The following is a 56,511-nucleotide window of genomic DNA, read 5'->3' on the forward strand; positions in this document are numbered from 1 at the left end:
GGGCGAATGGCTGTGCCAGAAGGGACTGGTGGATGCCGGCGAGTACCAGGCGCGCAACGATGCCTTCTACGCCGACTACGTCGCCGGCACGCTAGACGTGTTCGCCTACCAGGCGTTCACCCAGGCCATTCTCGGCCGCACCGACCTGGCCCAGCTGGCCACCTGGCACCGCCAGTTCATGGAAGAGGTCATCGAGCCCATCATCCTGGCCAAGGGCGAAGCCCTGCTGGCCGAGCACCGAGCCGCGGGCGACAAGCTGGTGATCATCACCGCCACCAACCGCTTCATCACTGCGCCCATCGTCGAGCGCCTGGGCGTGGAAACCCTGATCGCCACCGAGTGCGAGATGCAGGACGGCCTCTATACCGGCCAGACCTGCGGCGTACCCTGCTTCCAGGGCGGCAAGGTGACCCGCCTGAACCGCTGGCTGCAAGAAACCGGGCTGACTCTGGACGACGCCTACTTCTACAGCGACTCGCGCAACGACCTGCCACTGCTGGAGCAGGTCGCCAATCCGGTGGCCGTCGACCCCGACGACACCCTCCGCGCCACCGCTATCGAGCGCGGCTGGCCGGTGATCAGCCTGCGCTGACTCGCCGCCGCCAGACAAGGGACCAAGAGATGAAGCGCATACTGATTCTTCTACTTGGCATGCTGGCGCTGCCTGCTTGTAGTACCGCCCCCTACCTGCACCCCGAATCGGAGTCGGGCCAGCTCCGCAGTATCGATAGAACGTGCCCTGGCGCCCAGCAGGCGCTGCAGTATTTCAATGCGGATCGCTCGGAAAGCTTGCTCGTCTATGTGGCCTTGCCCATCGCGGGCCAGTCCGAAGGCACCGAGTTGAGACTCTTCACCTGGCGCTACGGCAAATCTGACGCGAAACCTGCAAGGATCAGTGCCGACTCTCCCGATGTCGAGTGGGTGCTGCCCTCAGGAGAGCGCCGGACCGTTCGCGCGTCTTTGCTGGAAGGCGGTTTCCAGAGCAACGATCCACGGATCAACAATCGCTCCCGCGGTACCAAGCTCTCCGAAGGTGATCTGGAGGAGTTCATCCTGTTCTTGCCAGTCATCAGGGTGAACGGCGAAGCCCTCGATATCCGCCCCATCCACTTTCACAAGACACAATCGCGCTACGCGCCCGTATTCAATTGCTGATAGGCGACCGGGCCAGCCTGTCCTATGGCGACTTGTTGACCATCAGGTAGAAGATCGCCAGGAAGGCCAGGAACGCCGGCCAACCCAGGGCGAACCACCAGCGCATATAGAGGAAGGCTCGCGGCGGCAACGCGGCGCCTTCCCGGTGCGCAGTCTCAGCCATGTCCCGCACGCGGATCTGCAGCCAGACCACCGGCAGCCAGCAGGCGCCCGCGAACACATAAAGCCCCAGACTCCACAGCAACCAGCCCGAATCCAGCGGCCAGCCGGCCATATGCGCCATGGCGATGCCGCTCAACGGCTGGAACACCGCCGTGGTAGCGATGAACAGCCAGTCGGCGGTAACCAGGTGGCGGAAGGTGATGCGGATCGCTTCCAGGTTGCCGCTGCGCCAGGCGCGCCAGCTGTAGTAGGCCGACCCCAGCCCGGTACCGAACAGCAGCGTGGAAGACAGGATGTGCAGGGTCTTGAGCAGCAGGTAGAGGTTCACGCGGCGGGCATCACACCGGCTTGCTGATCATCAGCACCAGGATGGCAATCACGCACAGCAGCGCCAGTGCGAAGAAGGCCAGGCCGAACTTCCACTGCCGTGCCGCGCCGGCGGCGATTGGCTCGCCACTGCCCTGTGCCGCCAGTGCCAGATCGCGGATCCGCCACAGGCGGGTGGTGAACAAAAGCCAGAAGATCGTCGCGACGATCAGCAGACAGGCGCTCCCCAGAAGCCAGGCCTGCCCCAGCGGCCAGCCGATGGTCTGCACCATGCGGTAGCCGGTGACCGGCAGGCTGGCGACGCTGCCGGCGACCAGCACCCAGCCGATCAGGCCGATGCGCTGCAGCGCCTTGGCGATCACCCCGGCGTCGCCACCGCGCCAGCTGCGCCAGCCGTACCAGGCCAGGCCGATGATGGCCAGGAATGGCAGCACGGCGGCGATGCCGTGGAGGATGCGCAAGGTCTGCAGGCTTTCCATTTCAAGTCCCTGTGAAGAAGGCGGCGTTCCGACAAGCCTAGCAGCAGTCGTGCCGCCTCGGCCTGATCCTCAGCCGAGGAACAGGCGATAGGCCGGGTTGTCCGTCTCGTCCCAGTAGGGATAGCCGATCTCTTCCAGCGCAGCCGCCACCAGGTGACGCTCGTCTTCCGGAACCTGCAGGCCCGCCACCACGCGACCATCGGCCGCGCCGTGGTTGCGGTAGTGGAACAGGGTGATGTTCCAGCGGCCGCCCAGGCGGTTGAGGAAGTTGAACAGCGCACCGGGGCGCTCGGGGAACTCGAAGCGGAACACCTGCTCGCCGGAAACGCGCGGCGAATGGCCGCCAACCATGTGGCGGATGTGCAGCTTGGCCAACTCGTTGTCGGTCAGGTCGAGCACCGGGAAGCCCTGCTCCTGCAGCTGCTGCACCAGCGCCGCGCGCGGGTCGTTCTCCGGGTGCGTCTGCACGCCGACAAAGATGTGCGCTTCGCTGTCGGTGTTGTAGCGGTAGTTGAACTCGGTGATCTGGCGCTTGCCGATGGCCTCGCAGAAAGCCTTGAAGCTGCCCGGACGCTCCGGGATGGTCACCGCGATGATCGCCTCGCGCTTCTCACCCAGCTCCGCGCGCTCGGCCACGTGACGCAGGCGGTCGAAGTTGATGTTGGCGCCCGAGTCGATGGCCACCAGAGTCTCGCCCTTCACGCCTTCGCGCTCGACGTACCGTTTGATCCCGGCCACCGCCAGCGCGCCGGCCGGCTCGGTGATCGAACGGGTGTCGTCGTAGATGTCCTTGATCGCCGCGCAGATCTCGTCGGTGCTGACGGTGATCACCTCATCGACGTAGTTCTTGCACAGCTCGAAGTTGTGCTTGCCGATCTGCGCCACGGCCACGCCGTCGGCGAACAGCCCGACCTGGCTGAGCACGACGCGCTCGCCGGCGGCCTTGGCGGCCTGCAGGCAGTTGGAGTCGTCCGGCTCGACACCGATGACCTTGATCTCCGGGCGCAGGTATTTGACGTACGCGGCGATGCCGGCGATCAGGCCGCCGCCGCCGACGGGCACGAAGATCGCGTCGATGCGGCCGGGATTCTGGCGGAGGATTTCCATGGCCACGGTGCCCTGACCGGCGATCACGTCCGGATCGTCGTAGGGGTGGATGTAGACGTAGCCCTTCTCTTCCACCAGCTTCAGCGAGTGCGCCAGGGCGTCGGGGAAGGCATCACCGTGCAGCACGGCTTTGCCGCCACGGGCGCGTACGCCCTGGACTTTCAGCTCCGGCGTGGTGCGCGGCATCACGATGGTGGCCTTGATGCCCAGCTCGCGGGCGGCCAGCGCCACGCCCTGGGCATGGTTGCCGGCGGAGGCGGTGACGACGCCACGGGCGAGTTCTTCCGGGCTCAGCTGCGCCAGCTTGTTGTAGGCGCCGCGAATCTTGAAGGAGAACACCGGCTGCAGGTCTTCGCGTTTCAGCAGAATCTGGTTGCCCAGGCGCTCGGAGAGTTGGCGGGCGGGCTGCAGGGGCGTTTCCACGGCAACGTCGTAGACACGCGAGGTGAGGATCTTCTTGACGTAGTGTTCGAGCATCGGAAGGGCTATATCGGCGGCTTTTCGAGGAACCGCGAGTCTACTCCAGCGGGCGCGGCGCGGGCCACCGAACAATCCGCGCGCAGATGACCGTAACAGTTGCCCGGCGGCGCAACACCGGCACGCCCCGGGCCGCTATAATCCGCCCTCTCGACTATTCCCCGGCGCTTTTGCGCCCAGCCAGGTAAGAAGACCCTTCGCCATGAACCAGGATCAGCTCAAGCAGGCAGTGGCCCAGGCCGCCGTCGACCACATCCTTCCGCACCTCGACAGCAAGAGCATCGTCGGCGTGGGCACCGGCTCCACCGCCAACTTCTTCATCGACCTGCTGGCCAAGCACAAGGCCGAGTTCGACGGCGCAGTGGCCAGCTCCGAAGCCACTGCCCAGCGCCTGAAGGGCCACGGCATCCCGGTCTACGACCTGAACACCGTCAGCGAGCTGGAGTTCTACGTCGATGGCGCCGACGAGACCAACGAGCGCCTGGAGCTGATCAAGGGCGGCGGCGCGGCGCTGACCCGCGAGAAGATCGTCGCGGCGGTCGCCAAGCAGTTCATCTGCATCGCCGACGCCAGCAAACTGGTGCCGATCCTCGGCGGCTTCCCGCTGCCGGTGGAAGTCATCCCCATGGCCCGCAGCCACGTGGCGCGCCAGCTGGTGAAGCTGGGCGGCGACCCGGTTTACCGCGAGGGCGTGCTGACCGACAACGGCAACATCATCCTCGACGTGCACAACCTGCGCATCGACAGCCCGGTGCAGCTGGAAGAGGCGATCAACAACATCGTCGGCGTGGTCACCAACGGCCTGTTCGCCGCGCGCCCCGCCGACCTGCTGCTGCTGGGCACCGCTGAAGGCGTGAAGACGCTCAAGGTCTGAGCCCGCGAGGCGCCATCCGGCGGATGGCGCCTTCCAGAGCGCCTGCTGCCGTCTACGCTGGGATGACCTCAATCCCCAAGGGAGATGCAGCATGGCCGCCAAATACCATCTGAAGAAGGCCAGTGATGGCCAGTTCCACTTCAACCTGCACGCCAGCAACGGCGAGATCGTCCTGACCAGCGAGCTGTACAAGGCCAAGACCTCGGCCGTGGACGGCATCGAGTCGGTGCGCAAGAACTCCCAGCGCGAAGGCGCCTTCGAGGTCAAGGTCGCAGCCAACGGCAAGCACTACTTCGTGCTCAAGGCCACCAATGGCCAGGTTGTCGGGCAAAGCCAGATGTACGCCAGCAAGGCCACTGCCGAAGCCGGCGTGGCGGCGGTCAAGCGCTACGCGCCAGACGCACCTATCAGCGACGACACCTGATAACGCACCGTTTCGGTGAGCGCTTCGGCGCACCCGCTGCGCACGGCCGGCCTTGTCGCCGGCCGTGTATCACCGCTGTTACAGTGACGCGACACCCTCGGTCACTGACGCGTCAAATTCCGTCCATCTCCGGCGAACCGGCCTGCATCCTGCTTTCCTCCGGCGCACGTATCGAAGACCGATGCGATTCCAATCGACACAGAGGAAAGTGCCGTGTTCAAACCTTTAGCCGTTGCGGTCAGCCTGGGCTGCGCTGCGTTGGCGACCGACACCAACGCTTATGAATACGGGGAGTATGCCGGGGACACCCTCGACACCCTGATCAACGATTACCCCGGCCGTTACCGTGGCACCGCCAGCTTCGCCGGCGCCACAACACTGATGCAGTCACGCCTGGCCTTCGGCTACCAGACACAGCTCCAGGACTTCACCTGGGCCGGTAACCGCAGCTCGCAGAACGTCATCGCCAGCGCTCCGGGCAGCAGCGGTCAGTACGTGGTCCTCGGCGCGCACTACGACACCTACTACGGCCGTCCGACCCTGCAGGGCCTGGACGACAACGGCTCGGGTGCCGCCGTGCTCACCGAGATCGCTCGCAACCTGGGCGGCATCGAACTGGAGAACGGCCTGGAAGTGGTCGGCTTCGGCGCCGAGGAAGAGGGCCTGCGCGGCTCCCGCGCCTATGTCGCCTCACTCAGCGACGAGCAGCGCAGCAACCTGCTGGGCATGATCAACCTCGACAGCCTGATCACCGGCGACAAGATGTACGCCCACGCCGGCTTCAACAGCGTCGACAACCCCGCACTGGGCGCCTACCGCGACCAGCTGCTGCGCATCGCACAGGAGCTGAAGATCCCGCTGTTCACCAACCCCGGCCTGAACGAGGAATACCCCGCCGGCACCGGTTGCTGCAGCGACGGAGAAAGCTTCGAAGGCCTGAACGTCCCGGTGCTGTTCATCGAGGCCACCAACTGGGAGCTGGGCGACCTGGATGGCTACGAGCAGACCGACAATCCCGCCATTCCCGGGGGCGCCACCTGGCACAACCCGACCCTGGACAACGAACAGGTGCTCACCAACGCTTTCGGTCAGGAGCGCATCGACCAACGCCTGCGCGACTTCTCCCGCCTGCTCACGCGGCTGGTGCTGGAGCTGACCAACGCCGACCTGCTCGCCTCCACCGCTTCCGGCGGCGCCATGGCTCGACAAATGGAAGACCAGCTGCAACGCCAGCACCTGGCCCTGACCCGACTGCACGACCGTCGCTGGCTGACTCTGCTGGGCAGCTCGCGCCCCGTCGGCAGCTTTGACGGCGCCGTCGGCGTCGAAGGCGAAACCACTCCGGAGAGCGGCTTCGACATGCCCGGCGACCCGCGCTCGCACCGCGCCGGCGTGAACCTGCTGGGTGACTACCGCGCGAGCGAAGCCCTGACGGTCGGCGGCAGCCTGAGCTTCCAGCGCAGCCGCGACAACCTGGACCACAGTGCCCGCCTGGAAGCGGAAACCTGGCAGCTGGGTCTCTACGGCCTGTTCAACGATGGCGGCCCGGCCTGGCTGGGCGGCGAGCTGAGCGCCGGCTATGCCGACTTCGACAGCAAGCGTTCGGTGTACCTGAAGGCGAACAACGGTCCGGTGCTGCTCGACCAGCGCATCGACGGCGATACCAACGCCTGGTTCTGGGGCGCACGGGTCGACGGCGGCTATGACTTCGACATCGCCGGCATCAAGACCGGGCCGCAGGGTGGGCTCGACTTTGTGCACTACAAGATCGACGACTTCAACGAAGACGACGACCTGCGCACTGCGCTGGGCTATGAGAAGCAGGACTACGATTCGGTAGAAGCCAGCCTCGGCTGGGGCCTGCGCGGCGAGCTACCGCTGGGTAACCGCATGGCCGTGCAGCCCTATGCCAGCGTGCGCTGGGTGAAGGAACTGGCCGACGGCCGCCTCGACGATATCGCGCTGACTGCCCTGGGCGATGGTCGCACCCGCAACGCTGACCTGGGCGACGTGGACAAGGACTTCGGCCGCGCCCAGGTCGGCGCCCTGCTGGCCGTCACCGAGCAGTTGGGCGTGTTCGCTGAGGCCAATTCGCGCTTCGCTCACAGCGAAGGCAGCCAGGCATCCTACTCCCTCGGCGTGCAGTGGCAGTTCTGATCGAAGGAAAGCGAGGCGCCCTCAGGGTGCCTCGCGCTTCTTGAACACATAGAAGAGATTGGGTTCGCTGACCAGATACAGCGTTCCCTGGTCGTCCATGGCGATGCCCTCGGCCTGCGGCACGCTGCGTCGCAATCCCTGCATGCCGCGCAGCAGCGACAGCGAACTGATCGGCTCGCCATTGGCACTCAGCTCCAGCACCAGCCGGGATTCGTCGGACAACGCCAGCAGGTGCCCACTGCGCTCGTCGTACTGCAGGCTGGAAAGATCCCGAACGAACAGGTTGCGGTTGTGTTCGAGGTCTTCCACCACATGCACCGCGGTGGGGTGCGTCGACTGCTCGTAGGGGAAGCCGCGCACCTCGTAGATATGCACCGGGTTGCGTTCCTTGGCGACGAACAGGCGTTTGCCCAGCGAGTCGTAGGCCAGCCCTTCGAAGCCGCTGTTGCCGCCGCGCCCCAGGGCCAGGGCAAGCTGCTGGGCGTCCTCGGCGTGCAGTTCCTTCGTGTCGTCGCGCAGTTCCACACGCAGCAGGCGCTGGTGAGTCTCGTCGGTGATCACATAGACATTGCGGCTGATGTATTCGATGGCCTCGGTATCGCCGAAGCCGTGCAGCGCGATCCTGCGCAGCACCTTGCCCTCCAGCGATAGCTCGACCAGTTCATTCTGCTTGTTGGTGACGGTGAACAGGGTCTGCCGGTCCGGATCGTAGGTCAGCGCCGAGACGTTGTCCTCCAGCCCCTCGATCGGCTGCGCCTCCAGCACCACCCGGTAGTCGGGCAGCCAGAGAGACTGTTCCTGCCACTGCGCGGCATGGCGCCACTCGTTGAACTTGAACCAGACGCGCTCGTAGACCCGGAAGCTCTGGCCCAGCGCAAGCAATGCAGCCAGGGCCAGCAGCGCCAGCAGCGAAAACAGGCGGCGGGGTTTGAGCAGACGGCGCATGGAGGACTCGGGCTGGGGATGGCGTGGCAGAGTGACAGCAGCGCCTGAAGCCAAACTTAAAGGCCACCAAGCACTGCTGGCAGGCTAGAGTCAGCTTAGCGCAAGACCGTCGACAGACCTTTCGCACGAGGCGTACAGATGGCCCAGCACCTGCTTCCCGAACAACGCCAGCAGGCGACCCTGCACACCGTGGTGCTGGCAACCGAAGTGCTGCACCACGCTGGCGTGCCGCGCCCGAAGCTGCTGGAGGGCAGCGGCATCGGCGAGGCGGATCTGCTGACGCCGGAGAAGCTGATCACCCATGCACAGGAACTGCGGGTCTTCGCCAACGCCCTGAATTGCCACCACGATCCAGCGCTGGGCCTCTACCTCGGCCTGCGCATGCATGTCTCGGCGTACGGCATTCTCGGCTACAGCATGCTCGCCAGCCGCACCCTGCGCGATGCGCTGCAACTGGCACTGTCGTTTCCCGAGCTGCTCGGCACCTACTTCCGTCTGGCGCTGACCCCGCAGGGTGATGAAGTCCACCTGACCGCCGACGGCTACCGCTACGCGCCGGAGCTGACGGTGTTCAACACCGAGCTGTGCCTGACTTCGCTGCTGACGGTGATCCGCGACCTGCTCGGCGAGTCTGTCCGACCCCGGCGGCTGCTGCTGGCCTATCGACCGCCGCTGCACGCAGAAACCTACACCGAGCGCCTGGGCTGCCCGGTGGATTTCGGCGCCCCCACCAGCGCGCTGTGCTTCAGCCCGGCGCTGCTGGACCGGCCGCTGCCGCTGGCCGACCCGGTCAGTTGCCACAACGGCGTACAACAGTGCCTGCGCATGAGCGGGCTACTCAGCGCCCGTGGCGATGTGATCGACCAGTTGCGCCAGCACTTGGCCAGCCACCTGCAGGACACCGCCAGCCTGGACAACGTGGCGCGCCACCTGCACCGCTCCACCCGCACCCTGCGGCGCCACCTGCAGCAGCAGAACACCAGTTATCAACAGGTGCTCGACGAGGTGCGCTTCGACCGCGCGCGGCAACTGCTCAAGGACACCGACCTGCCGATCTACCTGATTGCCGAGCAGCTGGGCTACAGCGAGACGGCCAGTTTCCGGCATGCCTTCCAGCGCTGGAGCGGGGCGAGTCCGAGCTTGTACCGAGGCTGATGCCCAGACGCCCATCCTACAACCTGCCACGCCCATTGTTTCTCACCACCTCCACGCCCCCAGACCGTCCAGCACAGCAATCCGCTGACGCCCGAAATCCAGCATGTCAGAGTGCATTTTCAACTTGGCCTGATTTATCCCTTATTGGCCTGATCTATCGTTCTGCGTATCCCGGCGCTTGGTCATTATCAATCCGCAGCTAGGTGAAACGGTCCTAGAAACCGTAAAACCTCAACAATAACAACTGCTTAACTGCATGGTACGAGCATGACCAGCGCGATCACCATCGAGCGGATATGCATGGAGTTCGGTACACCCGGACAAGGCCTCAAGGCCCTGGACGACGTGTCACTGGAAATCCGCGCCAACGAATTCTTCACCCTCCTCGGCCCATCCGGCTGCGGCAAGACCACCTTGCTGCGACTGATCGCCGGCTTCGAACAACCCTCCTCCGGCAGCATTCGCCTGTATGGCGACGCGATGGAAGGCCTTCCGCCCTTCAAGCGCCCGGTCAATACCGTCTTCCAGAGCTACGCCCTGTTCCCCCACATGACCGTGGCGGAGAACATCGCCTTCGGCCTGGAAATGCAGGGCAAGCAGCGCAGCGACATCGACGCCACCGTGCAGAAGATGCTCGACCTGGTGCGCCTGCCCGACGTCGGCAAGCGCCGCGCCGACCAGCTCTCCGGCGGACAGCAACAGCGCATCGCCCTGGCCCGTGCCCTGGCCAGCCGGCCCAAGGTGCTGCTGCTCGACGAATCGCTTTCCGCGCTGGACCTGAAGCTGCGCAAGGAAATGCAGATCGAGCTCAAGCGCCTGCAGCACGAGACCGGCATCACCTTCATCTTCGTCACCCATGACCAGGAAGAAGCGCTGACCATGTCCGACCGCATCGCGGTGATGAGTCGCGGCAAGGTCATGCAGATCGGCACACCCACCGAGATCTACGAGGCGCCGGTCAACCGCCTGGTGGCCGACTTCATCGGCGAGACCAACTTCCTCGAAGGCGAATCCAGCGGCGACAGCGTGCGCCTGGCTGACGGCCAACTGCTCCCGGCCGCCACCACCCTGCCGGGCAAGGTGACCCTGGCGATTCGCCCGGAGCGCACCGAGCTGGCGCAGGACGGCCAGCTCGAAGGCGTGGTCGAGAACATCGTCTACGTTGGCACCGACACCGTGTACCACCTCAATGTCGCCGGTCAGGGCGGCTTCCGGGTCCGTCAGCAGAACCGCGACGGCGCCCTTTCCACCCACGCGCCCGGCGCGCGGGTGCGGGTCCGCGTTCCCGCCACCGCCATCCGGGTGCTGGCCGAATGAGTACAACACTACGCGCACAAGCGGAACGCAAATCGCTGTTCAACCGCCTGGCCCTGACCAGCCCGGCGATGATCATGCTGATCGTATTCCTGGTCCTGCCGCTGGGCATCATGTTCGCCGTGTCGATCCAGGCACCGGGGGACTACGGCGGCGTGAAGTGGGGCCAGCACACCGTCGAGGCCTACATCAACTTCCTCTGGGAACGCGACCTGGACGACAGCCTGTCGTTCAACGCCGACTACCTGGGCATCTTCCAGCGCTCGTTCTGGCTGTCGATCCTGACTACCCTGGGTTGCGTGCTGATCGGTTTCCCCACTGCGCTGTACCTGGCGCTGCAGGACGAACGCCGACGCAACCTGCTGCTGTTCCTGGTCACGGTGCCGTTCTGGACCAACCTGCTGGTGCGGGTCTATGCCTGGATGCTGCTGCTGCGCAATGGCGGGCTGATCGACGAAGGCCTGCACGGGCTGGGCTTCTCCGACGCCTCCCTGGGCATCCTCTACACCGACAACGCGGTGATCATCGGCCTGCTCTACACCTACCTGCCGTTCATGGTCCTGCCCATCTACACCAGTCTGGAGAAGATGGACTGGCGCCTGGTGGAGGCGGCCTTCGACCTGGGGGCCAACCGCTGGAAGGCGCTGAAGCGAATCATCATCCCGCTGGCCATGCCCGGCATCGTCGCCGGTTGCATCCTGGTGTTCATTCCCTCGCTGGGCAGCTACATCATTCCCGAGCTGCTGGGAGGCGGTAAGTCGCTGATGATCGGCAACCTGATCCAACTGCAGTTCGGCACGGCACACAACTGGCCGTTCGGCGCAGCGCTGTCCTTCGCCCTGCTGGCCTTCGTGCTGCTGGCGATGATGATCTACAGCATGCGGTTCAAACAGGGCGCGTCGGGAGGTCATCCATGAAGTCGGCCAACCCGCTCTGGCGCTTCACCGGGGTCCGTCCCGCCGCCTGGCTGTTCTTCGCCTTCCTCTACATCCCGATCTTCGTGCTGGTGGTGCTGAGCTTCAACAGCGGCCAGTCAGCCACGCTGTGGGAAAGCTTCAGCCTGAAGTGGTACTCGGTCGTCGCGGACGACCCGGAGATCCTTCGCGCGGCGAAGAACTCACTGATCGTCGCCACCCTGGCCACCGTCGTCGCCACCACCCTGGCCACGCTCGCCGCACTGGGCATGCGCGGTCGCTCGTTCCGCGGGCAGACGCTGATGAGCGGCGTACTGGGCCTGCCATTGCTGGTGCCGGAGATCGTCACCGCCGTGGCGACCCTGATGTTCTTCGCCTTCATCGGCCTGAAGCTGTCGCTGTTCACCATCCTGCTGGCGCACATCGTCTTCTGCATTCCCTTCGCCTACCTGCCGATCCGCGCCCGCCTCGAAGGCATGGACCCACGGCTGGCGGAAGCGGCGGCGGATCTCTATGCCTCGCCGTGGAAGACCTTCTGGAAGGTGACCTTCCCCCTGCTGACGCCGGGGATCGTGTCGGGGGCGATGCTGGCGTTCATCATCTCGATGGATGACTTCGTCATCACCTACTTCGTCGCCGGCGCCGGGGCCACCACCCTGCCGGTGTACATCTTCAGCTCCATCCGAATGGGGATTTCCCCGAAGATCAACGCCATATCTTCAATAATACTGTTGATTTCCATCGCGTTCGTTGCGTTGTCGTACTACGTCGGCCAGCGTCGCCGCTGACCTCCTGCCGCCAAACAAAACAACATTGCAAGGAGCTTCACCGATGAAATTCCGCCGTACCCCCATCGCCCGCGCGCTCGTCGCCGCCAGCCTGCTGCTGTCCGGCAGCGCCCACGCCGACGGCACCCTGCACTTCGCCAACTGGTCCGACTATTTCCCGCCGGAGCTGCTGAAGAAGTTCGAGAAGGACACCGGCATCCACGCCACCCTGGACTCCTACGACAGCAACGAAACCCTGCTGGCCAAGCTCAAGGCCGGCGGCGGCGCCTACGACGTGGTCGTACCGTCGGACAGTTTCATCGAGATCTTCGTCAAGGAAGGCCTGCTGCAGAAGCTCGACAAGTCGCAGCTGCCGAACCTGGCCAACCTGAAGGACAAGTTCAAGACCCTGACCTACGACCCGGGCCACGACTACTCCGTGCCCTATCTGTGGGGCACCACCGGCTACAGCTACGACAGCGCCAAGGTCCCCGGCGGCAAGCTGGATGAGAGCTGGAAGCCATTCTTCGAACCGCCGGCGGAGCTGAAAGGCAAGGTCGTCGCGCTCAACTCCATCGAAGAGCTCTACGCCCCGGCATCCTATTACCTGGGCGTCGACGAGTGCACCGAGGACCCGAAAGAGGCGGCGAAGATCCAGGACCTGCTGCTCAAGCAGAAACCGATGCTGGCCATGTACAACAGCGACGGCACCATCGAGCGCATGGCCGCCGGCGAGGTCTCCATGCACCAGCAATGGAACGGCGCCTTCCACCGCGCCCACGCCCAGCGCGCCAGCCTGGTCTACGTCTATCCCAAGGAAGGCGTGCGCCTGTTCATCGACAACCTGACCATTCCCAAGGACGCCACCAACATCAAGGAGGCCCACGCCTTCCTGAACTGGATGATGCAGCCTGAGAACATCGCCCTGGCCTCCAACTTCGCCAAATACAACAACGCGATCGAAGGCTCGGACAAGTTCATGGACAAGGAGCTGTTCGACGATCCGGCGATCAACACCCCGGCGGACAAGCTGGATCGCCTGAAGCCCTTCAAGCTCTGCTCGCCCAAGGCCCTGCAACTGCGTTCCAAGGTCTGGACCAAGCTGAAGAAATGACCGCAAGGTCACCCGGCGCGGCGGTGCGCGCCGGGTGGCCCTGACAGCCATTTTGGCCATTTCGATCCCTTTTTGACCCTTTGCAGGGTTCTGCCCGCTGACCTCGGTTGCTAGAGTCGGGCGGCTCGCGCAGGGAGCGGCTGGAAAGGCGGCCAGCCCTTGCACCATCGCAGATGGCGCAGGGAAATCCCGAGGGAACGCGAGCGCGTTATCCACAAGAACAAATGCCCCGAGAACGCCCATGACCAGCTTTTGCGTCAACCTGCAGCACACACCCTCATTCCTCGCGCGTCGTCAGCACTGCGGCTGAGCCGTAAGCCGACGACAGCAGGACGGCCACCGAACGCCGCCCGCAAGCCATCATAAAAATCGCGAGGATTCCCCCATGGCCAGCCAACACAGCGCCAGCACTGCACCGACTTCAAAGAACACCCAACAGGGCACTCCGGCCAGCGCCGATGCCCGCCTGAAACGCGTCCTGGGCCTGCCCGCCCTGGTCTTCTTCGGCCTGGTCTACATGGTCCCGCTGACCATGTTCACCACCTACGGCGTGGTCACCGAGATGACCGGCGGCCGTACCGCCACCGCCTACCTGATCACCCTGCTGGCGATGCTGTTCACTGCAGCCTCCTACAGCTTCATGGTGCGCAAGTACCCGATCTCCGGCTCCGCATACTCCTACACCAGCCTGAGCTTCGGCCCGGTGGTCGGCTTCCTGTCCGGCTGGTCGCTGCTGCTCGATTACCTGTTCCTGCCGATGATCAACTACCTGCTCATCGGCCTGTTCATGAACATCGCCTTCCCGGAAATCCCGGCCTGGATGTTCGTGGTCGCCTCCATCGCCCTGGTGACCGTGCTCAACGTGGTCGGCATCAGCCAGGTCGCCGGCATGAGCAACGTGATCGTCGGCGCGCAACTGGTGTTCATCGTGGTGTTCGTGGTCATGTCGATCAAGACACTGTCCGGCGGCGCGGCGATCGACTTCAGCCTGCCCTTCGTCGGTGATGGCAGCCAGCCTGGCTTCGCCCCGCTGATGGCCGGCGCCGCGGTGCTGTGCCTGTCGTTCCTGGGTTTCGACGCGGTATCGACCATGGCCGAGGAAACCCGCGACGCCCGCCGCGACATTCCCCGCGCGATCATCATCACCACCGTCATCGCCGGCCTGATGTTCACCCTGCTGGCGATCATCAGCCAACTGGTGTTCCCCGGCAGCGTGTTCCAGAACGCCGACTCGGCGGCCAACGAGGTGATGCTCAAGGCCGGTGGCCAGTTCCTCGGCAACTTCTTCACCTCCGCCTACATCGCCGGCTGCATCGGCTCGGCGCTGGCGTCCCAGGCTTCGGTGTCGCGCATCATCTTCACCATGGGCCGTGACGGCATCCTGCCGCGTAGCCTGTTCGGCGTCCTGCACGCACGTTTCCAGACCCCGGTGGTGGCGATCCTGGTGGTCTCGGCGGTTTCCCTGCTGGCCATCGTGCTGGACCTGACCACCCTCGCCTCGATGATCAGCTTCGGCGCGCTGGTGGCCTTCTCCGTGGTCAACCTGGCAGTGATCCGTACCTACCTGGGGGTCGAGCGCCGCCGCGGCACGAAGAACGTCCTGCTGTACGGGGCGATTCCGTTCATCGGCCTGTGCCTGACCCTGTGGCTGTGGACCAGCCTCTCGCAGCTGACGCTGGTCGTCGGCCTGAGCTGGTTCGCGGTCGGCTTCGCTTACCTGGCGGTGCATACCGGCGGCTTCCGTCGCAAGGCACCGAGTGTGAATTTCGAGGAAAACGCCTGACAACCAGAACCCAACGGGCGCCCGGAGGCGCCCTCAGGAGCGCGTGATGTTGACGATCTATACCGACGACCATCGCTTGCACCACGGTCAGCACGAGCTGATCGGCGGCCAGTTCACCCCCTGCTTCGAAAAGCCCAGCCGCGCCGACATGGTGCTGGACCGGGCCAAGGCGGTGAAACTGGGCGACATCCAGGCCCCGCGCGACTTCGGCCTGGACCCCATTCTGAGGGTGCACAGCGAAGGCTTCGTGCGGTTTCTGCAACACGCCTGGCGTGACTGGCTGGCCACCGGCCGGACCCACGACATGCTGCCGATCTGCTGGCCGACCCGCCGCCTGCGGCAGAAGGAACCGGACAGCATCGACGGGCGCCTGGGCTACTACAGCCTGGACGCCGGCGCGCCGATCACCGCCGGCACCTGGCAGGCGGTGCTCAGCTCGGTGAACGTAGCGATGACCGGCCAGGCCGAACTGGCCAAGGGCGCGCGCTCGGTGTTCTCGCTGTGCCGTCCGCCGGGTCACCACGCCTCGGCAGACTTCATGGGCGGCTACTGCTTCTTCAACAACGCGGCCATCGCCGCCCAGTCGATCCTCGACCAGGGCGCCAACCGCGTGGCCATCCTCGACGTCGACTACCACCACGGCAATGGCACCCAGGACATCTTCTACGACCGCGCCGACGTGTTGTTCACCTCGATCCACGGTGACCCGCGCTTCGAGTATCCCTACTTCCTCGGCTACGCCGACGAAAAGGGACAGGGCGTGGGCGAAGGCTTCAACTTCAACTATCCGCTGGCCTCGGGCAGCGACTGGTCGGTGTGGAGCCTGGCGCTGCAGGCGGCGATCCGGCAGATCTCGGCGTACAAGCCCGACGTGCTGATCGTGTCGCTGGGCGTGGACACCTACAAGGAAGACCCGATCTCCCAGTTCAAGCTGGACAGCCCGGACTACCTGCGCATGGGCGAAGCCATTGGCAAGCTGGGCCTGCCGACCCTGTTCGTGATGGAAGGCGGTTACGCGGTGGAAGAGATCGGCATCAACGCGATCAACGTGCTGCAGGGGTTTGAAAGCATCGGTTGAAGTGCTGTGGGATTGAACGCCTGAGCCTTCGGCGCGGGCCGGAGAGCCCCTCTCCCTAACCCTGGCTACGCGCCCCGCTCCGAAGGGAGAGGGGACTGAGCGGCATCAAGCGAAACTCCACACTTTCCGGCAACGCCGAACGACTCCCTCGCCCTTCAGGGAGAGGGCCGGGGAGAGGGAGCCAAAGAGTCTTCCAGCGCGACCACCAAGGGCAAGGAATGCAAAAAAAGCCGCGCCGGGGATGGGGTTCCCGGCGCGGCTTTTTATCGAGAGTGGGTTACTGGAGGATTTCCACGCGGTCCACATCGATGTCCGTGGGCTTCTGCTTGTGGTGATCGACTTCACCGGTCAGACGCACCTTGGTGTTCTCGGAAACCGAGGTACCGGCCGGCCAATCGTCGTGGTCGATCTCGACCTGGATGCTGCCGGTGGCGTCCTTGAACTCGTAGTGCTCGCTGCTGATGCGCTTGGTGATGGTGCCTTCGAGTACGACCTTGGTGTCATCGGCGGCGGCCTGGGCCTGTTTCACCGTGGTGATCTGGCCGGCGGCAGCGGCCGCGGGCTGGGCATCGCTGCCCGGGCCGGTGTAGCCGCCAGCGGCGAAGGTGACGGTGGAGAACAGGCCAACGGCGGCGATCAGCGGGAGGTGAGTCAGTTTCATGGAAGTGCCTCCTTGGGCGTTTTCGATGGGTTCAGCTTAGTGCCGACGGCTGAAACCATCCTGAATCGGGACTTAATCCAAGCTTAAGACCGCAAACGCCCGCATTGCTCCGATCTGGATCAGTTCCCCTCGCCGGACTGCGCCTCGCGCTTGAACACGTAGAACAGGTCCGGCTCGCTGACCATGTAGATGGTGCCCTGCTCGTCGATGGCCACGCCCTCGGCACGCGGGATGCGGTCGTCCAGGCCGTTGAGCCCGCCGAGCAGGCTGATGAAGCTGATCGGTTCGCCCTTCTCGTCCAGCTCCAGCAGCAGGTGTGACTCCGCCGACAACACCAGGGTATGGCCGGTCCGCGGGTCGATGCTCAGCGCCGAGACGTTGGTCATCAGCAGATCGCTGGGCATGGGCTGGAGCGCACCGCTCAGGCTGGCCCCGCCGTCACTGGCGAGGCTGAACAGCGCCAGTGGGTCACGCTCCTGGCCCAGCACCAGGCGATGCTGGCGGGGGTCCCAGGCGATGCCCTCGATGCCCTTGTTCTTCTTGCCGCGCGGACCGAGGTCGAAACTGGACAGCTTTGCGGTGCTCAGTTCGCGTGTCTGCGGGTCGACGTGGAAGATGGTCAGGGAATTCTGGCGCTCGTCGGTCACGGCGATATTGCCGTTCTCCAGCACCGCCACGCCTTCGGGGTTGGACATGCCCAGCAGGGGGATCACCCGCAGAACGTCACCGGTGAGCGACAGCTCGGCCAGCAGCGGTTTCTTGCCGGTCACGGTGAACAGGGTGCGGGTCACCGGATTGTAGGCCAGGTCGGAGGTCTCCTGCCCTTCGATGCCACCCCGGAGCGGCTTGGCCTGGATCACCGCCCGGTAACCGGGCAGCCAGATGCTTTCCGAGCGCGCCTGGGTACTGGTGTCCTGTTCGCGCAACCAGAGACGCGCGCGGTCATCCCAGTGGAAGCGGGACGTCAGGTAGCCGAGCACCACCAGGATGAACAGCAGGGCCAGCAGCAGCCAGCGAGGACGAAGGATGGACATGGTCATGAAGACTCTTGTTGGTCAGCACGGCGAGGTGCCCCGCAACAAGCGAAGGCCGCACAAACGGCGGCCTTCGGCGGGACAACGGAGTTAAAGCACGCGGCTTTCGAATCGGCTGGCACCGGGAAGTTCCAGCACCACGTCACTGCCGCTCTTGAGCGGGCCGACGCCGACCGGGGTGCCGGTGGAGACCACGTCGCCGGGCTGCAGCGAGAAGTGCCCGCAGATGTGCTGGATCAGCGGCACGATGGGGTTGAGCATGTCGCGGCTGTTGCCGTCCTGGCGGACTTCGCCGTCGATCACCAGGCGGATGCCGATGTCGGTCGGGTCAGGGAAATGATCAGCACTGACGAAGGGCGCCAGCACGAAGGCGCCGTCGAAGGACTTGGCCAGCTCCCACGGCAGGCCCTTTTCCTTCAGCTTGGCCTGTACGTCGCGCAGGGTCAGATCCAGCGCCGGGGCATAACCGGAAATGGCATCCAGCACTTCCTCGGCGCTCGGCTTGCGCGACAGCGGCTTGCCGATCAGCACGGCGATTTCCGCCTCATAGTGCACCGAGCCACGATCTTCCGGAATGGCGAAGCCACCCGCCTGGGAGACGGTGCAGGAACCCGGCTTGATGAACAGCAGCGGCTCGGTCGGTACCGGGTTGTTCAGCTCCTTGGCGTGCTCCGCGTAGTTGCGGCCGACGCAGACCACCTTGCCCAGGGTGAAATGGATCGGGGTGCCATCGACATACTGGTGCTGGTAACTCATGACCGACTCCTGAACGCATGGAAGAGATGATCCGCGCGGGCCTCGTGATCCCAGGCGGTTGCCCGCATCCTGCCGGCGCACGCGCCACTTCCCGTGACGCTGACGTACGAAGGGCCGGCCCCTCTATTCCAAAGAGCCGGCCCTTCTGGATACCGCAGCTTATTCGGCGAAGATCTTGCCCGGGTTCATGATCCCGTTGGGATCGAACACCGCCTTGACTGCCTTCATGTAGCCGATTTCAGCCTCGGAGCGAGAGTAACCCAGGTAGTCGCGCTTGGTCATGCCCACGCCGTGCTCGGCCGAGATGGAGCCGTTGTACTTTTGTACCGTCTCGAACACCCACTTGTTGACGGTCGCGCACTTGGCGAAGAACTCGTCCTTGGTCAGGTTCTCGGGCTTGAGGATGTTCAGGTGCAGGTTGCCGTCGCCGATGTGGCCGAACCAGACCACTTCGAAGTCGGGGTAGTTGGCCGCGACGATATCGTCGATGTCCTTGAGGAAGGCCGGGACCTTGCCGACGGTGACGGAGATGTCGTTCTTGTACGGCGTCCAGTGGGAGATGGTCTCGGAGATGTACTCGCGCAGCTTCCACAGGTTCTGCAGCTGCTGCTCGCTCTGGCTCATCACGCCATCGAGGACCCAGCCCTGCTCTACACAATGTTCGAAAGTGGCCAGTGCCTCGTTGGCCACTTCCTCGGTGCTCGCCTCGAACTCCAGCAGGGCATAGAACGGGCAGTCGGTCTCGAAGGCCGGCGGCACGTCGCCACGGGCCATGATCTTGGCCAGGGCCTTGTCGGAGAAGAACTCGAAGGCGGTCAGGTCCAGCTTGTTCTGGAAGGCGTGCAGCACCGGCATGATCGAATCGAAGTCCGGGGTGCCCAGGACCATCGCGGTGAGGTTCTTCGGCTGGCGTTCCAGGCGCATGGTGGCCTCGACCACGAAGCCCAGGGTGCCTTCGGCGCCGATGAACAACTGGCGCAGGTCGTAGCCGGTGGCGTTCTTGATCAGGTCCTTGTTCAGCTCCAGCAGGTCGCCCTTGCCGGTGACGACCTTCATGCCAGCGACCCAGTTGCGGGTCATACCGTAGCGAATGACCTTGATCCCGCCAGCATTGGTGCCGATGTTGCCGCCGATCTGGCTGGAACCCGACGAAGCGAAGTCCACCGGGTAGTACAGGCCGTGCTCTTCGGCGAAGGTCTGCAGCTGCTTGGTGATCACGCCCGGCTGGCAGACCACGGTGCGATCGAACTCGTTGAATTCCAGCACCTTGTTCATGTAGTCGAAAGCCACGACCACTTCGCCGTTGGCCGCGACAGCAGCGGCGGACAGGCCGGTACGACCACCGGAGGGAACCAGCGCGACCTTGTGCTCATTGGCCCAGCGGACGATGGCCTGGACCTGCTCGGTGCTCTTGGGGAAGGCGATCGCCAGGGGCGCCGGGGCGAAATGCTTGGTCCAATCCTTGCCGTAGGTGTCGAGGGAATCGGCGTCTGTCAGCAGCTTCCCGGCATCCAGCAGGGGCTTGAGCGATTCGATCAGGGCGTCGCGGGTCATTGGAGGAACTCTCAAATGGTTCATGGTCGTCCTGAGAACAGCTCAGGTCGCAACCGGGCAAGGAAAAGGGAGAACATGCTAGCATACGCACCCCACGCAGATCGCCACCTGGCGCCAAGCTTGGCACCGGCCGGTCCGGCCTGAGCTGTTCAATTTCTCGCCACATCCCGGGACTACAGGTTCAAAGCAGATGAGCAAGACTTCTCTCGACAAGAGCAAGATCAAATTCCTTCTCCTTGAAGGCGTGCACCAGAACGCCGTCGACACCCTCAAGGCGGCCGGCTACTCCAACATCGAGTACCTCAAGACCGCTCTGTCCGGTGACGAGCTGAAGGAAAAGATTGCCGATGCCCACTTCATCGGTATCCGCTCCCGCACCCAGCTGACCGAAGAAGTCTTCGACGCTGCCAAGAAGCTGATCGCCGTTGGCTGCTTCTGCATCGGCACCAACCAGGTCGACCTGAACGCGGCCCGCGAGCGCGGCATCGCCGTGTTCAACGCGCCCTACTCCAACACCCGTTCGGTGGCCGAACTGGTGCTGGCCGAGGCCATCCTGCTGCTGCGCGGCATTCCGGAGAAGAACGCTTCCTGCCACCGTGGTGGCTGGATCAAGTCCGCCGCCAACTCCTTCGAGATCCGCGGCAAGAAGCTGGGCATCGTCGGCTATGGCTCGATCGGCACCCAGCTCTCGGTCCTGGCCGAGGCCCTGGGTATGCAGGTGTTCTTCTACGACACCGTGACCAAGCTGCCGCTGGGTAACGCCCAGCAGGTCGGCAACCTGCACGAGCTGCTCGGCATGTCCGACATCGTCTCGCTGCACGTGCCGGAGCTGCCGTCCACCCAGTGGATGATCGGCGAGAAGGAAATCCGCGCCATCAAGAAAGGCGGCATCCTGATCAACGCCGCCCGTGGCACCGTGGTCGAGCTGGACCACCTGGCCGCCGCAATCAAGGACGAGCACCTGATCGGCGCCGCCATCGACGTGTTCCCGGTCGAGCCAAAGTCCAACGACGACGAGTTCGAAAGCCCGCTGCGCGGCCTGGATCGCGTGATCCTGACCCCGCACATCGGCGGCTCCACCGCCGAAGCCCAGGCCAACATCGGCCTGGAAGTGGCCGAAAAGCTGGTCAAGTACAGCGACAACGGCACCTCGGTGTCCTCGGTCAACTTCCCCGAAGTGGCCCTGCCGTCACACCCGGGCAAACACCGCCTGCTGCACATCCACGAGAACATCCCGGGTGTGATGAGCGAAATCAACAAGGTGTTCGCCGACAATGGCATCAACATCTCCGGCCAGTACCTGCAGACCAACGACAAGGTCGGCTACGTGGTGATCGACGTCGACGCCGAGTACTCGGACCTGGCGCTGGAGAAGCTGCAGCACGTGAACGGCACCATCCGCAGCCGCGTACTGTTCTAAGCGCGGTTAGCAGCAAAGAAAAAGGAGGCCCTTGGGCCTCCTTTTTTCATGCCTGGAAAACGATCACTTCACGTTGACGGTGATCTGCTGCGACTCCACCGGCGGATCGAAGGGCACGTGGTTCTTGTCGCCCACCAGCAGCTGCAGGGTGTGCTTGCCTGGCGGCAGGGTCACCTGGGTCTCGGTCTGGCCCTTGCCGAAGTGCTTGATCTGGTCGGTCATCGGCAGCGGCAGGTTCATCGCCGGCTGCTCCTTGAGGTCGATCAGCAGGTGGTGGTGGCCGGTGGCTGGCGAGTCCACGCCCGCCGGCGCGACGCCCATGCCCTTGAGGCCGAATTTGACGGTGAAGGTCTTGTCCACCGTGGCACCGTCGGCCGGCTCGATGAAGTACACCTTCGCGCCTTCCGGAGCCGGGGTACGCGGGATATCGGCGGCAACGGCAGAGGTGCCGGCGAGCAGCGCGGCAAGGCCCAGGCAAGGCAGCAGGGTTCTCATGTTCTTCTCCTTCTACATGGAAATCGAAAGGCGAAGGACCCGCTCAGGCCGGCCTCGCCTCACGCATGGAACGCACAAGCATAGGCGCCACGGCGCGAGGCTCAAGCAAAATAGTGCATCTTCGAGTGACGGCGAGCGCTCTAGCCTCCGGCTTCCAGCCCGGCCAGACAGACGGCGGCGGCATCCAGCTCTTCCTCACTGAACACCAGCACGCCCATGCGCTTGAGCGCGGCGGCAGTGACGCCTTCACCGGCAACCTTCTGGCCGCTGAAGCTGCCGTCGTAGTTCTCGCGGTTGCCGCAGGACGGGCTGCGCGCCTTGAGCACCGCCAGGCGAATGTCGTGGCGACGCACCAGCGCCATCGCCTCCTCGGCGCCGAGCAGGAAAGCGTCGCTGACGTCCTCGCCCTCCACCGTCATCACCGGGCGCGCCCGCTCCAGCACCGCCATGCCCTGGCCGCCAGGGATCTCCGCCGGGGCGCGGGGCGTCGGCAGACCACCGGCCACCTCCGGACACAGTGCCACCACCCGCCCCTGGTCCAGCCAGCGCGATAGCAGGTCGAATGGCCCGTGCGCGCCGCCGTCGTAGCGGACGCGATGGCCAAGCAGGCAGCGGCTGACGAGAACCTTCTGCATGGGCGAATCACTCCCTTTTGGAAGGGGACAGACTAGCCGCTCGCCGTTTGCCGGTCACGCCGGGTAACTCAACTTTCATCGGTGCGTCTGTCGCAACAGGTTTCCGCCCCGCCGAAAGTCGGGTCCTTGAGCGGCTCGCCGGCCGTCGGCACAGCGCTGAAACACAACCTTCGACGGGAACAGCCGTCCGGCACTGGCCGCCAGGCAGGCCGCCACCCAGACTCGCGCATCGGCCAATCGCCATGGAGCCTCCGTCATGCCTCGCCTCTTGCTCTGCACCACCACCTTCGCCGCGCTGTCCTACCTGCCCTTTGCCTTCGCCGAGCTCCAGGCCCTGGATAACGAGCGCCTGGGCGCCATCAGTGGCCAGGACGGCATCAGCATCCGCGCCGACGTGCTGGCGCGCATGGACAGCGTGGCGTGGAAGGATGACGGCGGCAGTGTCTCGCTGCGCAACGTGTTCATAGACAACGGTTGCGTAAGCGCCGGGGACTGCCCCGACGGCCGTGGCGGCAGCCTGCCTTATGGGCCCGCGCAACTGGGCCTGAGCCTGCCGATCTTCGGCATCGAGCAGCCGACCCTGCAGGTGGACGTGGTGCAGGGTGCCGGCGGCCAGCAGCAACTGGCGCTGACCCTGCCCGACCTGACCACCATCAACCAGCAACTCAATGCCAGCGGGCTACCGTCACAGACTATCCGCCTGCGCGTAGCCGGTGATCTCTACGTGGGCGGCGGAAAGCTGGGAAGCATCGAAGTACGCGACATCCAGGATATCAGCGGCACCCTGAAGATCTGGGGCCACTGACGCCTTCGGGGTTCGGAGCGAGGCTTAGCCGCGGCGGCGGAACCAGCCGGTGAGCGACAGACGCTCGTGGCTAGCCGGCAACACCTCGTGGGGGAACTCGCCAGAGAGGAACACCACCAGCCGGCCGGCCAGCGGCGACAGGTCCAGTGTCCGTTCGTCGGAGAGGTACATCCGCAGTTCGCCGCCCTGCGCCACCGGCCAGTCGCGATTGAGGTAGAACACGGCGGAGAGGGCGCGGCGGTCATCGTCGCGGAAACGGTCCAGGTGCTTCTGGTAGAACGCCCCCGGCGGATAGAGCGCGAAGTGCCCTTCGAAGTCTTCCAGGCCCAGGTACAGCGAGCGATTGATTTGCTGGCGCAGCGCGTCCAGCGCACCCAGGTAGAGGTCACAGGCCTCGGACTGGCCGGGCTCCAGCCACTGGATACGGTCGCCGCGAATGCCTTCGCGCACGGCCTGCCCCTCACCCCTTCCGATGGCCGCGGAGGCCAGCTTGCCGGCCGCGTCGCGGGCACGGCATTCCGTCGCCAGCTGCGCGATCAGGGCATCGGGAAGGAAGGCGTCCTGCTGCGACCAGCCCTTCTCGGCGAGGTCGTCAACGATGCTTTGCAGGAGGGGGCCTTGCACGAATGGAGAAGGGGCGTCGAAATGCATGGCGTATTGTAACGTCCGGCGCCAGTGTCTCGACAAGCGGGGCAAGCCTTGCCGACAATAGCCTCCGGCGAGCGAACCCTGCCGCCCAAAAGGAGTTGCAATGCGCGTACTGCTGGCCCTCACCCTTCTTGTACTGGGCATGCCTGCCCTGGCCGACAACTACCAGCGCCTGTACCAGGCCGCCGGCTGGCCGGAACAGCGAGCGCACTTCAATGACGCCCTGCATGCCGCGCAGAAGCGCTACCAGGGCAACCTGCCGCCGGCGCTGTACCAGACGCTGGTGGACAACAGCAACCAGCGCTTCGCCCCCGCCGACATCGACCAGCGCGCCCTCAACGGCCTGCGCCAGAGCCTGCCGGACAGCACGGCGGCGGTGAATTTCTTCGAATCCCCGCTGGGCCGCAAGGTTGCCGGCGCCGAGACCCTGGCCACCCGCAGTGACCAGTTGCAGAAGTACGCCAACGGCCTGCCACGCCAGCAGGCCAGCGATGCGCGCAAGCAGGTCGTCCATCGCCTGAGCCAGGTGCTCCCTGCCCGCGAAGCCGGCGCCGAAGTCAGCCTGGCGTTGGCCAGCGTGGCCGCCGACAGCCTCAGCCAGATGCTTCCCGGTCTGCTTGGCGGCGGCACCACCCAGGGCATGCTCGAAGGCCAGCGGCAGAAGCTGATGAGCCAGATCGGCGCCGATCTCGACAACACCCTGCTGTACGTCTATCGCGGCCTGAGCGATGCCGAGCTGGGGCAGTTCGCCGACTTCAGCGAGTCGCCGGCCGGCCGCGACTACTACCGCGCCGCCCTGGCCGCCCTCAAGGCTGGATTATCGGTTTCCTCCGACGGACAGTGATCGGAAAAGACCGACACCGCTAGAGGACCACTCCGAGGAACGCTCCTCCTAGAATGGCACCCGCTGTACAGAGGGTGGCGCCTGAGGATCATGGCGCAAGGAGTGAAGGACACACCCTCGACTACAGCGAATCCCTCCCCCGCATCTGCCTCGCTATGCCATCCGCTCACTGAGAAAATCGAAGTAGCGCCTGCGTAACGTCTCGCTTTCGTTTGCAAGGTGGTGCCGTGCACCAGTAAGCAGCAGGCATTCGATCTTCTCGAACTTCTCTTCCAGCACCTTCAGGTTATAACGCCAGTCCACCGTCTCGTCGGCGTCGCCCTGCACCACCAGCAGGCTCTGCGCGCCATGGCCGGCCGCCTCGATGCGGGGAATCCAGCGCGCCAGCGCGCCGACCCAGGCCGTGGGCAGGGTCTTGGGTTGCAGCGGGTCGCGGTCGCGCAGGAAGGCGAGGAATTCGGCGTCGTTGGAATTATCGCTGAAGCGCCGCGGGATCGAGTCCACGAAGGGCCGCAGCAACTGATAGCTGAACTTCGACCAGCCCCAGGCCCGCGGTCGAACCAACGGCGCCAACAGGATGGTACGGCCCAGCTCGGGGCGCGGTGCACCGGTAAGCAGGTAGTCCAGCAGGATCGCCCCACCGGTGCTCTGCCCGCAGAGGTGCCAGGGTTGCGGCAGCTCCAGCGTCTGGGCCTGGTCGAGCAGGGCGCCGAGCACCACCTGGTACTCGGCGAAATCGCCAATGCTGGCGACAGCACCGCCGGAAAGCCCATGCCCCGGCAGGTCGCAGGCCAGCACGGCAAAGCCCATGTCCAGCGCCCAGTCGATCACGTGGCGGTAAAGCCCCATATGGTCGTAGTAGCCGTGCAGCAGTACGACGGTTCCCCGCGCCAGCACCGGTCGCCAGTACTGCGCGGCAATCTGGTAACCGCCGGCCTCGAAGATGCCCAGCCGGCTCTGCAGGCCCGGGTGACGGGCCTGCAGGTCAAGGCCGTAGAAATGCTGGTACAGCGCGATGCCCACCTCGTTCGCCTCTGCGGTCAGAGGTCGCAGCAGGGAGCGCAGCAGATCGGGCTGGAAGGCTTCAGGCATGGGCTTTTCGCTTCTGGCAGGCGGGTGACGAAAGGAGCGCGGGCAGCAGCGGGATATTCTGCCGCGCTCGCCCCCGTGGCAAGCTTGTCGGCTATCTTACCGACTCTGTCACTGGTCGCCGCCATGTCCTCACGCCGAAAATCGCTGCTCACCTGGCTGATCGCCGCGCTCTGCCTGGGCGCACTGCTCGCCACTTACTGGTGGTACGAGAACCGTTTCATCCGCCCGTTCAGCCACCAGCCGCAGCTGTTTTCCGGCGACCACCTGATGCTGCCCGCACAACTGGCCGGCCCCGGCAAGATTCGCCTGGTGCACTTCTGGGACCCGGCCTGCCCGTGCAACGTCGGCAACCAGCAGCACCTCGCCGAGCTGATCCAGCGCTTCGGTCCGCAGGGCGTGGAGTTCTTCGCCGTGCAGAAGCCCGGCAGCCGAGGGCATCTCCCCGACACACTGAAATCGATGCGTGCGCTGGACTCCCTGCCCGGGGCCGAACAGTTGCCGGCGAGCCCCGCCGTGGCCATCTGGGACGCGCAGGGCAAGCTGGCCTACTTCGGCCCCTACAGCGAAGGCGCGGTGTGTACCTCAGGCAACAGCTTCATCGAACCGATCCTTGACGCGCTGGTGCAGGGGCGCCAGGTCAACGCGACCCACACCCTGGCGGTGGGCTGCTATTGCCCCTGGGATGGCGCGAAGCACTGAGCCGCATCAACGAAGACGATGGCCAATCCGTGACTACACTTGGATCGCCGGCCCATGAAGGGCCGATCGCTACCAAGGAGCTTTCCGCATGCGTCTTCCTTCCGCCCTCGCCTTCTGCGCCATTCTCTCCACCGGGTTTGTCCTGCCCCTGGCCGCCCACGCCGAAGATGCCCCCAACAGCAAACAGGTAATGGAGCAGCACAAGCAGGCCATCAACAACCGCATCGCCGACATCGACTACAAGCGCAAGCGCATCGTCGAAGCCAACATGAAGCTCACCCCCCAGGAAACCGAGAAGTTCTGGCCGATCTACAACAGCTACCGTACCGAGGCGGACAAGCTGAGCAAGCAGACCCTGGCAATCATCATCGATTACGCCAACAGCTATAACACCGGCTCGGTGAGCAACGACGACGCGGCAAAACTGCAAAAGCAGGTGCTGGAGCTGCAAGACGACAAGCAGGACCTCAAGGAGAAGTACCTCAAGCGCATCGCCAAGGAAGTCTCGCCGCAACGCGCGCTGCGCTTCCTGCAGATCGAGGACCAGCTCGACGCCATGGCGCTGCTGGAAGTCAGCCGCGAAATCCCGCTGGCCGAGTAATCCTCAACCTTCGGTGCCGCCCTGCAGGCGCTGGCGATAGCGTTCGGGCGGCATCGCATACCAGCGTTTGAACGCGCGATAGAACGGCGACAACTCGGCGAATCCACAGGCCCGCGCCACTTCGCGGATCGCCACGCCCTGCTCCAGCAATTGCGCCGCACGCTGTCGGCGAACCTCTTCTCGCACTTCCCTGAAGGTCTGCGCGCGGCTCGCCAGGTTGCGCTGCAGCAATCCAGGGCGCACGCCCAGCTCGCGGGCGCAGCTTTGCAAGGTGCACTCCTCTTCCCCCAGGCGAATGCCGAGCAGGTAGCGCAGGCGATTGAGCAGGTCGTTTTCATCCAGCGTTCCCAGCTGTTCCCGCGCATGTTCGGTCAGCAAACGGTGCAGCACCGGGTTGCCGGTGCGTGACGGCCGGGCCATTTGGGCGCGGTCGAACAACAGTGCGTCATTGGGCTTGCCGAAGCTCGGCGTCAGGCCGAACAGCCGCCGGTGCTCACTCAGCCGACGCGGCTGCGGATGGCGGAACTCGATGGCCTGGATGCGGAATTCATCGTCGGTGATCAGCGCCAGCAGCTTGAGAAACAGCAGCATCAGGCACTCCATCTGCTGCCGCAGGTTGCTGGTGCCCAGGTAGTTGAGGTCGAGGATCAGCCGAATCTGCTCACCCTCCTCGCGCATCTGCGCGGCAAAGCCACCGGAGAGGATGTGCTGGAAGCGCAGGAAGCTGTGCAGCGCCTCGCGCAGGTCGCTGCTGGCCATCAGCAGGTAGCCGACCACGTCCAGCAGGCGCGGCTTCATTGCCTCGCCCAGGTGCAGGCCGATATCGGCGTCGCCGGTAATGTCGTCAAGCGTCGTCCAGAACAAGGGGGCGTCGTCGTGCACCAGACGACCGCTCTGCGCTGGCGGCGGCAAGCGCACCTTCTGCAGGGCCTGGCGGTAGATGTCGGTGGGGTCGAAGCCCAGCACCGAGAGCGCCTCGTACAGCTGGCGGCGCAGGGTGGCGGACTGGGTCAGCGCCGGGGTGGCGGGAAAGTTCAGCTTGGGGGCGGCCATGGTCACTCCTGGAATTGACCGGAGAATTCCAGCCACGAGACATTTGGTCAATGAGCGACGAGCGGCATCCACTGCAAAATCGCCGCATAACAACAAGGAGTTGCCGCATGAAACGCACTTTGACTGTCCTCGCTGTCGTCATCGCCGCTGCAACGGCCGGTGCCGGCTGGTACCTGCACGGCAAGCAGCCGGTACGCGATGGACAACTGCCCCTGGCCGGCCTCGCCAGCGAAGTCACGGTCCGCTACGACGAGCGTGGCGTGCCGCACATCAAGGCCGGCAGCGAGGAGGACATGTACCGGGCGATTGGTTATGTCCACGCCCAGGACCGCCTGTTCCAGATGGAAATCCTGCGGCGGCTGTCCCGTGGCGAGCTGGCCGAGGTGCTCGGGCCCAAGCTGGTGGACACCGACCGCATGTTCCGCAGCCTGCGCATTCGCGACCACGCGGCGGAGTACGTGAAGACCCAGGACAAGAATTCCCCCGCGTGGAAGGCGCTGGTCGCCTACCTCGATGGCGTCAACCAGTTCCAGGACAGTCACCCGCGCCCGGTGGAGTTCGACATCCTCGGCATTCCCAAGCGCGCCTTCACGCCCGAAGACACCGTCAGCGTTGCCGGCTACATGGCCTACAGCTTCGCCGCCGCCTTCCGTACCGAGCCGGTGCTGACCTACGTGCGCGACGAGCTGGGCGCGGACTACCTGAAGGTCTTCGACTTGGACTGGCACCCCGAAGGCGTGATGACTCCCAAGGCGCTGGCCGCCGCCGACTGGCAGGACCTCAGCGCCATCGCCCGGCTGAGCCACGCGGCGCTGGAGAAGGCCGGCCTGCCGCAGTTCGAGGGTAGCAACGCCTGGGCCGTTTCCGGTAGCCGCACCAAGAGCGGCAAGCCGCTGCTGGCGGGCGACCCGCACATCCGCTTCGCCGTGCCGGCGGTGTGGTACGAGATGCAGGCCAGCGCACCGGGCTTCGAACTGTATGGCCACTACCAGGCGCTCAACCCCTTCGCCTCGCTCGGCCACAACCTGCAGTTCGGCTGGAGCCTGACCATGTTCCAGAACGACGACGTCGATCTGGTCGCCGAGAAGGTCAACCCCGACAACCCCAACCAGGTCTGGTACCACGGCCAGTGGGTGGACCTGAAGAGCGAGGAGCAGAGCATCGCGGTGAAGGGCGAGGCGCCGGTGAAGATTACCCTGCGCAGCTCGCCCCACGGCCCGCTGGTCAACGACGCGCTGGGTACCGCCTCGGGCAAGACCCCAGTGGCGATGTGGTGGGCCTTCCTGGAAACCCAGAACCCGATCCTCGACGCCTTCTACGAACTGAACCGCGCCGACACCCTCACCAAGGCGCGCACGGCGGCGTCGAAAATCCAGTCGCCGGGACTCAACGTGGTCTACGCCAATGCCCACGGCGACATCGGCTGGTGGGCCTCGGCGCAGTTGCCGGTACGTCCGGACGGGGTCAACCCGAACTTCCTGCTCGACGGCGCCAGCAGCCAGGCCGACAAGACCGGTTTCTACCCCTTCAGCGAGAACCCGCAGGAAGAGAACCCGGCGCGCGGCTACATCGTCTCCGCCAACTTCCAGCCGGTGCCGGCCAACGGCCGACCGGTGCCCGGTTACTACAACCTGCCCGATCGAGGCCAGCAGCTGAACAAGCGCCTGTCCGACAACTCGGTGAAGTGGGACCTGCAGAACAGCCAGGCGCTGCAACTGGACACCGCCACCGGCTATGGCCCGCGCTTCCTCAAGCCGCTGCTGCCAATCCTGCGTGAGGCCGCTGCGACCGACGAAGAGAAGGCGCTGGTGGAGAACCTGGCCAACTGGCAGGGCGACCATCCGCTGGATTCCGTCACCGCGACAGTTTTCAACCAGCTGCTCTACCAGGTGGCCGATGGCGCCATGCGCGACGAAATGGGCGACGCCTTCTTCGACAACCTGCTGTCCACCCGCGTGCTCGACGTGGCCCTGCCGCGCCTGGCCGCCGACGAGCAGTCGCCCTGGTGGGACAACCGCAAGACGCCGCAGCGGGAAACCCGCGCCGATATCGTCAAGGCCGCCTGGAAGGACAGCCTGGCGCACCTGCGCGCAAAACTCGGCCAGGACTCGGAGCAGTGGCAGTGGGGCAAGGCGCACACCCTCACCCACGGCCACCCGCTGGGCCAGCAGAAGCCGCTGGACCGACTCTTCAATGTCGGCCCGTTCGCCGCGCCGGGCGGCCACGAGGTGCCGAACAACCTCTCCGCCCGTGTCGGCCCGGCGCCCTGGCAAGTGGTCTACGGCCCGTCCACTCGTCGCCTGATCGACTTCGCCGACCCGGCCCATAGCCTGGGCATCAATCCGGTCGGCCAGAGCGGCGTGCCGTTCGACAAGCACTACGACGACCAGGCCGAGGCCTATATCGAAGGCCAGTATCTGCCACAGCACTATGACGACAACGAAGTGAAGGCCAATACCCACGGCATCCTGCGACTGATCCCCGTCCGTCGCTGATTCGTTCTGTTAGAAATGAAAAACCCCGCTTCGGCGGGGTTTTTCATGGGTGGATGTAGAGAGTGCTGCGGGAGATGCCAGAGGCTCCCTGGCGCGGTATTTCCCCTGGGATAACGATCGGGGTGTTGTATTGGGCGCCGTCTCCCGCACGGAGTGCCAAAAGGCGTCACTGGAAGTTTGCCGGCTGCGCGGCCCGGCCCTGGTTCGGGGGGTGACCGGACAACGCATCCGAACACTTCAAGCGTAGTTGGCAATCGGCCGGGAGCGAGACTTTGCGACCCACGGATTTTTCCGATAAGTCCCGATTTTCCAAGCACTTCGGAATAACGTGTGAGCAAAAAACACGGGCCACCCGAAGGTGGCCCGTGGTTCGACAATCGCCGGATACAACCGGCCGACAAGACGGCGTCAGGCGGTGGCTGTCGAACCCTTCTGCCAATCGGTCGCGTTGGACTCCATGGCTTCCTGGATCGCACGCTTGCGACGTTCCTCGGCCTGACGGGTGAAGTACCAGGCGAAGAAGGTGAACAGCGAGACAGTCAGCAGGATCAAGCTGGCGACGGCGTTGATCTCCGGCTTCACGCCCAGACGCACGGCGGAGAACACTTCCATCGGCAGGGTGGTGGAGCCAGGGCCGGACACGAAGCTGGCCAGCACCAGGTCATCCAGCGACAGCGCGAAGGACATCATGCCGCCCGCCGCCAGCGACGGGGCGATCATCGGGATGGTGATCAGCATGAACACTTTCCAGGGCTTGGCGCCCAGGTCCATGGCCGCTTCCTCGATGGACAGGTCCAGCTCACGCAGACGCGCCGACACCACCACTGCCACGTAGGACGAGCAGAAGCTGGTGTGGGCGATCCAGATGGTCACGATGCCGCGTTCCTGCGGCCAGCCAATCAGCTGGGCCATGGCAACGAACAGCAACAGCAGCGACAGGCCGGTGATCACCTCGGGCATGACCAGCGGCGCGGTCACCATGCCGCCGAACAGCGTACGGCCACGGAAGCGCGGGATGCGGGTCAGCACGAAGGCAGCCAGGGTACCCAGGGCCACCGAGGAGATCGCGGTGTAGCAGGCGATCTCCAGCGAGCGGAACACCGAACCGACCAGCTGCTGGTTGTCCAGCAGGCCGACGTACCATTTCACCGACCAGCCGCCCCACACGGTCACCAGTTTGGAGCCGTTGAACGAGTAGATGACCAGGATGATCATCGGCACGTAGATGAAGAGCAGGCCCAACACCAGCATGATGTTGGAGAACGACCAACGCTTGTTCATACCTTGCCCTCCAGCTCTTTAGCCTGGTTCTTGTTGAACAGGATGATGGGGATGATCAGGATCGCCAGCATCACGACAGCAAGGGCAGACGCCACCGGCCAGTCACGGTTGTTGAAGAACTCCTGCCACAGCACCTTGCCGATCATCAGCGTCTCGGGGCCGCCCAGCAGTTCCGGGATCACGAACTCGCCCACCGCCGGGATGAACACCAGCATGCAGCCGGCGATGATGCCGTTCTTGGACAGCGGGACGGTGATCTTCCAGAAGCTGGTGAAGCTGCGCGCACCGAGGTCGGACGCGGCTTCCAGCAGGCTCATGTCGTGCTTCACCAGGTTGGCGTAGAGCGGCATGACCATGAAGGGCAGGTACGAGTAGACGATGCCGATGTACACCGCGAAGTTGGTGTTCAGGATCGTCAGCGGCTCGTTGATGATGCCCAGCCACATCAGGAAGCTGTTGAGCAGGCCGTTGTTGGACAGGATGCCCATCCAGGCGTACACGCGGATCAGGATCGCCGTCCAGGTCGGCATCATGATCAGCAGCAGCAGGACGGTCTGCATTTCCTTGCTGGCGCGGGCGATGGCGTAGGCCATCGGGTAACCGATAACAAGGCAGAGGAAAGTGCTGATCGCCGCCATCTTCAGCGAGCCCAGGTAGGCGTCGATGTAGAGCGGGTCGTCCGTCAGCATCAGGTAGTTGCCCAGGTTCATCACGACCTGGAGCGTCTGGTCGGCGTACTGGAACACTTCGGTGTACGGCGGAATGGCCACGTCTGCGGCTGCCAGACTGATCTTCAGCACGATGGCGAAGGGCAGCAGGAAGAACAGGAACAGCCAGAAGAACGGCACACCGATCACGGCATGCCGGCCCGTAGGCAGGCGCTTCATGAGCGATTTGCTGATGTTCATGATTGCAGTACCACACCGCTGTCGTCGTACCAGCTGATGTAAACCGGCTGGTCCCAGGTCGGACGCGCCACGTGGCGCTCGGCGTTGGCCATGAAGGCCTGGACGATGAAGCCGGAGGCCAGCTTGATGTAGTACACCGAGTGGCCACCCAGGTAGGCGATGTCGTGGACGGTGCCCTGGGCGACGTTGAAGCCTTCGTGCTCGAGGTTTTCCGGCTTCTGCGCGCTGACCATGACCTTTTCAGGACGCAGCGCGTAGGTCATGCGCTTGTTCTCGGCACGGGTGCTGATGCCGTGGCCGATGTAGATCGGGTTTTCCAGCTGCGGGCAGGCAATGACCGCGTGATCCTGCAGGTCCTCGACGATCTCGCCATCGAACAGGTTGACGTTGCCGATGAACTCGCAGATCAGGCGACTGGCCGGCGTCTCGTAGATGTCCATCGGGCTGCCGATCTGCTCGATGCAACCCAGGTGCATGATGGCAATGCGCTGGGCCATGGTCATGGCCTCTTCCTGGTCGTGGGTCACCATCACGCAGGTCACACCTACGCGCTCGATGATCTCTACCAGTTCCAGCTGCATCTGCGAACGCAGTTTCTTGTCCAGGGCGCCCATGGGCTCGTCGAGCAGCAGCAGCTTCGGGCGCTTGGCCAGGGAGCGGGCCAGGGCGACACGCTGACGCTGGCCACCGGAGAGCTGATGCGGCTTGCGCTTGGCGTACTGGGTCATCTGCACGAGCTTGAGCATCTCGTCGACGATCTTGTCGATCTCCGCCTTGGGCAGGCCGTCCTGCTTCAGGCCGAAGGCGATGTTCTGCGCCACGCTCATGTGGGGGAACAGGGCGTACGACTGGAACATCATGTTGATCGGCCGCTCATAGGGCGGCAGGTCGGTAATGTCCTGGCCATCGAGGAAGATGCGACCTTCAGTGGGACGCTCGAAACCAGCCAGCATGCGAAGCAGGGTCGACTTGCCCGAACCCGAACCACCCAGCAGGGCGAAGATCTCGCCCTTCTTGATGTCCAGGGACACGCTGTCCACAGCCAGCGTTTCGTCGAACTGCTTGCTGACCCGGTCGATTTTTACCAGAACCTCTTTAGGCTTCTGGTCGCCACTCAAGGCTTTCTTGTAGGCACCGGAGGCTATTGCCATTACCACAACTCCCAAATCATAGAGGCCCGGCCCCCGCGGCCGGGCATGCTTGGTATTACAGGGCTGGCGCAGTTTACGTGCGCCGGAAAACCTTTCGAGAGGCTCTCCGACGCTCCGTGCCCGCGCGGACGGATTTGGGGAAAACCGTCTTACTTGCCCGACTTGATCTTGGTCCAGGAACGGGTCATGAGGCGCAGGATCTTCGGCGGCAGCTCATGCTGCACGAAGAGTTTGTCGAGAACCTCCTGGGATGGGTACACCTCAGGATTGTTGCGCACGGACTCATCCATGAATTCGCCAGCCTTGGGGTTCGGGTTGGCGTAACCGACGTAATCGCTGACCTTGGCGATCACTTCGGGTTTGAGCAGGTAATTGATGAACGCGTGGGCCGCCTTCGGGTTGGAGGCATCCTTCGGCACAGCGAGGATGTCGAACCAGAGGTTGGCGCCTTCCTTGGGAATGGCGTAGGCGATGTTCACGCCCTTGCCGGCTTCCTTGGCGCGGTTGGCGGCCTGGAATACATCACCGGAGAAACCGGCGGCCACACAGATGTTGCCGTTGGCGAGGTCCGAGATGTACTTGGAGGAGTGGAAGTAGGTGACGTACGGACGCACCGCCATCAGCTTCTCTTCCACCTTCTTGTAGTCATCCGGGTTGGTGCTGTTGGGGTCCAGCCCCATGTACTTGAGCACAGCCGGCATCATCTCGTCGCCCGAATCGAGGAAGGCGACGCCACACTGGCTGAGCTTCTTCATGTTCTCGGGCTCGAAGAGCACAGCCCACGAATCGATCTTGTCGACACCCAGCACGGCCTTGACCTTCTCGACGTTGTAGCCGATGCCGTTGGTGCCCCACAGGTACGGCACGCCGTACAGGTTGCCCGGGTCGTTGGACTCGAGCTGCTTCATCAGATGCGGGTCAAGGTTCGACCAGTTCGGCAGCTGGCTCTTGTCCAGCTTCTGGAACGCGCCGGCCTTGATCTGGCGACCGAGGAAGTGGTTGGACGGCACGACCACGTCATAGCCGGTGCGACCGGCCAGCAGCTTGCCTTCCAGGGTTTCGTTGGAGTCGAAGACGTCGTACACCGGCTTGATACCGGTTTCCTTCTCGAAATCGGCGAGGGTGGTTTCACCGATGTAGTCCGACCAGTTGTAGATGTGGACGGTCTGTTCCGCCTGGGCCAGCGAAGTCAGGCCGAAGACGGAGACTGCAGCGATCAGGGTTCTGCGGAAGGGAATGCGCACACGTGAGTCCTCTCGTTGTTTTTAACTACTTCAGTCGGTTGCTGCCGGGGTTTCGACGGCCGGTCCGTGGATAGCGCCGAACCCATCATCAGCACGAGAGCGCCGGGGCTTGCGCAGCCATTCCACCGATGGAAGCTGTTTGTTGCTACCGGTAGCGAGCGAGGGAGCGCACTCCCCCGCCGCTGTCCCGGTACATCCGCTGCCACACAGGCGACAGCGACTACCCGATTACTTGCCGGACTTGATGGTGGTCCAGCTGCGGGTCATCAGACGCTGGGTCTTCGCCGGCAGGTCCGGGAAGGCGTACAGCTTCTTCATGGTTTCCGGAGTCGGGTAGATGCCCGGGTCGTTGCGGATCGCGTCGTTCACCAGCGGGGTGGCGGCGGCGTTGCCGTTCGGGAACTGCACGACGTTGGTGATCTCGGACATGACCGCCGGCTCGAGCAGGAAGTTGATCCACTTCAGCGCGGCTTCCTGGTTCTCGGCATCCTTCGGAATGGCAACGGTGTCGAAGAACGCGCCGGCACCTTCCTTCGGAATGTTGTACTTCACAGTGACCTTGTTCTTGGCTTCTTCAGCGCGGGACTTGGCCTGGTAAACGTCACCCGAGTAACCGATAGCCACGCAGATGTTGCCGTTGGCGATGTCGGAGATGTACTTGGAGGAGTGGAAGTAGGAGACGTACGGACGAATCTTCAGGAACAGCGCTTCGGCTTCCTTCAGCTCTTTCGGGTCCTGGCTATCAGGCTTGTAGCCCAGGTAGTGCAGGGCGGCCGGAAGCATTTCGGTCGGCGAGTCGAGGAAGCTCACACCGCAGGCCTTCAGCTTCTGGATGTTTTCCGGCTTGAACACCAGGTCCCAGGAATCCACCGGGGCGTTGTCGCCCAGCGCGGCCTTGACCTTGTCCGGGTTGTAGCCGATGCCGATGGTGCCCCACATGTAGGGGATCGCGTACTGGTTGCCCGGGTCGCTGATCTCCAGCGTCTTCATGATGTCCGGGTTCAGGTTCTTCCAGTTCGGCAGCTTGGACTTGTCCAGCGGCTGATAGACGCCAGCCTTGATCTGCTTGGCCAGGAAGGAGTTGGACGGCACCACGATGTCGTAGCCCGACTTGCCGGCCAGCAGCTTGGCCTCCAGCACTTCGTTGCTGTCGTAGACGTCGTAGACGACCTTGATTCCGGTTTCCTTGGTGAACTTGTCGACCGTGTCCGGCGCGATGTAGTCCGACCAGTTGTAGACGTGCAGCACCTTGTCATCTGCCTGCGCCATACCAGCCACAGCGCCCGCCAGCGTTACAGCGAGCAGGGATTTGCCGAAGGTCTTGAACATGCGGGTAGCTCCAGTTGTTTTTCTTGATGTTCCGGGTGGCGTGGACATCTCCTTCCGTCACCACCCGGTGAGCCTGGCCAACGCACAGGCGCAGTCTGTCAAAGGTCCGGTGAAAGACTCAAGACAGAACGGCTGCGGCGGTTTGATCGAGGCACTTGCGCGCCAGGGTGATCAGGTCATCGATCTGCGATTTCTCGATCACCAGCGGCGGCGAGATAATCATAGTGTCTCCCACCGCGCGCATGATCAGACCGTTGCGGAAGCAGTGCTCGCGGCACAGCATCCCGACACCCTTGCCTTCGAAGCGCTCGCGGGTCTTCTTGTTCTTCACCAGCTCCAGTGCTGCCACCAGGCCTACCCCGCGGGCTTCGCCTACCAGGGGATGGTCGGCCAGCTCTTGCCAGCGCTGCTGCAAATACGGTGCCGTTTCGTTCTTCACGCGCTCGACGATCTTCTCTTCGCGCAGGATACGGATGTTCTCCAGCGCCACCGCAGCGGCTACCGGGTGACCAGAGTAAGTGAAGCCGTGATAGAACTCCCCACCCTCATTCAGGGTATGGACGATCTCGTCGCGAACGATCACGCCACCCATGGGGATGTAGCCGGAAGTCAGGCCCTTGGCGATCGGCATCAGGTCCGGGGCGTTGCCGAAGTACTGGCTGCCGAACCATTCGCCGGTACGGCCAAAGCCGCAGATGACTTCGTCGGCGATGAACAGGATGTCGTACTTGGCGAGGATCTCGCGGATCTTCGGCCAGTAGGATTTCGGCGGAATGATCACACCGCCCGCGCCCTGCAGGGGCTCGGCGATGAAGGCAGCAACCTTGTCTTCGCCGACTTCGAGGATCTTCTTCTCCAGCTGCTCGGCCGCCCAGACGCCGAACTCTTCCGGGTCCATGTCGCCGCCTTCGCCGAACCAGTAAGGCTGGGCGATGTGCTCGATACCCGGGATCGGCAGGTCGCCCTGCTCGTGCAGCGCCTTCATGCCGCCCAGGCTGACGCCGGCGACGGTGGAGCCGTGGTAGCCGTTCCAGCGGCCGATGACCACTTTCTTCTGCGGCTGGCCCTTGATGCTCCAGTAGTGACGGACCATGCGCAGCACGGTGTCGTTGGACTCCGAACCCGAGCCGGTGAAGAACACGTGGTTCATGCCTTCGGGGGCGATGTCGGCGATGGCCTTGGACAGCTCCAGTACCGGCGGGTGGGCAGTCTGGAAGAACAGGTTGTAGTAGGGCAGTTCCTGCATCTGCTTGTAAGCGACTTCAGCCAGTTCCTTGCGTCCGTAGCCGACGTTCACACACCACAGGCCGGCCATGCCGTCGAGGATCTTGTTGCCCTCGCTGTCCCACAGGTAGACGCCTTCGGCCTTGGTGATGATGCGAGCGCCCTTCTCGTTCAGCTGCTTGTAGTCGGTGAACGGAGCCAGGTGGTGATCGCGGCTGAGCGCCTGCCAGTGTTGGGTGTTGGCGCTGGTCTGGTTAGTCATCTTGTAAAACCTCTTCTCTAAGAAACACGGGGCCCGGCCACGCGCCGGACCCCACGCCGATCAGACAGAAAGCAGGAGGAACTCGCGCTCCCAGGAACTGATTACTCGCTTGAAGTTCTCGTGCTCGGCGCGCTTCACCGCGACGTAGCCTCGAATGAACTTGTCACCCAGGTATTTCTCCAGGGTCTTGCTGCCTTCCATGCACTCCAGTGCGGCCTCGATGGTCAGCGGCAGGCGCAGGTTACGCCGTTCATAGCCGCGGCCCTTGACCTGGGCACTGGGTTTGAAGCCTTCGACCATGCCGATGTAGCCACACAGCAGGCTGGCGGCGAGGGCCAGATAGGGGTTGGCGTCGGCGCCGGCCAGGCGGTTCTCCACGCGGCGGTTGTCCGGGGTGGAATCCGGTACGCGCAGGCCCACGGTGCGGTTCTCCTCGCCCCACTCCACGTTCACCGGCGCCGAAGTATCGGGCAGGAAGCGGCGGAACGAGTTGACGTTCGGGGCGAACAGCGGCAGCGCCTCGGGGATCAGCTTCTGCAGGCCGCCGATGTGGTGCAGGAACAGCTCGCTCATGCTGCCGTCGGCGTTGGAGAAGATGTTCTTGCCGGTCTTGAGGTCGACGATGCTCTGGTGCAGGTGCATGGCACTGCCCGGCTCGCCGGTCATCGGCTTGGCCATGAAGGTCGCGGCCACGTTGTGCTTGAGGGCGGCCTCGCGCATGGTGCGCTTGAACACCACGATCTGGTCAGCCAGGTCCAGGGCATCGCCGTGACGGAAGTTGATCTCCATCTGCGCGGTGCCTTCTTCATGGATCAGGGTGTCCAGGTCCAGGCCCTGCAGCTCGCACCAGTCGTACATGTCCTCGAACAACGGGTCGAACTCGTTCGCCGCGTCGATGGAGAAGGACTGGCGACCAGTCTCCTGGCGGCCGGAACGGCCGATCGGAGCCTGCAGCGGGTAGTCGGGGTCATCGCTGCGCTTGGTCAGGTAGAACTCCATCTCCGGCGCCACGATCGGCTTCCAGCCCTTGTCGGCGTAAAGCTGGAGCACGCGCTTGAGCACGTTGCGCGGCGACAGCTCGATGGGGTTGCCCAGCTTGTCGTAGGTGTCGTGGATGACCATCGCGGTCGGCTCGATGGCCCAGGGGACGAGGAACACGGCATTCTCGTCCGGGCGGCAGACCATATCGATGTCGGCCGGGTCCAGCAGGTCGTAATAGATGTCGTCTTCGACGTAATCACCGGTCACGGTCTGCAGGAGAACGCTCTCCGGCAGGCGCATGCCCTTCTCGTTGAGGAATTTCGCGGTCGGCGCGATCTTGCCCCGGGCAATCCCGGTCAGGTCGGCGATCATGCATTCCACTTCGGTGATCTTGCGTTCCTTCAACCAGCCACTGAGCTGGTCTAACTTGCTAGTCATAAAGACCTCAGGGTTTGAGAGCCCGGCCCCAACGCCGGACTCAGCGGTTCCCCGCCCTCTTGCTGCAGGCTTTGCCGAATGCCTGGAAGATAGCGAGATAGTTGGGGTTCGTTTCGACCTGCCATTCCGGGTGCCACTGCACCCCGACGGCGAAGGCCACACCTTCGACGGAGAAGGCTTCAACCAACCCGTCAGGCGCCAGAGCTTCTACACGAAGGCCGGGCGCCAGACGATCAACGCCCTGGCCGTGAATAGAGTTGACCTGGAACTGCGAGGGTAGCCCGATACCGGCGAAAACGCCGCCCGGCTGCACATCGACGACGTGCCGCAGACCATATTGGATTTCGATCGGCTCACCCGCGGGTTCGCGGTGGTCCATGAAACCTTCGACTTCGTGCACCTTCTGGTGCAACGAACCGCCGAAGGCGACGTTCATTTCCTGGAAGCCACGGCAGATGCCCAGCACCGGAATCCCGGCCGCGACGGCGCGGCGAATCAGCGGCAGCGTCGTGCTGTCGCGCTCGGGATCATGAGGAGTGCCTGCAATGCTGGCGGAGCCACTATAATGATGGGGTTCGACGTTCGACGCCGAGCCCGTGAAGAGCAGGCCGTCGAACGCGGCCAACATGTCTTCCTGGTCGATGGCATCGCCCAGGGAGGGAATGATCAAAGGAATGCCCGAGGCCCCGGAGATCAGCGCTCTGAGGTATTTGTCGCCAGCAACATGGTAGGGTTTGGAACCGATCTGCTTGATGCAGGCGGACACGCCGATTAACGGCAGGCGAGACATGGGACACCCGTGTTTGTAAGTGTTATGGGCTTGAGGCCGAGCTTAGCCTTGTTCATTTTTTTACACAATAGCCATGTAAAAAATCAAACACGCCCCACTGAACAGCCCGCCAGCAAAGGCTCTCCGCTCATCAAAAGCGGCTCGAAACGCCCCAAAAACGGCCCATCACGACCGATGCGCCCCACTTTGGTGCGACATTGACAACCCTTGCCAATTCGGATTGACTCACACCTCAGCTTTCGAATGATTGAAATTTTTAACAATAAAGGTGTTACATCATGTCGGTACCCCAGAGTGCCGTGTCGCTCGAAGAAGCGAGTGAGTTCCTGAAGGAACACCCCGAGGTCCAATTCGTCGACCTCCTTATTGCAGACATGAATGGTGTGGTCCGCGGCAAGCGCATCGAACGCACCAACCTGCCCAAAGTCTATGAGAAGGGCATCAACCTCCCCGCCTCTCTCTTCGCTCTCGACATTACCGGCTCCACCGTAGAAAGCACCGGCCTCGGCCTGGACATTGGCGACGCGGATCGCGTCTGTTTCCCAATCCCCAACACTCTCTCCATGGAGCCCTGGCAGAAGCGCCCGACCGCGCAGCTGCTGATGACCATGCACGAGATGGAAGAACGCACACCGTTCTTCGCCGACCCGCGTGAAGTACTGCGTCAAGTGGTGCAGAAGTTCACCGACATCGGCCTGACCATCGTCGCGGCCTTCGAGCTCGAGTTCTACCTGATCGACCAGGAGAACGTGAACGGCCGTCCGCAGCCGCCGCGCTCGCCGATCTCCGGGAAGCGTCCGCAATCGGTCCAGGTCTACTCCATCGACGACCTCGACGAGTACGCCGACTGCCTGCAGGACATCATCGACGGCGCCCGCGCCCAGGGCATCCCGGCCGACGCCATCGTCAAGGAAAGCGCCCCAGCCCAGTTCGAAGTCAACATGCACCACGTTGACGACGCCCTGAAGGCCTGCGACTACGCAGTCCTGCTCAAGCGCCTGATCAAGAACGTCGCCTACGACCACGAGATGGACTCGACCTTCATGGCCAAGCCCTACCCGGGCCAGGCAGGCAACGGTCTGCACGTCCACGTCTCGCTGCTCGACAAGGACGGCAAGAACATCTTCACCAGCGAGGATCCCGAGCAGAACGCCGCGTTGCGCCACGCGATCGGCGGTGTGCTCGAGACCCTGCCGGCGTCGATGGCGTTCCTTTGCCCGAACGTCAACTCGTACCGCCGTTTCGGTTCGGCCTTCTTCGTGCCGAACGCACCGAGCTGGGGCCTGGACAACCGCACCGTCGCCCTGCGCGTGCCCACTGGAGCGCCGGAAGCGGTGCGCCTGGAACACCGCGTCGCCGGCGCCGATGCCAACCCGTACCTGCTGCTCTCGGCGGTACTGGCCGGCGTCCACCACGGCCTGACCAACAAGGTCGAGCCGGGCGCGCCGATCGAAGGCAACGCCTACGAGCAGCTGGAACAGAGCCTGCCGAACAACCTGCGCGATGCCCTGCGCGAGCTGGACGACAGCGACGTGATGAACAAGTACATCAGCCCCGAGTACATCGACATCTTCGTCGCGTGCAAGGAGCATGAGATGCAGGAGTTCGAATATTCGATCTCCGACCTCGAGTACAACTGGTACTTGCACACCGTATAAGTGGTAAACGAAACGCCGGCCCTCGTGCCGGCGTTTCCTTGTGCCTCTGGCACACCAAGGGGACTGCGATATCGCAACGGCGAGGAGGGGCGCTGCGGCGAGCCACATCCGTATCTCCTTCCTGTCCGCGATGTCTCCATCCGCCTGCCCGGGCGTCCATCGCGTCTGTCGTGTCTTTGCTGTCGCGCTATCGAGCGGCGATTGATTGCCGCATCCGCTGATTACGTGGTTCATTCAGGGAGATCGCCAATGCCACGCCTGTACGCTTTGATTCTGATGCTGTTGTGCCCGCTGTCCGCCTGGGCCGACCAGGTCATCCGCGTCTACAACTGGAATGACTACATCGCTCCCGAAGTGCTCAAGGACTTCGAGAAGGACACCGGCATCCGGGTCGAGTACACGACCTACAGCACCGCCGAAGAGGTCAAGAAGGCCCTGGAGAGCGGTGAGAAGATCGATGTCGCGGTACCTTCGCACAACGACCTGCCGGCGCTGATCCGCGACAAGCGCATCCAGGCGCTGGACTTCAGCAAGCTGCCCAACCGCAGCCACCTCGACACCCAGTTGCTGAGCAAGCTGGCCGCCGTGGACCCCAACAACCAGCACGCCGTGCCCTACCTGTGGGGTGCCGTGGGCCTGGCAATCAACGAACCCGAAGCGGAGAAGGCCTACGGCGGCAAGCTGCCCGACAGCTGGAGCGTCATGTTCGACCCGCAGCAGAGCCAGCGCCTGAAGGCCTGCGGCATGAGTCTGCTGGACGCCCCGGACGAAGCCTTCTCGGTGCTGATGAACTACCAGGGCCGCAACTTCGCCCGCAGCGCCCCGTCGCAGATCCGCCGTGCCGGCGAAGTCCTCGCCGAGCTGCGCCCGAACCTGCGCTACATCGACAGCGAGCGCTACATCCAGGACCTCAATGCCGGCAAGCTGTGCGTCGCCATGGCCTGGGTCGGCGACGCCCTGGGCGCCGCCAACGCCGGCCAGCCGGTGCGCTTCGTGGTGCCGCAGGAAGGCTCGGTGCTGTTCATCGACAACCTGGTGGTCCCCACTGCCGCCGAACACCCGGACCTGGCGCTCAAATTCATCGACTACCTGATGCAGCCCAAGGTCGCCGCGCAGATCACCGCCGCCACCCTCTACCCCAACGGCAACAAGGATTCCGCGCAGTTCCTCGACGCTGCCCTGCGCGACCAGCCGGGCCTGTACCCGGACCAGGAGACCAAGCGCCGTCTGTTCGCCCTGGAAACCGCGCCGGAGAAGACCGCCCCGGTGATCAACGAAGTCTGGGACAAGCTGCGCGCCGGCGGCAGCTGACTTGCCGAGTACCCCGGAGCTGGCGTCCAATAGCCGCCCAGCTCCGGAGGTCGTCATGCCCGCACCCTCGCCCACTCGCAAGCCCCGCGCCAGCAGCCAGGCACGCATCGCCGTGATCCTCGAGGCTGCCCGCGCCCTGCTGGCCGAGAGCGGCGCAGCGAGCCTGTCGATCTACGCCGTAGCCGAGCGCGCGGACATCCCGCCCTCCTCCGTCTACCACTTCTTCCCCAGCGTGCCGGCCCTGCTGCAGGGGCTGACCAGCGACGTCCACGCCGCCTTCCGCGCCTGCCTGGACGAGCCCGTAGAGCACGCCGCCCTGCGCGACTGGCGCGACCTCGCACGGCTGGTCGAACAACGCACGCTGGCCGTGTACGCCGAGGACGCCGCTGCGCGCCAGCTGATCCTCGCCAGCCACGGTCTCGCCGAAGTCACCCAGGCTGACAGCCAGCACGACGTGCAACTCGGTCACGCCATACGCGAACTCTTCGAACGCCACTTCGAGCTGCCGCCACTGCCGCAGGACATCGAGGTCTTCAGCCTGGCCATCGAGCTGGGCGACCGCGTATACGCCCTCTCCGTGCAGCGCCACGGGCAGATCACCGAACGCCTGGCCGAAGAAGGCATGCGGGTGATTGACGCTTACCTGTCGCTGTACCTGCCGCCCTGCCTGCCAAAACGGCCGTCGCCCCTTAAATAATCGATTTTTATCCGATAAAAATCCGGATATTCGGGCGATATATTTCAAAATCACCCTTCATAAACCGATTTTTATCGGCTATAAATTCTCCCACCTGGAGACGTGTCGCCGCGGAGCTTTGCCGAGCGACCTATACTGACCCCTCGCGGCACTCGACGGCGACGCCTCCTCGAATGACACAGCCCATTGCGTAGGATGGGTGGAGCGCAGCGATACCCATCGATAAGTATCCGCGTGCGCCCATCCTGCGAAGCAACCCTCAAGGACCGCCCCATGACCACGCTGACCAGCACTCCCCGCGCCGATGGCTTCCGCATGCCGGCGGAATGGGAACCCCAGACCCAGACCTGGATGGTCTGGCCCGAACGCCCGGACAACTGGCGCCTGGGCGGCAAGCCCGCGCAGGCCGCCTTCAGCGCCGTGGCCCGCGCCATCGCCCGCTTCGAGCCGGTGACCATCGGCGTTTCCGCTGGCCAGTACGAGAACGCCCGCGCGCAGCTGGCTGACGCGGCCAACATCCGCGTGGTGGAAATCAGCAACGACGACGCCTGGGTGCGCGACACCGGCCCGACCTTCGTCACCAACGACCAGGGCGACGTGCGCGGCGTGGACTGGACCTTCAACGCCTGGGGCGGCCTGGAAGGCGGCCTGTACTTCCCCTGGCACCGTGACGACCAGGTGGCGAGCAAGATCCTCGGCATCGAGCGCTGCGACGGCTATCGCACCGAAGGCTTCGTGCTGGAAGGCGGCTCCATCCACGTGGACGGCGAAGGCACCCTGATCACGACCGAGGAATGCCTGCTCAACCACAACCGCAACCCGCACATGAGCCGCGAAGAAATCGAAGCCGTGCTGCGCGAGCACCTGGCCATCGACACCGTGATCTGGCTGCCGGACGGCCTGTTCAACGACGAGACCGACGGCCACGTCGACAACTTCTGCTGCTACGTACGCCCGGGCGAAGTGCTGCTGGCCTGGACCGACGACGTGAACGACCCGAACTACGAGCGCTGCCAGGCCGCCATGCGCGTGCTGGAAAGCGCCCGTGACGCCAAGGGCCGCCAGCTGACCGTACACAAGATCGTCATCCCCGGCCCGATCCACGCGACCGAAGCCGAATGCGAAGGCATCGACCTGGTGATCGGCACCCAGCCGCGTGATCCGTCGATCCGCCTGGCCGGCTCCTACGTCAACTTCCTGATCGTCAACGGCGGCATCATCGCTCCGCGCTTCGACGATCCGGCGGACGCCGAGGCCGAAGCCACCCTCAAGCGTATCTTCCCCGAGCACGAGATCGTCATGGTGCCGGGCCGCGAGATACTCCTGGGCGGCGGAAACATCCACTGCATCACCCAGCAGCAGCCGGCGCCGCAAAAGCGCTGATTCGCTGAAGCAAGAAAAAAGGCCGTCGCCCCGGAAGGAGCGACGGCCTTTTCATTTTGCAGAGGGAAATTCTGCAGGATTACAGCAGCGGAATGCTGTAGCTGACGATCAGGCGGTTCTCGTCCTGGTCGCGCTGGGTGGCGGAGCCCGGCGTGGTCGACGCCGGCAGGCCACTGCGCAAGGAAGCGTTCTTCCAGGCGACGCCCAGGTTCTTCAGCGGACCGTCCTGGATGGTGTAACCCAGGCTGATATCGCGCTCCCACTCGGTCTTGTCACCGTAGGCCGTATCGATGTTGTCGCCGCGCAGGTAGATGGTCTGGAAGTTCAGGCCCGGCAGGCCCAGCGCCGCGAAGTCATAGCCATATCGAACCTGCCAGGTGCGCTCCCCGGCATGCTGGAACTTGCCGATCTGCACATCGGTACTCAGGTAGGAAGAAGCCCCGTCGCCGTCGTTGATGAACGGGAAGTCACTATCGCCCTTGAGCACCTGGTGCCCGGCACTGATGCTGTGGCCCTTGATGGTGTAGGTAAACAGGCCGCTGAACGCCTGGTTGTCGACCTTGCCACGGGTCAGGCCGTTACCGTAGTAGCCGGTGGTGTAGTAGGACGGGTCATGGCTGCCGTTCTTGCCGTCACTGCTGCTGTGGAAGTAGCGCAGGTCGCTCTTGAGCATGCCCTCGCCAATCTCCCAGTTGTGCTGGAGGCCGAGGAAGTGCTGTTTGTAGAAGTCCTTCAGGTTGCCGTAGTAGTACTGCAGCGTGGTGTCCTTGCCCAGCTTGTAGTCGGCACCACCGTAGTAGAACTTGTTGGTGTACTGGGCGTACTGCGACTTGCCGCCGGCGTTCGCCCCGGCGATCGACAGGCCCTGGTCGGAGTTGCTCGAGTTGCGCCCCTTCATGTGCTCCAGTTGGCCGGCGACGAAGGTCAGGTCCTTGAACTCATTGGAGGTGACCTGGCCACCACTGAAGGTCTGCGGCAGCAGGCGGCCGTCGTTGTACGTCACCACCGGCAGCTTGGGCTGCAACGTGCCATAGCGCAGCTCGGTCTGCGAGACCTTGGCCTTGCCGGTCAGCCCAAGGCTGGCGAAGTCGTCCACCGCGCGGCCATGGCTGTCCGTGGGGAAGACGATGCCACCCAGGCTGCTGCTGTCCGGGTTGTAGTGCTTGCCCTTGCCGCTGTCGAGCTTGACGCCCAGCAGACCCAGCGCATCGATACCGAAACCGACCGTACCCTGGGTGTAGCCGGACGCGTAGTTGAGCAGGAAGCCCTGCCCCCACTCCTCTTGTTTGCTCGGCGCCGCCGAGCCGTTGCGGTTGTCCTGGTTGATGTAGAAGTTGCGCAGGCCGAGGCTGGCCTTGCTGTCTTCGATGAAGCCTTCGGCGAGTGCGACCTGGGCCATTCCGGCTGCGGCAATGGCCACGGCCAGGCTCGAATGCTTGAGTTTGCGGTAATGCATAGCTTTCCCCATGACAGGATCGTGAGCGCGTCATCGGGCTTCGGGCACGATGCGCCCGGCAGGGATGACGACAGTGTCGATCACGACGGCCATGGGGAGGAGTGAGGGAGACGAGCCAGGCGGGGCGATCTGCGCCGCCTTGTCACTGCAGCGCCGGCCGGGCACTCGTTCAGCGAGGTACTCCCGAGCGACGCACGCTCCATACCCCCCTACCGGAAGGCCTGCTCGATGCCTCTCCCGCCGGTCCGCGCGACCGGCGCCACGATAAGAGCAAGGCCGGCTGCCGCGCGGCGGATAGCCCCGTGACAGGAGGCCTGTTGCACAATCTTTGACCAGGCTCACGCTTGGATTTCCAGGCAGGCACGGACCACCTCGGAAATGAAGGAGAAGCCTCCGAACACTGCCGGAAGAACACCGAATGCGGACAGGAAAATTCGGCCCCATTAGCGAGCGCACTACTCTCCCGCGCACCACGAAAAAAGCCGCCGCCTCTGACGAGGACGGCGGCTTCTTTTCAGCCCGTAGAAATTACAGCAGCGGGATGGTGTAGCTGACGATCAGGCGGTTCTCGTCCTGGTCGCGCTGGGTCGGAGTACCCGGGTTGCCAGCGGAAGCGGCCGGCAGGCCACTACGCAGCGCCGCGTTCTTCCAGGTGAAGCCCAGGCCCTTGAAGGTGCCGTCCGGGATCACGTAGGCCAGGGAGATGTCACGCTCCCACTCGCTCTTGTCGCCCTGGGCGGTGTCGATGTTGTCGCCGCGCAGGTAGAGGGTCTGGAAGGTCAGGCCCGGCAGACCGGCCTGGGCGAAGTCGTAGGCGTAGCGAACCTGCCAGGTGCGCTCGCCGGCGCGCAGGAACTTGCCGATCTGCACGTCGGTGATCAGGTAGGCCGTGGCGCCGTCGCCGTTGTTGATGAACGGGAAGTCGCTGTTGCCGCTGAGCTGCTGGTAGCCGGCGCCGAAGCTATGGCCGCTGACGGTGTAGGTGAACAGGCCGCTCCAGGCGCGGTTGTCGACTTCACCCTTGAGGGTGTTGCCGCCGTAGTAACCGCTGGTGTAGTAGCTCGAATCGTGGCCGTTCTTGCCATCGTCGCTGCTGTGGAAGTAGCGCAGGTCGCTCTTCAGCACGCCCGGGCCAATGGCCCAGTTGTGTTGCAGGCCGAGGAAGTGCTGTTTGTAGAAGTCCTGCAGGTTGCCGTAGTAGTACTGCAGCGTCAGGTCCTTGGTCAGCTTGTAGTCGGCGCCGCCGTAGTAGAACTTGTTGACGAACTTGCCGGTCTGGGCGTTGTTGGCGCCGGCGATCGACAGGCCTTCGTTGTTGCTCGAGTTACGGCCCTTGGCGTGCTCCAGCTGGCCGCCGAGCAGGGTCAGGTCCTTGAACTCGTTGGAGGTGACCTGGCCGCCCTCGAAGGTCTGCGGCAGCAGGCGACCGTCGTTGTAGGTCACCACCGGCAGCTTGGGCAGCAGGGTGCCGTATTGCAGCACGGTATTGGAAACCTTCACCTTGCCGGTGGCGCCCAGGTGGGCGAAGTCATCCACCGCGCGGCCATCGCCATCGGTGGGGAACACGGTGCCGGCATAGGCAGAACTTGTCGGGTTGTAGTGAGTGCCCTTGCCACTGTCCAGGCGCACGCCCAGCAGGCCCAGGGCATCGACGCCGAAACCGACGGTGCCTTCGGTGAAGCCGGAGGTGTAGTTGAGCAGGAAGCCCTGCCCCCACTCTTCCTGCTTGCTCGGCTCGGCGGGGCCGTTGCGGTTGTCGGAGTTGATGTAGAAGTTGCGCAGGGTCAGGTTGGCCTTGCTGTCTTCGATGAACCCACCGGCGACGGCGGATTGAGCGAGGCCTGCGGCAGCGATGGCGAGCGCGAGGCTCGATTGCGTGAGAGTGCGGCGTTTCATTGGAATTTCCCCATTTTATTGATCTTGGAAAGCAGGCCATTCAAGACAACGACTGGCTCCAGCGGAGCCCGACCGAACGGCAAGCAGCGGCCACGGCGTGCCAGGCACGCTCGGCATGCAGTAATTCGGCGGTGTACGGCGCTCCCCTAGACGGGGCTCAAGCGCAGGCAAGCAGGCGGGAGGGCAGCAGAAGAATGGAATGGCATGGATCGGATCTCGTGTCTTGTTGTTGTGGCAATGCGCTGGGCATGCGTCAGTGGCTAGGCAATCCCCAGGCCAACCGGCCTTTCCTGCCTGACACCCGTCATTTCCGACACTCGGAACGATCTGCAAGCAAATTCCTTCAGAAAAATCAGCGGAAAACCGCCACGAGCCCCCTTCGCCTTGGCGGATAACCGCCATCCCCTTTTCGCTGTCACGGCAACGCTGGGGAGCAAGATAAAAGAAGCTCTATAAATCAAAAAAGAATTAATTATTACTATGTAATTTCTTTTAGGAATATATGATAGCACGCTGCTCGACTGGCGACGCCTCCCTGACGGGGTACCCAGTTCGTATGATTTGGATGACCACTAGGAATAAGACGAAGGATTTAGCCCACAGAGTCCAAGAAGGCCCTCCGGCAAGCCCGGACGATGGACAAAAAAAACCCGCCAGCGCTGCAACGCGGGCGGGTTCGGGACCCTGTGCTAGGGGAAGGTCCCAAAGGAGAGCGGCGGAATGGAGTCCGCCTAGGAGTGGTGCGTCCCTGCACCCGATGGCGGCGATGATGGCCAGCATCGGGTGCGGAGTCGATTCCAGCGGTACGCTCGACGCTGTAGGAATTACCCGTACCCTGACGCCTTGCGCCGGGCACCGCCGGGTCAGTTGTTGCCAACCGCGGCGCTGGTGCCGATGAAGGCAGCCGATGGCAGCAGCTGACTGATGAAGCGGTTCCAGCGGGTGATGTTGGCCGGGCCGATGAACACGACATCCTGCGGCTGCATGGCAAACTCCTTGGCCAGGGCATAGGCGGTCGGACGCTTCGCTTCCAGGTGGAAGACCTGGGCCTGGAAGGCGCCCGGTGCAGTACCGGCGACCGACTCCGGGTTACCGCGGATCACGTAGACCGAGTCGCCATCGGAGGTTTCCGGGCTCAGGCCCCCGGCGTTGCCGAGTACTTCCAGCAGCGACAGGCCGGTGGTGCGGTAGGTAACCACCTGCGGACGCTCGACCTCACCCACCACGTAGACTTTCTTGCGGTCGTTGTAGGGCAGGTGGATCTGGTCGCCGTTCTTCAGGTAGATGCCGGTCAGAGTCGAACCGGAGCGGTTCAGTGCGTCAACGTCGAGCACATACTCGCGGCCATCACGCTTGAGCGTCAGCCCGGAAAGATCGGCTTCACCGGTGATCACACCAGCCTTGCTGACCGCCTGCACCAGGGTGGTCGGCGTATTGTTCAGCTCGACCTGCCCACCGTTCTGGAAAGCCCCGGAGAGCACCACGTGCTGGCTGGCATACCGCAGCACGGTGACATCCACCTGCGGGTCGACAATACCCTTCTTCGCCAACTGGCTGGACAGGCGCTTGCGCAACTGCGCTGGAGTCTGCCCTTCGGCGCGTACGACACCGGCATAGGGGAAGAAGATATTGCCGTCGGCACCGACCACGCGACCGTTGGCTTCCATCTGCTGGGTCGAGCCGGGACTGGTCAGTTCAGGGTGGTCCCAGACGGTGACCAGCAGCACGTCGCCGCCACCGATCAGGTAGTCCTCCTGCGGCGGGCGATAGTTCAGCAGCTCTGCGGGCACGCCGGGTTTGGCGGCGAAGTCGGCCTCCTGGCGTTGCAGCACCTGGGGCGTGATGGGCACGAGGGTGATGTTCATCCCCTCCTTCTGGGCCTCGCGTTGGATATCGGAATCCGTCATGTGCTGACCGGGAGAGAACACGCAGCCTTGTAGCGCCAGACTGCCGACTACAAAGCTGAAAGCGAGCAGGTTTTTCATGGCAATCCTTCCTTGAAGCTTGTGTGGAAACTCAATAGGCATTGCGGTGTACGAAACCCTTGAACAGGGTCAGCAAGACGATCTTCAGGTCCCACCAGACGGACCAGTTCTCGATGTAGTCCAGATCGAACTCGATGCGTTTCTGCATCTTCTCCAGGGTGTCTGTTTCGCCACGCCAGCCGTTCACCTGGGCCCAGCCGGTAATGCCTGGCTTGACCTTGTGACGCAGCATGTAACGGCTGACCTGACGCCGGTATTGCTCGTTGTGCGCCACGGCGTGGGGGCGTGGACCGACCACGGACATGTCGCCGAGCAAGACATTGAAGAACTGTGGCAACTCATCCAGCGAGGTGCGCCGCAGGAAGGCGCCCAGCGGGGTGATGCGGCAATCGTTGCGCGAGGCCTGGGTGACGGCGGCACCGTCCTCCATGACCGTCATGCTGCGGAATTTCCAGACGCGGATGGGCCGGCCATCCATGCCGTAGCGGGTCTGGCGGAACAGCACCGGGCCGCGCGAAGTGAGCTTCACGGCCACGGCGATGAACAGCATGGGCACGGCGATCAGCAGCAGGATCAGCGAGGCCAGCACCACGTCCTCGATGCGCTTGAGCACGGCGTTGGGGCCGTCCATGGGCGTGTCGAAGATGCTGATGGTGGCCAGCCCGTTGATGCTCTCGCTGCGCGCGTGCAGCAGGTCGAACATGAACAGGTCGGGGATCAGGTAGACCGACACCGTGGTGTCGGACAGCTCGCGGATCAGTTCGTTGAGCAGCGGCTCGCGGGACAGCGGCAGGGTCAGGTAGACCTTGTCGATCTGCCCCGAGCGCGCCGCCTCGATCAGCGCCAGGCGGTCGCCCTTTACCGGCACGCGCTCACCCAGTTCCATCTGCTGCGGGCGATCGTCATAGAAGCCGATCAGGCGCAGGCCCATCCAGGGCGCCGCGAGGATGGTCTCGGCCAGTCGCGCACCCACTTCGCCGGTACCGTAGATGGCCACATTGCGGCTGTTGAAGCCGTGGCGGCGGGCGACGCGCAGCAGCATGCGGATAGCCAGGCGGTAGCCGCACATGATCAGCAGCGCCGCGGCAAACCAGCCCAGGCGTCGGGGCTCTTCCAGCTCTACGTGGCGCAGGGAGATGTCCAGCAGCAGCACGGCGAAGAACGCCAGCGACCAGTACAGGGTGACGCTCAACGACTCACGCAGCAGCGACTCGCCACGCCAGGAGCCGTAGAGCTGGTTCAGCTCGCCGAGCCAGTGGAACAGCATCACGCAGAGCAGCACCGAGACCCAGATCTGTGCATCCAGCACGCCGTTGCCAGCGCTGAGCAGCACGACCCCGGTGAGCACGATCACCAGGATGTCGCTCAGGCGGTGCGCCAGTGAGATCAGCGACTGGTGCGCGCGCAGGATTCCTTTCGTCTTGTTGGGCATGATGACCTCACGATTGCCGGCGTCGCTCCTGACGCCGCTGCATCGCTATCGCAGTCCGTGGTTGAACGCATGGCCGGCAAGTCCGCTGCGCAATGCCTGCGGGTTCGCCGGGTGCGGGTTCACTGTCGCTTGTCCAGCAGCAGTTGCTGCAGGTAGCGGCCATAGCCGGTCTTGCTCAGGCGCTCGGCCTGGAGGGCCAGCAGGCTCTCGCTGAGCCAGCCCTGCTGGTAGGCGATTTCCTCCAGGCAGGCGACCTTCAGCCCCTGGCGCTCCTCGATGGTCTGCACGAAGTGGCCGGCTTCCATCAGCGACTCGTGGGTGCCGGTGTCCAGCCAGGCGAACCCACGACCGAGCAGGCTGACGCGCAGTTCGCCCAGTTCCAGGTAAAGGTTGTTGATATCGGTGATTTCCAGCTCGCCACGGGCCGAAGGGCGGATCTGACGAGCCATCTCGACGACGCGGTTGTCGTAGAAGTACAGGCCGGTGACGGCGTAGTTCGAGCGCGGTACGCGGGGTTTTTCCTCGATGGAAAGCACCCGCCCTGCGTCGTCGAACTCGACCACGCCGAAGCGCGCCGGGTCCGCTACCTGGTAGCCGAAGACGGTGGCGCCCTGGGTACGCGCGGCGGCTTCGCGCAGGGTTTCGGTGAAGCCCTGGCCGTAGAAGATGTTGTCGCCCAGCACCAGGCACACCGAGTCGTCGCCGATGAATGGCGCGCCGATCAGGAAAGCCTGCGCCAGGCCATCGGGCGAGGGCTGCACGGCATACTGCAGGCGCACCCCGAACTGCTCGCCATCCCCCAGCAGGGCGCGGAAATTCGGCAGGTCGGCAGGGGTGCAGATCAGCAGGATGTCGTCGATCCCGGCGAGCATCAGCACCGACAGCGGGTAATACACCATCGGCTTGTCGTAGATCGGCAGCAGTTGCTTGGACACGCCCAGGGTAATGGGATGCAGGCGCGTGCCGGAGCCACCGGCGAGGATGATGCCCTTCATGATCTGCCTCCTTGCTTGGCGATCTGTTTGGCGTCGAAGCGCGCCGGATAGTCCGAGCGCTCGGTCAGAAAGGTGTCGATCAGGCTGGAAAGTCGCAGCGCTGAAATGTCCCAGGAGTAGCGCAGGACGTTCTCCTGCCCCAGGCGGCGCAAGTCGGCGCGCAGCTTGTGGTCGAGCAGCACCCGACGCAGGGCGGCCGCAATGCCGGGCGGATCGAGGGGGTCGAAGTACAGCACCGAGTTGCCCAGCACTTCGGGGATCGATGCACTGCTGGCGGCCACCACCGGGCAACCACAGGCCTGGGCCTCCAGCGGCGGGATGCCGAAGCCTTCGTACAGCGACGGGAAGGCGAAAACGGCGGCGTTGCGGTACTGCTCGATCAGTTGGTCGTCGTCCAGCCGCCCCAGCCAGCGCACCCGATCACCCTGCCCGCTGTGCTGCAGTTGCGCATCGACGAAGCTGCGGTTGGCGGCGCCGACGATGCGCAGCTCCACGTCCAGCTCGCCGAGCAGACGGAACGCTTCGATCAGCCGGGAGAAGTTCTTGTGCGCCGCCGGCGAGGACACCGCCAGTACATAGGGACGTTCGAGCTGCGTCGGTTCGAGGCCGGTACAGAACTCGGCGGACACCGCATTGGCGATCACGTGGATGCCTTTGGGGTCGACGCCATAGTGCGAGGCGATCTCCTCGCGGGAGAACTCGCTGACCGTGACCTGCGCCAGCGAACGGCGCAGCATCAGCGGGATCATCAGGCGGTACAGCGCGCGAAACTTCCAGGAGAAGCTTTCCGGGTGGCGCACGTAGGTGATGTCGTGGTGCGTGACGACCTGCTTCGAATAGGCCAGCGGTGCCGTGCTGCACAGCGAGACCAGCAGCGGCCGGCCGTGACGGGCCAGCCACAGCGGCAGGTCAACCTGTTCCCAGAGGTGCCCGCTGCGGTGGCCGATCTGTTCGACGCGGAGCTGGCTGGCGATTTCCGGGCGGAGGATTTCGCCGGGCGGTGCAACGAAGTGCAGGTCGCTGCGCAGCCGCGCCAGCGACAGCGAAATCTGCTCGGCGAAGCGCTGCACGCCGCTCACTTGCTGGGTCAGGAAACGCGCGTTGATCACGATCATGAGGGTTCTCCGCGATGGAGTCAGCGCAACGACAGTTGCGGGGCCGACGCGCTGCGCACCAGGGTGGGCGAGGCGTCGATGCGGATGCTGGCCTGGCAGTCGCCACCCGCTTTGGGGCACTGCCAGGGCACCGGCCGGCCCTCGCGGCGGGCGATCCCTTCGACGGCGTCCAGACGCCAGAGGGTGTCGCTGCTGCCGGGCTTGCTGGTGATGTTCAGGGTCTGTTCGTGTCCCAGGGTCCAGGCCACCAGGATTTCCTCGCTGGCCTTGGCGAAGCGCAGCAGGTAGACGTTCGGGTCCTCATTCGGTACGCGGCCGACGAAGCGGTAGCGGCCGATGATGTCGGCAATGCTGGCCATCGCGTGGTAGGCCGGTTTCGGCTGGCCACCGGCGGTGAGCAGGCCGAAGTTGTGCTCCATGTCCGTGCGGTCGATGCCGTCGTCCACCAGGTCATACCACCAGGCACCCTTCACGTTCGGCAGGCTGCGCACCAGCACATAGGCGCGAGCCAGGTAGGCGGCCTGGCGTTCGCGGCTGATACCGCAATCGCCTTCGTGGGCCGGCCAGCTGAACTCGGTGAAGTACAGCGGGACCGGTTTGCCGGCGGCGTTTTCCAGCTTCTGGTTCACGCCCTGGAACCAGTTCAGCCAGGCTTCGGGAGTGGACATCTCGCCCTCGCAGTACACCGAGGGGTGCAGCGAAATACCGTCGACGACATCCAGCGCGCCACCGGCGACGACGCGCTCGGCGAAGCCCTGGCGAATGCCCTTGAGGGTGACGGCTCCAGCGAGCACCTTGGCCTGCGGGTCTTCCTCGCGGATCACCTTGGCGGCCGCGCGCACCAGGGTCAGGTAGTCGTCGCTGAAGTCCTTGTCGGTGGCATTTTCCGAGTCCCATTCGTTCCACACTTCGTAGTAGGCGACCTGTCCCTTGAAGCTGCGCACCACATAACGCACATAGCGCAGATAGCCCTCGCGGGCCGCGTCGTCGCGCGGCTTGGCGTTTCCGTAGAACTGGTTCTCGTTGCCCAGGATCAGCAATGTGCTGATACCCAGGCTGCGAGTGCTGCGCAGCTGCGCACGCCAGGCCGCATCGATGGACAGCACGCCGCGCTCGCGTTCGACGCTGGACCAGTAGGCGTCGTCGCGGAACGACAGGATGCCGGCCTCGCGCGCCAGGCGATTGATGCCGTCGCGATTGCCCGCGCGGATGTTCTGGTGGGTACTGGCGCCGACGATGAATTCCGGCGCGCCGAGGTTTTCCACCGGCGCCTCGTTGGCCAGGGTGCGCGGTGATTGCAGCAGCCCGCCAATCAACAACGTGCAGGCCAGCAGGCTAAGCATGCCGCCCTGCAGGCGCAGGGTGCGCGGCGCCGGTTGCGGCGCGGCTTCGCCTGGCAAGCTCAGGGCGCGGCCGATGGCCAGGCCGAGGAACAGGCTGGGGATCGGCGACTCGAGCACGTCGCTGGTCCAGGCGATGAGCAGGATGCAGTAGGCGATGCCGAGCAGCGCGCGGGCTTCGCGGCCAGGCTGGCGCTGCAGGCGCATCAGCATCGGCACCGCCAGCAGGTAGAGGGCGACACCGGCCACGCCGAACAGGCACCAGAGGTAGAGCAGCGAATTGTCCGCCACCGCCAGCTGCTCGACGCCGAAGATCGGGAAGGCCGCGTAGGCGCTGCCGGTCATGCCCAGGCCGGCTCCGGTATAGATCCAGCCGTTGTAGTCCATCACCTTGATCAGGTTCGGCCAGGTGTTGACCAGGCGATCCACCATCGACCCCATCAGGTTGTCGCCGGTGGCGCTGGCCAGGTACGGGTCGACCTGCGCGTACAGCCCATACAGCGGCAGCAGCAGCGCACCCAGTACCACTACCAGCGCGGCACACAGGAACAGCAGGCGCTGACGGGCGAAACCCATCACCAGCAGGGCGACGAAGAAGGCGCCGGCGGAGG

The 56,511-nt window shown here is 64.2% G+C and carries 50 protein-coding genes (2 of these 50 running past the window's edge); 22 read left to right on the top strand and 28 right to left on the bottom strand.

The annotated features are described in order from the left end of the window. Together ACKI1H_RS03045 and ACKI1H_RS03050 are read left to right on the top strand one after the other, a co-directional pair. A protein-coding gene (locus ACKI1H_RS03045) for an HAD family hydrolase (RefSeq protein ID WP_440467636.1) crosses the window boundary here: on the top strand, positions 1–592 show its 3' portion. The gene continues 62 nt to the left of window position 1, outside the view; the window shows 592 of its 654 coding nt (coding positions 63–654); the start codon falls outside the window, past its left edge; its stop codon occupies positions 590–592. A gap of 29 nt (positions 593–621) precedes the next feature. Continuing rightward, positions 622–1,155 carry a hypothetical protein gene (locus ACKI1H_RS03050; RefSeq protein WP_440467637.1) on the top strand — a complete coding sequence of 178 codons (534 nt, stop codon included), beginning with the start codon at positions 622–624 and terminating at the stop codon, positions 1,153–1,155. A 22-nt stretch (positions 1,156–1,177) separates the two neighbouring features. Here the strand turns inward: ACKI1H_RS03050 and ACKI1H_RS03055 are convergent, their stop codons facing one another. From ACKI1H_RS03055 to ilvA, 3 genes are all read right to left on the bottom strand, one after another. Next, on the bottom strand, positions 1,178–1,645 hold the full coding sequence (locus tag ACKI1H_RS03055; protein WP_440467638.1) for a DUF2269 family protein: 468 nt from the start codon (positions 1,643–1,645) through the stop codon (positions 1,178–1,180). 10 nt (positions 1,646–1,655) lie between these two features. After that, positions 1,656–2,123 carry a DUF2269 domain-containing protein gene (locus tag ACKI1H_RS03060; protein ID WP_440467639.1) on the bottom strand — a complete coding sequence of 156 codons (468 nt, stop codon included), beginning with the start codon at positions 2,121–2,123 and terminating at the stop codon, positions 1,656–1,658. 69 nt (positions 2,124–2,192) lie between these two features. After that, positions 2,193–3,719, bottom strand: a complete 1,527-nt coding sequence (gene ilvA, locus ACKI1H_RS03065) for a threonine ammonia-lyase, biosynthetic (RefSeq protein WP_440468816.1) — start codon at positions 3,717–3,719, stop codon at positions 2,193–2,195. Between the two features lie 190 nt (positions 3,720–3,909). Between ilvA and rpiA the strand changes: the two genes are divergently transcribed. From rpiA to ACKI1H_RS03080, 3 genes are all read left to right on the top strand, one after another. Continuing rightward, positions 3,910–4,581 (top strand): ribose-5-phosphate isomerase RpiA, encoded by a 672-nt coding sequence (gene rpiA / locus ACKI1H_RS03070; RefSeq protein WP_088420080.1) that lies wholly within the window; start codon positions 3,910–3,912, stop codon positions 4,579–4,581. Positions 4,582–4,672: 91 nt separating this feature from the next. Beyond that, positions 4,673–5,005 carry a YegP family protein gene (locus ACKI1H_RS03075; protein ID WP_138524378.1) on the top strand — a complete coding sequence of 111 codons (333 nt, stop codon included), beginning with the start codon at positions 4,673–4,675 and terminating at the stop codon, positions 5,003–5,005. A 213-nt stretch (positions 5,006–5,218) separates the two neighbouring features. Continuing rightward, entirely contained in the window at positions 5,219–7,162 is a 1,944-nt protein-coding gene (locus tag ACKI1H_RS03080; RefSeq protein WP_440467640.1) for an autotransporter outer membrane beta-barrel domain-containing protein, read from the top strand. Between the two features lie 21 nt (positions 7,163–7,183). On the opposite strand, the gene ACKI1H_RS03085 is transcribed toward ACKI1H_RS03080, so the two are convergent. Next, complete coding sequence (locus ACKI1H_RS03085; protein WP_440467641.1) at positions 7,184–8,107, bottom strand: SdiA-regulated domain-containing protein; 924 nt, start codon at positions 8,105–8,107, stop codon at positions 7,184–7,186. 138 nt (positions 8,108–8,245) lie between these two features. On the opposite strand from ACKI1H_RS03085, the gene ACKI1H_RS03090 reads away from it, so the two are divergent. The 7 genes from ACKI1H_RS03090 (at position 8,246) to ACKI1H_RS03120 (ending at position 16,232) form a co-directional block, all read left to right on the top strand. After that, positions 8,246–9,262, top strand: coding sequence for an AraC family transcriptional regulator (locus ACKI1H_RS03090; RefSeq protein ID WP_138524384.1), 1,017 nt, complete (start codon positions 8,246–8,248; stop codon positions 9,260–9,262). A gap of 267 nt (positions 9,263–9,529) precedes the next feature. Further along, complete coding sequence (locus ACKI1H_RS03095) at positions 9,530–10,579, top strand: ABC transporter ATP-binding protein (RefSeq protein ID WP_045215592.1); 1,050 nt, start codon at positions 9,530–9,532, stop codon at positions 10,577–10,579. Continuing rightward, complete coding sequence (locus tag ACKI1H_RS03100) at positions 10,576–11,493, top strand: ABC transporter permease (RefSeq protein ID WP_138524386.1); 918 nt, start codon at positions 10,576–10,578, stop codon at positions 11,491–11,493. Before ACKI1H_RS03095 ends, ACKI1H_RS03100 begins: the two co-directional genes overlap by 4 nt. Further along, positions 11,490–12,278, top strand: a complete 789-nt coding sequence (locus ACKI1H_RS03105; RefSeq protein WP_045215587.1) for an ABC transporter permease — start codon at positions 11,490–11,492, stop codon at positions 12,276–12,278. The genes ACKI1H_RS03100 and ACKI1H_RS03105 overlap by 4 nt, the downstream gene beginning before the upstream one ends. Before the next feature lie 43 nt (positions 12,279–12,321). Further along, positions 12,322–13,371 (top strand): ABC transporter substrate-binding protein, encoded by a 1,050-nt coding sequence (locus ACKI1H_RS03110; RefSeq protein ID WP_440467642.1) that lies wholly within the window; start codon positions 12,322–12,324, stop codon positions 13,369–13,371. A gap of 385 nt (positions 13,372–13,756) precedes the next feature. Next, complete coding sequence (locus ACKI1H_RS03115; protein WP_440467643.1) at positions 13,757–15,154, top strand: APC family permease; 1,398 nt, start codon at positions 13,757–13,759, stop codon at positions 15,152–15,154. 46 nt (positions 15,155–15,200) lie between these two features. Next, complete coding sequence (locus tag ACKI1H_RS03120; RefSeq protein ID WP_045215578.1) at positions 15,201–16,232, top strand: histone deacetylase family protein; 1,032 nt, start codon at positions 15,201–15,203, stop codon at positions 16,230–16,232. A 277-nt stretch (positions 16,233–16,509) separates the two neighbouring features. Here the strand turns inward: ACKI1H_RS03120 and ACKI1H_RS03125 are convergent, their stop codons facing one another. The 4 genes from ACKI1H_RS03125 to ACKI1H_RS03140 form a co-directional block, all read right to left on the bottom strand. Further along, positions 16,510–16,893 carry a NirD/YgiW/YdeI family stress tolerance protein gene (locus ACKI1H_RS03125; RefSeq protein ID WP_138524390.1) on the bottom strand — a complete coding sequence of 128 codons (384 nt, stop codon included), beginning with the start codon at positions 16,891–16,893 and terminating at the stop codon, positions 16,510–16,512. 119 nt (positions 16,894–17,012) lie between these two features. Continuing rightward, the gene (locus ACKI1H_RS03130; RefSeq protein ID WP_138524392.1) at positions 17,013–17,933 is read right to left on the bottom strand and encodes an SdiA-regulated domain-containing protein; all 921 of its coding nucleotides are present in this window, start codon (positions 17,931–17,933) and stop codon (positions 17,013–17,015) included. 84 nt (positions 17,934–18,017) lie between these two features. Beyond that, positions 18,018–18,683, bottom strand: coding sequence for a fumarylacetoacetate hydrolase family protein (locus ACKI1H_RS03135; protein ID WP_045215570.1), 666 nt, complete (start codon positions 18,681–18,683; stop codon positions 18,018–18,020). Positions 18,684–18,842: 159 nt separating this feature from the next. Continuing rightward, positions 18,843–20,237, bottom strand: a complete 1,395-nt coding sequence (locus tag ACKI1H_RS03140; RefSeq protein WP_138524396.1) for an FAD-binding oxidoreductase — start codon at positions 20,235–20,237, stop codon at positions 18,843–18,845. 190 nt (positions 20,238–20,427) lie between these two features. On the opposite strand from ACKI1H_RS03140, the gene serA reads away from it, so the two are divergent. Continuing rightward, a complete protein-coding gene (gene serA, locus ACKI1H_RS03145; RefSeq protein ID WP_045215566.1) occupies positions 20,428–21,657 on the top strand; it encodes a phosphoglycerate dehydrogenase in 1,230 nt (409 codons plus the stop codon). Positions 21,658–21,720: 63 nt separating this feature from the next. Here the strand turns inward: serA and ACKI1H_RS03150 are convergent, their stop codons facing one another. Together ACKI1H_RS03150 and ACKI1H_RS03155 are read right to left on the bottom strand one after the other, a co-directional pair. Then, positions 21,721–22,152 carry a DUF4399 domain-containing protein gene (locus ACKI1H_RS03150; RefSeq protein ID WP_138524398.1) on the bottom strand — a complete coding sequence of 144 codons (432 nt, stop codon included), beginning with the start codon at positions 22,150–22,152 and terminating at the stop codon, positions 21,721–21,723. 140 nt (positions 22,153–22,292) lie between these two features. Then, positions 22,293–22,787, bottom strand: coding sequence for a DUF523 domain-containing protein (locus tag ACKI1H_RS03155; protein ID WP_045215561.1), 495 nt, complete (start codon positions 22,785–22,787; stop codon positions 22,293–22,295). A gap of 256 nt (positions 22,788–23,043) precedes the next feature. Here ACKI1H_RS03155 and ACKI1H_RS03160 point away from each other — a divergent pair, with 256 nt between their 5' ends. Next, positions 23,044–23,592: a DUF6160 family protein gene (locus ACKI1H_RS03160; RefSeq protein WP_440467644.1), complete on the top strand. Its 549-nt coding sequence runs from the start codon at positions 23,044–23,046 to the stop codon at positions 23,590–23,592. Positions 23,593–23,616: 24 nt separating this feature from the next. Here ACKI1H_RS03160 and ACKI1H_RS03165 read toward each other — a convergent pair whose 3' ends face one another. Next, positions 23,617–24,243 carry a 2OG-Fe(II) oxygenase gene (locus ACKI1H_RS03165; RefSeq protein ID WP_138524402.1) on the bottom strand — a complete coding sequence of 209 codons (627 nt, stop codon included), beginning with the start codon at positions 24,241–24,243 and terminating at the stop codon, positions 23,617–23,619. A gap of 100 nt (positions 24,244–24,343) precedes the next feature. Here ACKI1H_RS03165 and ACKI1H_RS03170 point away from each other — a divergent pair, with 100 nt between their 5' ends. Further along, entirely contained in the window at positions 24,344–25,084 is a 741-nt protein-coding gene (locus ACKI1H_RS03170; protein WP_138524404.1) for a hypothetical protein, read from the top strand. Between the two features lie 153 nt (positions 25,085–25,237). Here the strand turns inward: ACKI1H_RS03170 and ACKI1H_RS03175 are convergent, their stop codons facing one another. Beyond that, positions 25,238–26,176, bottom strand: coding sequence for an alpha/beta hydrolase (locus ACKI1H_RS03175; RefSeq protein ID WP_440467645.1), 939 nt, complete (start codon positions 26,174–26,176; stop codon positions 25,238–25,240). A 123-nt stretch (positions 26,177–26,299) separates the two neighbouring features. Between ACKI1H_RS03175 and ACKI1H_RS03180 the strand changes: the two genes are divergently transcribed. After that, entirely contained in the window at positions 26,300–26,875 is a 576-nt protein-coding gene (locus tag ACKI1H_RS03180; protein WP_138524408.1) for a DUF6436 domain-containing protein, read from the top strand. An 88-nt stretch (positions 26,876–26,963) separates the two neighbouring features. Continuing rightward, the gene (locus ACKI1H_RS03185) at positions 26,964–27,476 is read left to right on the top strand and encodes a transcriptional regulator (protein WP_138524410.1); all 513 of its coding nucleotides are present in this window, start codon (positions 26,964–26,966) and stop codon (positions 27,474–27,476) included. Positions 27,477–27,479: 3 nt separating this feature from the next. On the opposite strand, the gene ACKI1H_RS03190 is transcribed toward ACKI1H_RS03185, so the two are convergent. Then, on the bottom strand, positions 27,480–28,529 hold the full coding sequence (locus tag ACKI1H_RS03190) for an AraC family transcriptional regulator ligand-binding domain-containing protein (RefSeq protein WP_440467646.1): 1,050 nt from the start codon (positions 28,527–28,529) through the stop codon (positions 27,480–27,482). A gap of 107 nt (positions 28,530–28,636) precedes the next feature. On the opposite strand from ACKI1H_RS03190, the gene ACKI1H_RS03195 reads away from it, so the two are divergent. After that, positions 28,637–31,024 carry a penicillin acylase family protein gene (locus ACKI1H_RS03195; protein ID WP_138524414.1) on the top strand — a complete coding sequence of 796 codons (2,388 nt, stop codon included), beginning with the start codon at positions 28,637–28,639 and terminating at the stop codon, positions 31,022–31,024. Between the two features lie 408 nt (positions 31,025–31,432). Here the strand turns inward: ACKI1H_RS03195 and ACKI1H_RS03200 are convergent, their stop codons facing one another. From ACKI1H_RS03200 to ACKI1H_RS03235, 8 genes are all read right to left on the bottom strand, one after another. Then, positions 31,433–32,305 (bottom strand): ABC transporter permease subunit, encoded by an 873-nt coding sequence (locus ACKI1H_RS03200; RefSeq protein WP_024762146.1) that lies wholly within the window; start codon positions 32,303–32,305, stop codon positions 31,433–31,435. Then, positions 32,302–33,183: an ABC transporter permease subunit gene (locus ACKI1H_RS03205; protein WP_171049503.1), complete on the bottom strand. Its 882-nt coding sequence runs from the start codon at positions 33,181–33,183 to the stop codon at positions 32,302–32,304. The genes ACKI1H_RS03200 and ACKI1H_RS03205 overlap by 4 nt, the downstream gene beginning before the upstream one ends. Before the next feature lie 26 nt (positions 33,184–33,209). Continuing rightward, a complete protein-coding gene (locus ACKI1H_RS03210) occupies positions 33,210–34,364 on the bottom strand; it encodes an ABC transporter ATP-binding protein (protein ID WP_015479458.1) in 1,155 nt (384 codons plus the stop codon). 149 nt (positions 34,365–34,513) lie between these two features. After that, positions 34,514–35,608 (bottom strand): polyamine ABC transporter substrate-binding protein, encoded by a 1,095-nt coding sequence (locus tag ACKI1H_RS03215; protein ID WP_440467647.1) that lies wholly within the window; start codon positions 35,606–35,608, stop codon positions 34,514–34,516. A 228-nt stretch (positions 35,609–35,836) separates the two neighbouring features. Beyond that, entirely contained in the window at positions 35,837–36,937 is a 1,101-nt protein-coding gene (locus tag ACKI1H_RS03220; protein WP_138524420.1) for a polyamine ABC transporter substrate-binding protein, read from the bottom strand. 118 nt (positions 36,938–37,055) lie between these two features. Then, positions 37,056–38,423 (bottom strand): aspartate aminotransferase family protein, encoded by a 1,368-nt coding sequence (locus ACKI1H_RS03225; RefSeq protein WP_138524422.1) that lies wholly within the window; start codon positions 38,421–38,423, stop codon positions 37,056–37,058. 60 nt (positions 38,424–38,483) lie between these two features. After that, positions 38,484–39,842 carry a glutamine synthetase family protein gene (locus ACKI1H_RS03230; protein ID WP_138524425.1) on the bottom strand — a complete coding sequence of 453 codons (1,359 nt, stop codon included), beginning with the start codon at positions 39,840–39,842 and terminating at the stop codon, positions 38,484–38,486. Positions 39,843–39,882: 40 nt separating this feature from the next. Beyond that, positions 39,883–40,632 carry a gamma-glutamyl-gamma-aminobutyrate hydrolase family protein gene (locus ACKI1H_RS03235; protein WP_138524427.1) on the bottom strand — a complete coding sequence of 250 codons (750 nt, stop codon included), beginning with the start codon at positions 40,630–40,632 and terminating at the stop codon, positions 39,883–39,885. A 278-nt stretch (positions 40,633–40,910) separates the two neighbouring features. On the opposite strand from ACKI1H_RS03235, the gene ACKI1H_RS03240 reads away from it, so the two are divergent. The 4 genes from ACKI1H_RS03240 to aguA all read left to right on the top strand — a co-directional run bounded on the left by ACKI1H_RS03240 (position 40,911) and on the right by aguA (position 45,681). Beyond that, on the top strand, positions 40,911–42,290 hold the full coding sequence (locus ACKI1H_RS03240; RefSeq protein ID WP_024762139.1) for a glutamine synthetase family protein: 1,380 nt from the start codon (positions 40,911–40,913) through the stop codon (positions 42,288–42,290). A gap of 249 nt (positions 42,291–42,539) precedes the next feature. Further along, positions 42,540–43,601 (top strand): polyamine ABC transporter substrate-binding protein, encoded by a 1,062-nt coding sequence (locus ACKI1H_RS03245; protein WP_138524431.1) that lies wholly within the window; start codon positions 42,540–42,542, stop codon positions 43,599–43,601. Between the two features lie 55 nt (positions 43,602–43,656). Next, positions 43,657–44,298 (top strand): TetR/AcrR family transcriptional regulator, encoded by a 642-nt coding sequence (locus ACKI1H_RS03250; protein ID WP_440467648.1) that lies wholly within the window; start codon positions 43,657–43,659, stop codon positions 44,296–44,298. A gap of 273 nt (positions 44,299–44,571) precedes the next feature. Continuing rightward, a complete protein-coding gene (aguA, locus tag ACKI1H_RS03255) occupies positions 44,572–45,681 on the top strand; it encodes an agmatine deiminase (protein WP_138524435.1) in 1,110 nt (369 codons plus the stop codon). Positions 45,682–45,760: 79 nt separating this feature from the next. On the opposite strand, the gene ACKI1H_RS03260 is transcribed toward aguA, so the two are convergent. The 7 genes from ACKI1H_RS03260 to ACKI1H_RS03290 form a co-directional block, all read right to left on the bottom strand. Continuing rightward, a complete protein-coding gene (locus ACKI1H_RS03260; RefSeq protein WP_440467649.1) occupies positions 45,761–47,137 on the bottom strand; it encodes an OprD family porin in 1,377 nt (458 codons plus the stop codon). 528 nt (positions 47,138–47,665) lie between these two features. After that, positions 47,666–49,033: an OprD family porin gene (locus ACKI1H_RS03265; protein WP_138524439.1), complete on the bottom strand. Its 1,368-nt coding sequence runs from the start codon at positions 49,031–49,033 to the stop codon at positions 47,666–47,668. Positions 49,034–49,896: 863 nt separating this feature from the next. After that, positions 49,897–51,018 (bottom strand): polysaccharide biosynthesis/export family protein, encoded by a 1,122-nt coding sequence (locus ACKI1H_RS03270; protein WP_138524441.1) that lies wholly within the window; start codon positions 51,016–51,018, stop codon positions 49,897–49,899. Between the two features lie 31 nt (positions 51,019–51,049). Continuing rightward, positions 51,050–52,450 (bottom strand): undecaprenyl-phosphate glucose phosphotransferase, encoded by a 1,401-nt coding sequence (locus tag ACKI1H_RS03275; RefSeq protein ID WP_138524443.1) that lies wholly within the window; start codon positions 52,448–52,450, stop codon positions 51,050–51,052. Positions 52,451–52,569: 119 nt separating this feature from the next. Continuing rightward, a complete protein-coding gene (rfbA, locus tag ACKI1H_RS03280) occupies positions 52,570–53,445 on the bottom strand; it encodes a glucose-1-phosphate thymidylyltransferase RfbA (RefSeq protein ID WP_138524445.1) in 876 nt (291 codons plus the stop codon). After that, positions 53,442–54,560, bottom strand: coding sequence for a glycosyltransferase family 4 protein (locus ACKI1H_RS03285; protein WP_440467650.1), 1,119 nt, complete (start codon positions 54,558–54,560; stop codon positions 53,442–53,444). Before ACKI1H_RS03285 ends, rfbA begins: the two co-directional genes overlap by 4 nt. A 20-nt stretch (positions 54,561–54,580) precedes the next feature. Further along, positions 54,581–56,511 carry the 3' portion of a GH39 family glycosyl hydrolase gene (locus ACKI1H_RS03290; RefSeq protein WP_440467651.1) on the bottom strand. The gene runs 685 nt beyond the window's last position, so 1,931 of the gene's 2,616 nt are visible here — the last part of the coding sequence; the start codon falls outside the window, past its right edge; the stop codon is at positions 54,581–54,583.

Source organism: Pseudomonas sp. YH-1 (assembly GCF_051990045.1).
In the GTDB taxonomy this organism is placed as follows: Bacteria; Pseudomonadota; Gammaproteobacteria; order Pseudomonadales; family Pseudomonadaceae; genus Pseudomonas; species Pseudomonas nicosulfuronedens.

Excerpts from the sequence above, each read along its gene's own strand:
- ACKI1H_RS03090 (WP_138524384.1), top strand. The coding sequence starts at position 8,246 with ATGGCCCAGCACCTGCTTCCCGAACAACGCCAGCAGGCGACCCTGCAC.
- ACKI1H_RS03180 (WP_138524408.1), top strand. The coding sequence starts at position 26,300 with ATGTCCTCACGCCGAAAATCGCTGCTCACCTGGCTGATCGCCGCGCTC.
- ACKI1H_RS03175 (WP_440467645.1), bottom strand. The coding sequence starts at position 26,176 with ATGCCTGAAGCCTTCCAGCCCGATCTGCTGCGCTCCCTGCTGCGACCT.
- ACKI1H_RS03100 (WP_138524386.1), top strand. The coding sequence starts at position 10,576 with ATGAGTACAACACTACGCGCACAAGCGGAACGCAAATCGCTGTTCAAC.
- ACKI1H_RS03265 (WP_138524439.1), bottom strand. The coding sequence starts at position 49,033 with ATGAAACGCCGCACTCTCACGCAATCGAGCCTCGCGCTCGCCATCGCT.
- serA (WP_045215566.1), top strand. The coding sequence starts at position 20,428 with ATGAGCAAGACTTCTCTCGACAAGAGCAAGATCAAATTCCTTCTCCTT.
- ACKI1H_RS03050 (WP_440467637.1), top strand. The coding sequence starts at position 622 with ATGAAGCGCATACTGATTCTTCTACTTGGCATGCTGGCGCTGCCTGCT.
- ACKI1H_RS03270 (WP_138524441.1), bottom strand. The coding sequence starts at position 51,018 with ATGAAAAACCTGCTCGCTTTCAGCTTTGTAGTCGGCAGTCTGGCGCTA.
- ACKI1H_RS03105 (WP_045215587.1), top strand. The coding sequence starts at position 11,490 with ATGAAGTCGGCCAACCCGCTCTGGCGCTTCACCGGGGTCCGTCCCGCC.
- ACKI1H_RS03135 (WP_045215570.1), bottom strand. The coding sequence starts at position 18,683 with ATGAGTTACCAGCACCAGTATGTCGATGGCACCCCGATCCATTTCACC.
- rpiA (WP_088420080.1), top strand. The coding sequence starts at position 3,910 with ATGAACCAGGATCAGCTCAAGCAGGCAGTGGCCCAGGCCGCCGTCGAC.
- aguA (WP_138524435.1), top strand. The coding sequence starts at position 44,572 with ATGACCACGCTGACCAGCACTCCCCGCGCCGATGGCTTCCGCATGCCG.
- ACKI1H_RS03240 (WP_024762139.1), top strand. The coding sequence starts at position 40,911 with ATGTCGGTACCCCAGAGTGCCGTGTCGCTCGAAGAAGCGAGTGAGTTC.
- ACKI1H_RS03060 (WP_440467639.1), bottom strand. The coding sequence starts at position 2,123 with ATGGAAAGCCTGCAGACCTTGCGCATCCTCCACGGCATCGCCGCCGTG.
- ACKI1H_RS03075 (WP_138524378.1), top strand. The coding sequence starts at position 4,673 with ATGGCCGCCAAATACCATCTGAAGAAGGCCAGTGATGGCCAGTTCCAC.
- ACKI1H_RS03095 (WP_045215592.1), top strand. The coding sequence starts at position 9,530 with ATGACCAGCGCGATCACCATCGAGCGGATATGCATGGAGTTCGGTACA.
- ACKI1H_RS03120 (WP_045215578.1), top strand. The coding sequence starts at position 15,201 with ATGTTGACGATCTATACCGACGACCATCGCTTGCACCACGGTCAGCAC.
- ACKI1H_RS03250 (WP_440467648.1), top strand. The coding sequence starts at position 43,657 with ATGCCCGCACCCTCGCCCACTCGCAAGCCCCGCGCCAGCAGCCAGGCA.
- ACKI1H_RS03195 (WP_138524414.1), top strand. The coding sequence starts at position 28,637 with ATGAAACGCACTTTGACTGTCCTCGCTGTCGTCATCGCCGCTGCAACG.
- ACKI1H_RS03115 (WP_440467643.1), top strand. The coding sequence starts at position 13,757 with ATGGCCAGCCAACACAGCGCCAGCACTGCACCGACTTCAAAGAACACC.
- rfbA (WP_138524445.1), bottom strand. The coding sequence starts at position 53,445 with ATGAAGGGCATCATCCTCGCCGGTGGCTCCGGCACGCGCCTGCATCCC.
- ACKI1H_RS03210 (WP_015479458.1), bottom strand. The coding sequence starts at position 34,364 with ATGGCAATAGCCTCCGGTGCCTACAAGAAAGCCTTGAGTGGCGACCAG.
- ACKI1H_RS03190 (WP_440467646.1), bottom strand. The coding sequence starts at position 28,529 with ATGGCCGCCCCCAAGCTGAACTTTCCCGCCACCCCGGCGCTGACCCAG.
- ACKI1H_RS03155 (WP_045215561.1), bottom strand. The coding sequence starts at position 22,787 with ATGCAGAAGGTTCTCGTCAGCCGCTGCCTGCTTGGCCATCGCGTCCGC.
- ACKI1H_RS03150 (WP_138524398.1), bottom strand. The coding sequence starts at position 22,152 with ATGAGAACCCTGCTGCCTTGCCTGGGCCTTGCCGCGCTGCTCGCCGGC.
- ACKI1H_RS03140 (WP_138524396.1), bottom strand. The coding sequence starts at position 20,237 with ATGACCCGCGACGCCCTGATCGAATCGCTCAAGCCCCTGCTGGATGCC.
- ACKI1H_RS03125 (WP_138524390.1), bottom strand. The coding sequence starts at position 16,893 with ATGAAACTGACTCACCTCCCGCTGATCGCCGCCGTTGGCCTGTTCTCC.
- ACKI1H_RS03130 (WP_138524392.1), bottom strand. The coding sequence starts at position 17,933 with ATGACCATGTCCATCCTTCGTCCTCGCTGGCTGCTGCTGGCCCTGCTG.
- ACKI1H_RS03085 (WP_440467641.1), bottom strand. The coding sequence starts at position 8,107 with ATGCGCCGTCTGCTCAAACCCCGCCGCCTGTTTTCGCTGCTGGCGCTG.
- ACKI1H_RS03220 (WP_138524420.1), bottom strand. The coding sequence starts at position 36,937 with ATGTTCAAGACCTTCGGCAAATCCCTGCTCGCTGTAACGCTGGCGGGC.
- ACKI1H_RS03165 (WP_138524402.1), bottom strand. The coding sequence starts at position 24,243 with ATGCATTTCGACGCCCCTTCTCCATTCGTGCAAGGCCCCCTCCTGCAA.
- ACKI1H_RS03110 (WP_440467642.1), top strand. The coding sequence starts at position 12,322 with ATGAAATTCCGCCGTACCCCCATCGCCCGCGCGCTCGTCGCCGCCAGC.
- ACKI1H_RS03170 (WP_138524404.1), top strand. The coding sequence starts at position 24,344 with ATGCGCGTACTGCTGGCCCTCACCCTTCTTGTACTGGGCATGCCTGCC.
- ACKI1H_RS03260 (WP_440467649.1), bottom strand. The coding sequence starts at position 47,137 with ATGCATTACCGCAAACTCAAGCATTCGAGCCTGGCCGTGGCCATTGCC.
- ACKI1H_RS03245 (WP_138524431.1), top strand. The coding sequence starts at position 42,540 with ATGCCACGCCTGTACGCTTTGATTCTGATGCTGTTGTGCCCGCTGTCC.
- ACKI1H_RS03160 (WP_440467644.1), top strand. The coding sequence starts at position 23,044 with ATGCCTCGCCTCTTGCTCTGCACCACCACCTTCGCCGCGCTGTCCTAC.
- ACKI1H_RS03235 (WP_138524427.1), bottom strand. The coding sequence starts at position 40,632 with ATGTCTCGCCTGCCGTTAATCGGCGTGTCCGCCTGCATCAAGCAGATC.
- ACKI1H_RS03275 (WP_138524443.1), bottom strand. The coding sequence starts at position 52,450 with ATGCCCAACAAGACGAAAGGAATCCTGCGCGCGCACCAGTCGCTGATC.
- ACKI1H_RS03230 (WP_138524425.1), bottom strand. The coding sequence starts at position 39,842 with ATGACTAGCAAGTTAGACCAGCTCAGTGGCTGGTTGAAGGAACGCAAG.
- ACKI1H_RS03185 (WP_138524410.1), top strand. The coding sequence starts at position 26,964 with ATGCGTCTTCCTTCCGCCCTCGCCTTCTGCGCCATTCTCTCCACCGGG.
- ACKI1H_RS03285 (WP_440467650.1), bottom strand. The coding sequence starts at position 54,560 with ATGATCGTGATCAACGCGCGTTTCCTGACCCAGCAAGTGAGCGGCGTG.
- ACKI1H_RS03200 (WP_024762146.1), bottom strand. The coding sequence starts at position 32,305 with ATGAACAAGCGTTGGTCGTTCTCCAACATCATGCTGGTGTTGGGCCTG.
- ACKI1H_RS03225 (WP_138524422.1), bottom strand. The coding sequence starts at position 38,423 with ATGACTAACCAGACCAGCGCCAACACCCAACACTGGCAGGCGCTCAGC.